Genomic DNA, 56,969 nt, shown 5'->3' on the forward strand with positions numbered 1-56,969 from the left:
CGGCTTCTCCGATGCTTACGGCGGCGTGCCATTCCCGGTGCCCAAGGATGGCGTTGAAGTGCTGTGGAACCACATCACCCGCTATCGCGGCATCTACGTCGTGCGCCGCGCCTCCGAAGCGCCAGTGCAACGCAATGGCAGCTTCGCGTTGGTGACCTCGCAGCAGGAAGCTCTGTTCAACTACTACCGCCCGAACGGCCAGTTCGCCGACCTGAAAAACATCCTGTTCTACTACCTCGCCTTTGTGAAAAGCCCGGCGCGACTGGCCGGCGGTGCCGCCCTCGTGCACGAAACCCTCGATCAGCTCAAGGACGCACGCCAGGCCTGGATCTACGACGCCGGCCAACGCCGCGTGCGTCGCGCGCCGAACCTCGCCTACGACACGCCGATCGCATCCTCCGATGGCCTGCGCACCGCCGACGACACCGATCTGTTCAACGGCTCGCCTGATCGCTACGAGTGGAAGCTCAAGGGCAAACAGGAAATCTACATCCCCTACAACAACTACAAAGTCGCCAGCCCCGATGTGAAATACGCGCAACTGCTCACCCCCGGCCACCTCAACCCGCAATACACCCGCTATGAACTGCACCGGGTGTGGGTGGTGGAAGGCAACCTGAAACCGGGCTCGCGGCACATCTACTCCAAGCGTGTGCTGTTTCTCGATGAAGACAGCTGGGGCGCCGCGCTGGTCGATCAGTACGATGGGCGAGGGGAGTTGTGGCGCGTGTCGATGGCCTACCTGAAAAACTTCTATGACCTGCCGACGACGTGGAGTGCGCTGGATGTTTTCCACGATTTGCAGGCGCGTCGTTACTACGTGCAGAACCTTGATAATGAAGAGGCGGAGACAGTCGATTTTGCGCAGCCGGTGCCGGAGGATGCGTACTTTATGCCGTCGGCGTTGCGGCAGCGGGGTACGCGGTAAGTGATTGCGCTGGCTGTTCTTGGGCGGATGGATGTTAGTCTCGATCAATGATTTTTAGTTGATAGCAGGAGTCATCATGGCCAGCATCACAATTCGAAATATTGATGGTCCGATCATGGATCAGTTACGGATTAATGCGGCCCAGAACGGAAATTCCATCGAGGAGGAAGCTCGCATGATTCTGGGGCGAGCATTGATTAGAAGGGATAGCGCTGGAGGCTTGGGTAGCCGGATTCGCCAGCGCTTTTCCTCGGTCGGAGGGATCGACCTTGCTTTGCCTTCACGGCAGGAAAAAGCCAGGGTTATGGATTTTCCAGATTGCTGATGCTCGAAATGCGCAGGCGCTGAAGAATACTTTCATGTAGGAGCTGCCGAAGGCTGCGATCTTTTGATCTGGCTTCTGATTTGTTCAAAAGCGAAGATCAAAAGATCGCAGCCTACGGCAGCTCCATTAGGCGGAGTTTTTTCCGGGACATCGGGGTGATGGGGCGGACGCAATCGCGAGCAGGCTCACTCCTACAGGGGATTGGTGTAGTTCACATAATCTGTGATCAACACCATTCCTTGTAGGAGTGAGCCTGCTCGCGATGCGGTTGTAGCGTCAGCGATGATTCAAGATCAAACGCGGAAGTGGCTGACCATCTGCTGCAACTGACCACCCAGGCGCGCCAGTTCAACACTCGACGCTGCCGTCTCATCACTCGCCGCTGCGGTCTGTTCGGACACGTCGCGCACGTTGATGATGCTGCGGCTGATCTCTTCAGCCACGGCGCTCTGCTGTTCGGCAGCAGCAGCGATCTGCTGGTTCATCGACTGGATGTTCGACACCGTACGGGTGATGTTTTCCAGCGATGCGCCAGCCTTGCGGGTCAGGGCGACGCTGCTGTCGGTCAGGGCGCGGCTGTTGCTCATCACGGCCGAGACTTGCTGGGTGCCGTTCTGCAGACCGGCGACCAGGCCTTCGATTTCTTCGGTGGATTTCTGCGTACGCTGGGCCAGACCACGAACTTCATCGGCGACCACGGCAAAACCACGACCGGCTTCACCGGCACGCGCGGCTTCGATTGCAGCGTTGAGGGCGAGCAGGTTGGTCTGTTCAGCAACAGCCTTGATCACGTCCATGACGCTGCCGATCTTGTCGCTTTCCTGTTGCAGCACGCTCATGGCTTCGGTCGAACGCACCACTTCGCTGGCCAGACGCTCGATCTGCGCGATGGCTTCGTTGACGACTTTGTCGCCTTCGCGGGCTTCGCCGTCAGCGGCGGCAGCCGCTTGCGAGGCTTCTTCGGCGTTGCGCGCGACTTCCTGCACGGTGGCAGTCATCTCGTGCATGGCGGTGGCGACCTGATCGGTCTCGACCTTCTGGCTGTTCACGCCGGCGCTGGTCTGCTCGGTCACGGCCGAGAGCTCTTCAGCGGCGCTGGCGATCTGGGTGACGCCGTCGCGGATGCCGCTGATCAAGTCACGCAGGGTCACGCCCATGCGCGCGATGCCTTGTTGCAGCACGCCGAGTTCGTCGCGGCGGGTGACGGTGACGTTCTGGGTCAGGTCGCCGCTGGCAATGCGCTCGACCACGGCGAGGGTTTCTTGCAGCGGACGGGTGATCTGACGGGTGATGATCACCGCAGCAATCACGCCAACCAACAGCGCCAGCAGGGTGCTGATCAACTGGAAGGTACGTGCCTGAGCGCTTTCGACATCGCGGCGGTCGAGTTGAATCTGGTACAGCTGCTCGCTGGTGTTGACGATCGCGGTGCCTTGATCGGTCATTTCCTTACGGGCCTGCACGGCGTCGGTGTTGGCGTTTTTGTACGCCATCAATGCGCTGCGATAGTTGACCAGTGCGGTTTCCAGTTGACGCAGGGCGTCTTGCTGAGAGTCGGCGAAATGCACGTTCAGTTGCTTGAGGCTGGCGATTGCGACATCCAGTTGGCCGACGGCTTTCTGCTCGGTTTCGGCGTTGGTGGTGGCGGTATAGCCGCGCACTTCGTAGCGCGCGAGGATGAACGCTTCCTTGGCGGCGGTGATCGCCTGGAACTGTTCGAAACGCTGTTCACTCATGTCCATCTGCTGTACGCGTTTGCTGATCGACTCGATCTGGTTGTACGCGGTCTCGGCACTCACGCTCATGCTGTCGCGCGCGCTGTTGCCGGTGCGGTAAGCGTTGCGCATTTTGTTCAGCGAGGTCTGGTATTCAGCGATGGTCGCTGCCTGCTCCTTGAGCAGCTTGACGTTTTCCGGGCTCTTGAAGCTGTTGATCAGCTTCTGTTGTTGCGCGGCAAAACTTTCAAGGGTGGTCTGCACGTTCTGTGCGGCGGTTTCATCGCCATTGGTCAGCATGTATTGCAGGCGCACCACGCGCAGTTTGGTCAAGCCGGCATTGAGCTGGGTGATGTCGCTCATCCAGTTGCTGCGGTCGATCAGGCCACCGAGGCTGGTCCAGCCTGTCAGGGCCAGTACGCAGGTCAGGGCCAGCACCAGGCCGAAGCCCAGGCCCAGTTTCATGTTCACGCTGATGTTGCCGAACCAGCTATTCATCAAAAATCCTCCAGAAACGTTGGGTTTCTTGTCGTCGGTTAGGCTGGAAGATTGTTGTTTTTTTGAGCCAGCAAGGGTGTTAGCAGGTTTGTATCGGCCGCATTTCCCAGAGCTGAAAGGATTTTGTCCTACGGAGTTTGTAACAACGGATCCCAAGACTTTTTTCACATGGGTTTCACTGGTTGCCCACGCGCGCCTCTGTACCTTCGCCGCATCGAATAAACCCGAGATGCACAGTGGCGAGGCGGTTTTTGTGGAATTGAGACTGAGTCTGTTCGGCGTCAAACGCTCGATCGATTTGAGCTTTTTGGCGCGTTTTCGCAACACTTGGGTGGTGTTGGCGGCATCGGTATTGGTGATCCCACTGACCCTGTGGTTGCTGGCGCCGGCGGCGGTGCCGGACCTGGCCCACGGCAATGTCGCCGGTGCGCAAGCGCTGGCAACAGGTTGGGCCAAGGGCGAGATGATCGTGCTGGTGCGTCATGTCGAGCGCTGCGATCACTCCAAAGCTGCCTGCCTGAGTGGCAATGACGGCATCACCGATCGCTCGCGCAGTGTCGCGGTGGCGGTTGGTGCCCGGTTCGAACAACTGGGCCTGAACAACGCCGACATCTACAACAGCCCGTCTATGCGCACGGTGCAGACGGCCGGCTACATGTTCAATCATGCCGCCAGCGGCGACGACTGGTTGATCAACTGCCGAGGGCGCATGTTGCAGGATGCCCTGGCCCACAAGATCCCGGGGCGCAATCTGATTCTGGTGACCCACAGCGAATGCATGGCGCAAATCGAGAAAGACCTCAAAGTTTCGGCCTCGGACATGGGTTACGGCTCGTCATTGTTTGTTTCCGCTGCCAGCCCGGCGGCTCCCAAGATGCTCGGCTTTATTGAAGCCTCCGACTGGCGCACGGTGAATACCCGATGAAATCCCGCTTCTACGCATACAACTTTGGTATTCCGCTCGCTTGTGCGGCGCTGGTGTTCCTGATGTTCGACATGACCAAAATCGACATCGCCTTCAGCAACCTGCTGTTCGATCCGCTGACCCAGAGCTTCCCGCTCGACAAAATCCACTTCTTTGAAAAGCTCACGCACAAGTGGGCGCGGATCATTCCCAACTGGACGGCGGAAATCGCCCTGATCGGCGCGCTGCTATCGGTGGTCTGGCCGTTGGTCAATCCGCAGAAACGTCCGCGCCTTGGTGCGATGCTGGAGCGCAGCAAAGTCGCGCCAGTGCTGCGATTTGCCGCTGATCACCGTAGGGATTTTCTGTTTGTGGTGGTCGCATTTGCCGTTTGCACCGGGGTGATTCACTTCCTCAAATCCCACACCAGCGTTTACTGCCCGATCGAGACCACGCTGTACGGCGGGAAAATGGCCCACATCGAGTGGTACAGCAACTTTCAACTGTTCCATGAAGCCGGCAGTGGCCGTTGCTGGCCGGGTGGCCATGCGTCGGGCGGCTTCACCATGCTGGCGCTGTATTTCGTGGCAAGACGTTATCAATGGCGTTTTTCCAGTGCCATCTTGTGGGGCTCACTGTTGCTGGGGTTCGTTTATGGCACTACTCGCGTCCTGCAAGGCTGGCACTACATGTCCCACACCTTCTGGGCCGGAATCTTCGTCTGGCTGGCGTGTTTGCTGACGGCGCTGGCGTTCTACGGGCGGGCACGGCTGGATGTGCCGGTGCTGAGCAAGCGTGAGCAGAAAGCTTTCAGTGCTCAGCCAGAGGTTTCTCTCTGAACCCGTTCGGATGAAATGAAAAACCCGCCAATCACCGGCGGGTTTTTTTATGCGGCTGCGCAGGTCTCAATAGCCGACGAAGTAATACGCCTGGCTCCCGACCATCATGGCTTTGAGCACTTTCAGTGGCGGCGCGGGCTCACTGTCACCAGCCATCACCACGACATGCGAGGGCGAGGCCGTGAGGAAATCTTGCAACTGCGCTTCGGTATCCAGCCCTTTGAGCACTTGCTGGGTATAGAAGACCGTGGCGCCACCGAGCCGCTCGTTGGCCTGAAACAGTGCGACTTGATGCCCGGCGGTTTGCAGCGTCTGAATCTCTGCACTCAACGGCAGGAACGAAAGCTTTTTGTCGGCATGAGGCAGCGCCCACTGCGCGGCGGCGAGGTAACTGCCGATCACCAGTGTGAGCACGCCGACTGCCAGTGTCTGACGCTGCCTGGCGATTCGGCCTACGAATCCATTGCCGGATTCGTACTGCTTCAAGCGCTCGAACAGCACGCCCGCATACTCCGCTGCGATCACCGCGGCCGCCGGTGTCATCGACATCAGGTACACCGTGCGTTTGCTCGACGCCAACGTCAGCATGATGAACTGCGCCACGATCCACAGGCTGAAAAACAGCAGGTAACGGTTGGCCTTCTGGTGTTTGCGGAAATGCCAGAGCCCCAGGTACACCAGAATGTTCCACGGCAGAAAGGCTTCCGGCAGTTTGGCGAGGTAGTAGTAGAACGGTTCGTAGTGCCCGGCCTCGACGAACGAACCGCTGAAGCGTCCGACGCTGTTGGTCAGCAGCACTTCTTTGACGGCTTGTGCGCCGCCGTGCTGGAAGAGGATGACGAGCCAGATCAGCAGCGGAATCAAACCGAGCAGGGTCAGGAAACCCGGTCGCAGCCAGTCCGCGAGTTTCAGGCGCTTGTCCATCAGGTTGTCGGCCAGCAGATAGGCAAAAATCACCACTCCCGGCATCGCCAGCCCCAGTACACCTTTGCTCAACGTGGCGATGGCGATCCCGACGACAAACAGCAGCGAGTTGCCCAGAGTCGAGGCCCGCTGCGCCTGATAAAAGGCCAGCAGTGCGGTGGTCACGCCGAGGGCGAGTAATGCATCCTCGCCGACGCCGCGCACATTGCTCCAATAACTGGCCATGGTCGCGAGCAGAATGCCTGCGGTCCAGGCAATCATTTTCGGCCGCTCGAAACGCCGCAACATGCCGTACAGCAGCATCACGCTGAGCAACCCGGCAACGGCCGACGCCAGCCGCACGGCCCACGGTGAAACACCGAACACACGCATGGCGCCAGCATCCAGCCACAGGCTCAGCGGTGGTTTTTCCAGAAACGGTTCGCCGAACAAACGAGGTGTCACCCAGTCGTCGTCCAGGTGCATCTCCATAGCGATGCCGGCGACGCGGGCCTCGGTGGAACCTTGCAATTGATGGTTGCCCAGCGCGAAGAAAAACAGCAGGGCGGCAAGCAGAAACAGCGAAGTGACGGCACGCGACATAGGGTTCAGGCAACCGAAAGGGGCGGGAGGCCTGAGCATACGTCGGCAATCCTTAACAAATTGTGAAACTCACGCCAAAGGTTTCGACCAGCGCTTTTCCGGTGTCTCGAACCTTGAATTGACCCGCGCCGTCAGCACGTGATCCTGCCAGCGCCCGGCAATGTTCAGATACGCCTTGGCGTAACCCTCACGTTCGAAGCCCAGGCGCTCCAGCAAGCGCGCACTGCGTTCGTTGCCGGGAATGTAGTTGGCCATGATCCGGTGCAGGTTCTGGGTATCGAACATGTAAGCGATGCCAGCCTCCAGCGCTTCCTGCATCAAACCTTGACCCTGTTGGGCCTCGTCGATGTGATAACCCAGATAACACGCCTGAAAGGCACCACGAATGATGCCGCTGAAGTTGCAGGCGCCGATCATCTGCTGGCCGTCCGGGGTCAGCAAGGCGAAGTGCATGGCCAGCCCGGCCTCGAATGCGCTGGCCTGCACGTCAAGGCGCCGGCGAATTTGCTCGGTGGAAAAATATTCAGTGGTGCGGATCGGCGACCATGGCGCCAGGTGGCGCAGGTTGCGTCGGTAGAACTCGCTTTCAAGCTCGGCCTGCTCCGGTGCAAGTATCGCGAGCGTCAGGCGTTGGCAGGGCAGGGTCAACAGCGGCATCGGGCGCTCCGGAATGGGGGATCTTCCGGCAGAGTCGCGCAATCCGCCGGGTTACGGCAAGTCGTTGCGACGCAGGGGCTTTGTTTCAGGCAAAAAAAAGCCCGCAGGAGCGCGGGCGAACCGTAGTTTCTTGAATGAGCGAGCGGACTGTACAAGGGTTGGCCGCGCAGCTGCAGTGAAGAAAAATTCATCTCGATGGGCGGCGCCAATGCAGTCCGATGCGCAACCGAGCGCCGGGGTTTCGCCCGTCAATGGCGGGTTTCAGGCCCGGTAGTGTTCAGCGGTTTCTGCGGATCCAGATTGTCCCGTGCCCGACAAATCAGGATCTCGGCCAGTGCGCTCAATTGCTTCATGGCCACCGCCACATGACGTTTCGAGCCGTCGAACTCATCGGCAAAGGTTGCGCTGATGGCCGCGAGGGAATCGAGGATCTCACTGGCGTGGGTGAGCAGGGTCAGGGTGTCGACATCGTCGCGCACCCTGATGAGCTGATTGAGCGGGATGCTACGGCGCCGCTTGTGCGCTTCGCTGCGTGCGCTGGTATTCGATTGCGGTTGGGTGCTGGACGCTGGCGCATCGGACGGTGCCGGGCCAACCAGCGAAAGGCGGGGGATTTTCTTCATGACGTAGCTCCGTGGAGTGAACATTCACTGCAATTGCGGCTGCCAAACCGTCCGCTGGATGGCAGTGGTCGTGGAGCGTAACGCCCTGAGGAACTGTGCACCAGTTCATCAAAGTCGACGCGTGTTGCGGGAATTTTCCTAGGACGTTCGATGTGGGAAGGAGGGCGTGGCGGCAAAACCAATGGCAATCACGGTGATCACGGACGTCATTTCAAGGCAGGTGATCAGCAGCAAAGTCAGCCTCTGACCGCGCGCGCAACTGCCCCTTGCGACACGCCGTCTGGAAGCGTTCGAAGTCACGTTCGTTTTGCGCGGTGTAATGTTGCGCGTACTTCAACAGCGCATCCGCCAGCGCATCGCCTTTGCCGATGTAGCCACTGATCTGCGCAGCGAGGCCGGAGGCCTTGGCATGTGCCCGGGCGAGGGCGCGGCCGCAAACGCGACCATAAGCGGCAAAGGTTTCAGCGTCGAAGTTTTCCAGTTCGGCGGAGATCTTCATGTCGCGTAATTGCCGCACGTAGAATTGCCGACCGCTGGGGCCGGTCGTCCAGCCCAGAAACAGGTCGCTGGCCGCCTGCATCAGGCGCTGCCCCTCGACCACGCGCTGCCCTTCATGACGTACCCGCGCTTTGCTTTTGACGTAGTCGGCGAGCACCGAACGCCGGGCTTCCTTGAATTGCAGGAACAGCGGGAACTCCTGATCGTCGGTCAGCAGCGCCACCAGACAACGCGTGCCGACACTGCCGACGCCCACCACTTTGAACGCCAGATCCTGCACGTGAAACCGCGACAACAACTCGCGGCGGTCGGGTTGCAACGTGCTGCGATACTCGCGCATGAAAGTGTCGAAGAGCGGCCGCCAGTCCGCGAGCCGCAGCCAGTCATCCTCGGCATCCAGCAGCGTGGTGTTTTTGTGCAGGTGAAAAATTTCCGGCAGGTCATCGCGAATGATCAGACGCCCGTGGGCATCGCGCTCGCTGATTTTCGGCAGCAGCTCGGCGTGTGTGCGCCGTTCGGCCTTCTCGATGGCGCGCTCTACATGTTCAAGGGTACTTTTGCGTGCCTGCGCCAGCAGGTCGTTGTAGCTGATCGACTCGTACCAGTTTTCCAGCACGCTTTGCTCGGCGCATTCCAGCAGCGTGGTCTGATAGGCGCCGACCATTTCACGGCACACCTGTTCCTCGACCGATTCGCCGTGGCGCAAGTCACGGGCGGCCACCACGAAACTTGCCGCGAGACGCTTCAGATCCCACTCCCACGGCCCGGGATGTGCTTCGTCGAAATCGTTGACGCTGAACAGCAGATTGCGCTCAGGCGTGGCGAAACCGCCGAAATTCATCAGGTGGCAGTCACCACAGATGGGCAAGTTCAGGCCCATGTTCGCCGTGCCCGCCAGATCGTGCGCCTGCAACAAGGCATTGCCGCGAAAGAACGTGAACGGCGACACCAGCATGCGCCCGTAACGCAGTTCGACCAGCGACGCGACGCGGCCCTGGCTGGAGGCCTTGATCAACGGAATCGGGTCACGGTTCATCTTGCCGGTGGCCGCCTGAGCGCTGCGCGAGCACTGCTTGCGGGCGTCCTTGCCTTGTTGCATGCGGTCTTTGAGAGAGGTCATGGGGGCTCGGTGTGGCGGAGGGGGCGCTGTGAGTGTAGAAGCGCTTTTGGGGTTTATCCGCTGGCGTGAGCCCGGTGACGTCAACTCAATACTCCGCCACCTTATCTTCGCGCAGAACCCACCCGGCCTCGCCCGCCATCAACGTGTATTGAACCTGGCGCATCTTCCCCGTGCGGCCTGCGCCTGCATCAGTGCTGTCATACACCGGGAAGCGCTGCACCAGCGCGTTTTCCACCACTGCAAACGAATCCTCGCCCTGATAACCCTCGGCGATTTTCGGATTGTCGCTGACCGGCGGCAGGTAGATTTCGCTCAGGGATTTCTTGTTGTTGGCGGAATAGGCGATCAGCTCGCCCGGCATGCCGCGTCCGGGCGAGCGGGTAAACACGTAGAGTTCGGGGGAGCCGTCGTTATTGAGGTCAGCAACCTCGGCACGCACGACCTCACCGGTGAGCGCCCGGCTGATGACCGCGTTATCGATCTCCAGACCTTTGGGGGTGATGCGCAGCGTCGGTTTGCCATCGACCTGCTCGGTGCTGACGTGAAAGGCAATGCCCTGCAATTCCAGCGTCTGCTCGAATGGCTGTTTCCCGCTGGTGGCGTCGCCATTGACCCGTCTCAGAGACAGCTCGTAGTTGGCCACTTCGTTGCGCCGTGCGGCATTGCGCATGAGATAGACCTGAACCGTGTACTCGCCATCGGCCGGCAGTGTTCCGAGGAAATGATTGCCCATGATCGAACCGTTGAACAGCGCGTAATCCGCGCCCTTGGCGGTGATGTTGAAGTAAGCGGAGGTGTTGGACGGTTTGAAATCGACGGTGAGCAACTGGCCGGCCTTGGCGTTGAATCTGTACTCCGCCGTCTGGTCGCCCTTGATCGACTGTTTGCGCTGAACACTGTCGGCGCTGGTTGTGAAATCGATCGGTTCGACGCGCACAGCGCCAGTGTCTGCTGCGAGGACTTGCAGAGAAATCAGTGCGGCCAGCACGGCGGCAATCCAGGTTTTCATCTTCAACTCCATTGCATCTCGATGTACGCAGCATAGAGGCTGCGTCGAGCAGGCACCCAGTGATTACGCGGATTAAATGTTGCTGGATTTGAGCACGTGCTTGAGGTGATGTTTCTGACACGAATCATCTGTTCACATAATTCTCACCTGAGTTTTGCCATGATCATTACCGGTATTCCATCAGCCCGAGCGAGTGATCCCGTCATGAATGTGAGCGTTCTCTACGCTTTGGTTGCGGCAGCATTGTTTGGCGCCAGTACACCACTCGCCAAGCTGTTGGGCGTACAGATTTCACCGATTCTATTGGCCGGATTGCTCTATCTGGGCAGCGGTCTGGGTTTGACCGTCCTGCGTTTTGCCCGCGATCGAGGCTGGCAGCGTTCCGGACTCGGAGCCGGCGAATGGCCGTGGCTGGTCGGAGCCATCGGCTTTGGCGGCGTGCTGGCGCCAGTGGCATTGATGTTCGGTTTGACCAGAACGTCCGGTGCGAGCGCGTCACTGATGCTCAACCTGGAATCAGTGCTCACGGCACTGCTGGCGTGGGTAGTGTTCAAGGAAAATGCCGATCGGCGAATCGTGATCGGCATGCTCGCCATCGTGGCCGGCGGTGTCGTACTGTCGTGGCCGCAAGAGACCGTGTCGGCGCAGGACTGGACAGGCCCGCTGGCCGTCGCCTTCGCCTGCTTTTGCTGGGCCATCGACAATAACCTCACGCGCAAAGTCTCTGCCTCGGACGCACTGTTCATCGCCGGCAGCAAAGGCCTGGTCGCCGGTCTGGTCAACTGCGGCCTGGCCTTGCTCATCGGCACGCAAATGCCTGCGGCCACCACGCTGGTGCCCATCCTGCTGGTCGGATTTCTCGGCTACGGCGTCAGCCTGGTGATGTTCGTCCTCGCCCTGCGCGGGCTAGGCAGTGCACGCACCGGCGCATACTTTTCCACCGCGCCGTTTCTGGGCGCAGCGATCTCGATTCTGCTGCTGGGCGAGTCGGTATCGCTGATGTTCCTGCTCGCCGCAGCGTTAATGGCCGTGGGGGTGTGGATTCATCTTATGGAGAACCATAGTCATGAGCATCAGCACGAACGGCTCGAGCATGATCATCGCCATACCCACGACGAGCATCACCAGCATGTGCACGGGTTTGAATGGGATGGAACGGAGCCGCACAGTCATTCGCATGTGCATACGCCGATGCGGCATAGACATGCGCATTTTCCGGATGTGCATCATCGGCATGAGCATTGATTGAATGTCTGAAGTCTGGTGATTGATATCACTGTGATATCATTTTTTGTCTTCAGTCTTTCATTCGAGTCATTCCATGAAACCCTTTTTCCTGCTGCCCCTTGTGACCCTGTTTTCTGCTTTCAGCGTTGCCGCTGCACCCTCACCGGTGGCGTCGTTTGCCGCTTGTGACGATCACTCACTGGCCGTTGTGCAATCACCTTTGATCAAGGATCTGGTGCCGAACTCTGTCGAAAATGGCCAGATCAAATTGTCCGGCGGCACCAAGAGCGACATGGGCCAGCGCTGGATGTTTGCCAAGCCAGTCGAGATCGATGGCATGTCGTTGACCGGTTTTTACGCCGAAGACATGGACCTGATGGGCACGCGCATCATCAGTTGGGGCTTCTACGCCAAGCAGACGCCGAACGAACTTCACACTCAACTGGAAAAAGCGGGCGGCCCACGCCTGGACATGTCGCAGGGACTCTACGCTCGCGCGGAAATCTGGTCCCATGGCAAATCCAGCTGGCAGCCGGAAGATCCTGCCGCCACTGCCGGTAAGCTGGTGGTCGACAGTGCCGAGCGGGTGTTCTTGATTGAACCGGCTCCGGAAGAGCTGAGTGCTGGGAGTAAGGGGATGTTTACTTGCTCGATTCAAGGGAAGGTTAATGAGGCGATGCTTAAGTCTAGTCGTCCGGATTTGGTTAGTGTTGCTCGTTGATTGTTTATGAGTGCGGGTATGGAAAAGGACGACATTAGGCCGTCCTTTTTTTTTGGGGGGGGGGTAAAGCATTGCCGGGGTATCGAGCCTGATCGATTGCAGGCTGCGGTCTTTAGTGCGCAGCGTGGTAGATGCCCAGATGCAACAAAGCCCGCACTTGGCGGGCTTTGTCATTGAGAGTTGGTGGAGCCGGGGGGATTTGAACCCCCGTCCGCCAGTACTCCGCTGTCGGTACTACATGCGTAGCCGTTTCTATTAAGTTAACCCTCAGCGACCCGAAGGGCAGGGTGCTTTGGGCGAGTTGTGTAAGTTTTAGCCGCTTCGTCCACAACGTACTGCACGGCGATTCTGTTCTATATGACAATCATTTTGGGTTTACAGACATCCCCTGATGATTGCTGGACCCGAAGGTACCAGGAGCATTGTCAGCTGCAATTAAGCAGCGAGAGCAACACCGTATTGGTCGTCATTGGCAACTATAAGTAGTTGCAACAGTGGATTTACGACTTCTGTTACCAAGTCGGCATGCACCTAAAGTTTCGCAACCGGCGTCGAATCCTAAACGGCCCCGAACTCATTGCTCAGTACATCTGTTTGAGCAACAAGTCTGCGCAGTGTACGTCAAACGGTGGTGGAAGGCCAACCCGAAGGTTGGCTTCCGGGTGTGTCAGTTACGCGTTGGATTGCGGATCTGCATTTTCGTGATCATGCCGTTGCTGATCTCAACGCATTTCTTGTCATCCCCGGCAGCTTGCGCCTTCATGGCATCTTCCTGCGCGGTCTTGACGTTGTTCAGCGACGTCTCCGGAATGGAAGGCTGGCTGGTAATGAAGTCTTTAATGGTTTGAAGATTCCCGGCACACAGGTCTTTATCCGCCGCAAACACCGGCGACGCCAGAAGTGCACCAGCGATGAACAATCCAGCAATTGCAGAATGCTTCATGGGTATCTCCTTGAACGATGGGGGCTCGGTGCTGCCGGACGGTCTGGCGGCGATGCCGAGGTCATGACAGGCCACGTTAGTGTAGTGCCTGTTCAATCGACCGCCACGCTACGCAGGAATTCGGTTTTTTTTACATTTAGTATGAAAACGCCATCTCGCCGAGTTCACTGCTTGGTGTCGCCCGAGGCGTTCTGGATTTCCAGAATGGTGCGCTGGGTTTCTGCCAGGCAATCGTCGATCTTGCCTTGGGACTTGAGATCCTTGGCCTTTTGCACACTGGCGGAGACGCGCGCGTTCAGATCAGGCGACGTCTGATATTGCGATTTTGCGTTGTTGATCGTCTGCAGATTGGCTTCGCAGAGGCTGGTGGGCTTATCAGCGGCAAACGAAGTGGAGGCCATCATCGAGGCAGTCACGAACAGACCAAGCAATACAGAACGTTTCATGTGTATCTCCTTGCGCTGAGGGATCCAGACTTCGCTGACCTTGAGCGCCGGTCACCGAAAGAAGGAACGGCCCCGAGTATTCAGGGCCTGTTCTGTGGACTGCGGTCTTGCGCAAGGGTTCTGATTTTCTTCAGTTGGGCTTCGCCTGAGTGACTCGATCGACCAGATAAACCAGGCCGTGATAGTCGATGCCGCCGTGCTGCGTCAGGCCGATCTCGCAGGTGCGGCTGGTGGAAATCCCCTCGCTGCAATGCTGCACCGCGTCCTTCAAGGTGCGCAGCGAATGGCTGTTCAGCTCCGGCGTGGTGAAGCCCTTGTCGCCGGCAAATCCGCAGCAATGAATACCTTCCGGGATCACCACGGTTTTGCTGCACTTGCGCGCCAGATCTATCAGCGCCTGGCTTTCGCCCAAGTGCTGAGTGCTGCAGGTTACGTGCACGGCAATCGGTGCGTCTTGCGGGGTGAAATCCAGTCGATCGAGAAGATGCGTACGGATGAAGCGCACCGGGTCGTACAGATCCAGACGGGTTTCTTCTACTTCCTGCACCAGCCGTAAGGTGCACGGACTGGTGTCGCAGTAGATCGGATCAAGCCCGCCGCGACTGGCGTGCAGCAGTGCGCTGATCAATTCCTGACGTTTGTGCTCGGCCTGCTCGGCGTAGCCTTTGGAGGCAAAGGGCTGGCCGCAGCAGAGGTTGTCCTGGTTATCCGGAAACACCACTTGGTAACCGGCCTTTTCCAGCAGGCCACGGGTTTTGTCGTAGAGCGACATCTGCTCTTTATCGCCCGCTGCCGGGCCCATGACTCGCGATACGCACGCTGCCAGATAGACAACGCGTGGGCGTTGGTCCGACACGCTCGGGCTGAAGCGAATGGCTTTCTCCGGTTGCGGCATCGCATTCGTCCACAACGGCACCTGACCTTTTGACAGGCGCGTAATGGTTGCCGAAAGTTTCGCCAGACGCGGCGCGCCGAGCATCATTCGTGCGCCGTTGGCCACATGCAGGGTGAAGCGTGCGCCTTGCAGGGTCTTGGCGAAATTTCCTTCGATCCAGTCAGCGGTTTTCTGATGCGTGGCGTGTCGGCCACGCAGCTTTTTCACCAGCTCACCGGTATTGATGCCTACAGGGCAACGTTGCGCGCACAGACCAGTGGCGGCGCAGGTTTCGATGCCTTGGTACTCGTAGGCTTTTTCCAGTTCGGTGGTGTCGACACCTGCACGTTTTTTCGCCTGAATATCGCGCCAGATGACAATGCGCTGGCGCGGACTCAGGGTCAGTCCTTTCGACGGGCAGATCGGTTCGCAGAAACCGCATTCGATGCACTTGTCGACAATCTCGTCGGCTGCTGGCAGCGGCTTCAGGTGCTTGAGGTGGATCTGCGGGTCTTCGCTGAGCACCACGTCGGGATTGAGAATGCCGTTCGGGTCGAGCAGACGTTTGAGCTGCCACATCAGTTGATAGGCGTCGCTGCCCCATTCCAGTTCCACGAACGGCGCCATGTTGCGGCCGGTGCCGTGTTCAGCCTTCAACGAACCGCCAAACTCCACGGCGACCAGTTGCGCGACGTCGTCCATGAACGCTTGATAGCGTGCGACTTCTTCCGGGTTGTTGAAGCCTTGGGTGAAGACGAAATGCAGATTGCCTTCCAGCGCGTGTCCGAAAAGGATCGCTTCGTCGTAGGAGTGTTTGTCAAACAACTCGATCAGGCGATTGACGCCGATCGCCAGTTGTTCGACCGGGAAGGTCACGTCTTCGATGATCACCGTGGTGCCGGTTTTGCGTACGGCGCCGACGGCGGGGAAGGTGTCCTTGCGGATCGCCCAGAGCTTGGCGTTCTCGGCAGGGTCTTCGGTAAAGTCGACCTGCTTCTCCACTGGGAAGCCGCTGAGCGACGCCATGATCTGCGCCAGCTGTTCCTGCAGCAAAGTGGACGATGCGGCGCGGGATTCGATCAGCAATGCGCAGGCATTGTTCGACAGCTGTTGTACGAAAGCGGGCATGCCCGGTTTGTCTTGCACCGAGCGCAGGCTGCGCCGATCCAGCAGTTCGACTGCAGACACCGGTTGGCTTTTCAGCTCCGTAACCGCGTTGCAGCAGGTTTCCACATCCGGAAACACGATCAGCGCCGAAGCCTTGTTTGGGTGATCGATCACCGTGTCGTAAGTCACCGCGCTGATAAAGCCGAGGGTGCCTTCGGAGCCGACCAGCAAGTGGCTCAAGATATCCACAGGCTCATCGAAATCCACCAAGGCATTCAGCGACAGGCCGGTGGTATTTTTCAGACGATATTTGTGGCGGATTCGTGCAGCCAGTTCGGCGTTGGCGCGGGTCTCGCGGCCCAATGTCGCCAAGCGTTCGAGCAGATCGCCGTGGCTTACGCGGAATGCCGCGACACTTGTAGCGTCTTCGGTATCCAGGCGCGTGCCATCGGCCAGCACCAGGCGAATCCCGGCCAGCGTGTGGTAGGTGTTTTGCGCGGTGCCGCAGCACATGCCGCTGGCGTTGTTAGCGACGATGCCGCCGATTTTGCAGGCGTTGATCGACGCTGGATCCGGGCCAATCTTGCGCCCGAACGGTGCCAGCCACGCGTTGGCCTGTGCGCCGATCACCCCCGGTTGCAGACGGATTTGCATGCCCTGGCCGCGAATCTCGCGAGCGTTCCAGTTATCCCCAAGCACGATCAAAACGGAATCGCTGATCGCCTGACCGGAGAGGCTGGTGCCAGCAGCGCGGAAGGTCACCGGGACATGGTCGCGCTGAGCCAGTTTCAGCAGCGCCACCACTTCATCTTCGGACTCGACGCGGATCACTAGTTGCGGGATCAGCCGATAAAAACTGGCATCCGTACCAAAGGCCAGAGTCGATAACGGGTCATCAAAACGGCGCTCGGCTGGAATCAGTTGTTGCGCATCACGCAGGAAATTCACCGGAAGCGTCATTGGTCCTCCAGGATCAGCACCACGAGGTCTTTCGGGCCGTGGGCGCCGTAAGCCAGCACTTGCTCGATGTCCGCTGTTTTCGACGGGCCGGACACCAGCAACGCATTGGTCGGCATGCCCTGGGCCCACACGAATTCCTCTTGCACCTGATAGAAGTTGTCACGGATTTCGCTGGCCTTGAGCAGGGCGAAATGTACCGGCGGTACCAGGCTCATCAACCGCGGTTCTTCGCGGGTTGGCCAGAGGATCAAGCTGCCGGTGGCGGCGATTGCACCGAGGGTGCCGGTGAGGCTGGCCGGGGTGTCGTTGAACAGTTCGGCTTTCCACTCTTCCATCGGCCGGTCGTAGGATTTCAGTGTTGGCAGATCAGGATTGTTCGCCCAATGCTGTGTGATTTTCTGCCCGTGCGCTGTCGTCGGTGCGATCAACAGACTCGGCAACTGGCGGTCGCGCAACAATTGTGCGAGCAATGCCGGCCATTCTTCGCCCGAGGTCAGGTGGATTTCGGTGTGCACCGCTTCCATCAATTTGCGCAGTTGCGGGATGCGTTGTTCGGCGCTGTAGGTGTAAGGCTGCGTCACCAGATCGACATCGAAGTTGTCGGCAATCGGCGTGGCGCCAGTCAGACTTTTCCGCAGCTTGGCGAGGATATTGTGCTTGGCGCTCATCAGCGGTCTCCCTGTTTGGCCAGATGCTCACGGGCCATGTCGTGCAGTGAGCGGGCAGCGGGTTTCGGCGCGCTGTGGTTTTGTGTCCATGGGCCGACATTGTTCGGGGTCAGGGCACGCAGGCGCGTGGCGAAGAAGCCGAACAATCGATACAAGGTCGGAGAGCTGTTGAGCCTGGCCCAGGCGTTCCAGATGAAACGTTCCTTGCGCGAATACTTGCTGCCCTGACCGCGCATCACTTGATTCGGGCTGTCCGGGGCTTTGACGTTCTCTTCGCGCAGGCGTCGCAGGATCGCCGGGATCGGAATTTTTACCGGGCAGACTTCGCCGCAGGCACCGCACAGCGACGAAGCGCTCGGGTGATCGGGGACTTTGGCCAGACCGACCATGTGCGGGGTGATGATTTTGCCGATCGGTCCCGGGTACACCTCGCCATAGGTGTGGCCACCGACGCGGGTGTAGACCGGGCAATGATTCATGCAGGCGCCGCAGCGGATGCAGTTCAAGGTCTGACGCAGTTCACTGTCGGCGAAGGCTTGGCTGCGACCGTTGTCGAGCAGCACCAGGTGCACTTCCTGCGGGCCGTCGAGTTCGTGTTCCTTGCGCGGGCCGGAGATCATGTTGACGTAAGTGGTGATCGGAATACCCAGCGCCGAGCGCGTCAGCAGTGACAGCAACGGCACCACGTCGCGTAGATTTTCCACGACTTTTTCGATGCCGGTGACGGCGATGTGCACCGGTGGCACGGTGGTGGTCATGCGGCCGTTGCCTTCGTTTTCCACCAGCAGCAGGGTGCCGGTTTCGGCGACGGCGAAGTTGACACCGGAGACGCCGATGTCCGCTTCAAAGAATTTCTGCCGCAGGACCCTGCGACCGATCTGAATGAGTTGGTCAACGTCCTTGGTGTATTCCACGCCAAGTTTGTCGTGGAACAAGGACGCGACCTGACCGGCATTCTTGTGGATCGCCGGCATAATGATGTGTGAAGGCTTCTCGTGGTCGAGCTGGACGATGTATTCCCCCATATCGGACTCCAGACATTCAATGTCCCGAGCCTCGAGGAAATGGTTCATCTCCATCTCTTCGCTGACCATCGATTTGCCCTTGATCACTTGCCGCGCCTCGTGAGCGCGGATGATCGATAAGACGATGCCATTGGCCTCGTCCACCGTTTCCGCCCAGTGCACTGTCACACCGTTGCGGGTCAGGTTCTGTTCCAGTTGCTCGAGGAGGTCGGGCAACTTGGACAGCGCGCGGGCCTTGATCGAATTGCCCAGTGCGCGCAAATGTTCTCTTTCGTGGGCATCACTGAAAGCGGCTGCCCGCTTGACCATCAGTGAGTCCATGGCAGTGCGGAAGTTGTTCCGTAGCTGCTGATCGCCCAAGGCATTGTGTGCCCGGGTACGGAAATCTTCTTCTACGGCGACCGTAGGAATAATCGCGGAAGTGCTCATTGCGCACCTCCGGTTCGTTGCCACAAGAAGCTCGCGAGATGTTGCCCGCGCAGCGCTTCTTTTTGTTTCTCCAATGCGCCGTTGATGTTCATCAAACAGCCACAGTCGGCGCTCAACACCTTGTGCGCGCCGGAATCCTTCAGCGCTTGGGTCTTGTCAGCCACCATCGCGCCGGAAATGTCTGGCATACGGACGCTGAATGTCCCACCGAAGCCACAGCATTCGCTTTCGTGGTCATGGTTGACCCGTTCCACGTTGCTCAACTGCGCCAACAACTCGCGGCCGTGCAGGTGGGTGTTCATTTCGCGCCGTGCCGAACACGAAGTGTGCAGCGCTACTTTGACCGGAGCGCCGCTGTCCTTGAGCTGCACCTTGCAGACAAACAGCAGAAACTCGGCCAGTTCATAGGTGCGGGCCGCGAGGGCCTGAACCTGTTTTAACGTCTCCGGCTCGTCCTTGAACAAGTCGGCGTAATGCTCACGCAGCATGCCGGCGCAGGAACCCGACGGCACCACCACCGGATAATCCCCGGCAAACAGCGCCAGTTGCGAGCGCGCTACCGTCCGCGCCTGCTCGGTGTAACCCGAGGTGTAGGCCGGTTGGCCGCAGCAGCTCTGCCCTTGCGGGTACTCGACCCGGATCCCTTCGCGCTCCAGCAAGTGGATCGCGTCCATCCCGGCCTCGGGGTAGAACAGGTCGACCACACACGTGCCGAACAGGTAGACCCGCGACGGTTTCTCGCTGGGGTATTGCCGAGGTTCGGGCAGTGGCGGTGCCACGCGGGTCGCGTTTGGCACAGCGTTGTAAAAAAGCTCGCTCATCAGGCGTGTCTCCGGGTGGGCCCGGTTATCCGTCTGTGGCGGCTGCTGAATATAAAGAGCGTTGCTTTCAGCAGCCTTACAGACCGGGTTGTGAATTGCTGACGCCGGCATCACGAACCGGCGTCGGTTTTTTCTGTGTTTCTTGTAGGTTTAGTGCACCAGCATGCCGGTGAACCAGTAGGCCTGAGCCAGGGTGATCAAACCGACAATCGTTGCAAAGAATAGGCTGTGCTTGAGGGTGAAGCGGAACAGATCCGATTCCTTGCCCACCAGACCGGTCGCGGCGCAGGCCACGGCGATCGATTGTGGCGAGATCATTTTGCCGGTCACGCCGCCGCTGGTGTTCGCTGCCACCAGCAGGGTGTCATTGACGCCGATCTGGTGAGCGGTGGTCGCCTGCAGCGAGCTGAACAGGGCGTTGGATGAAGTATCCGAACCGGTGAGGAACACGCCGAGCCAGCCGAGGAACGGCGAGAAGAACGGGAATGCCGCGCCAGTTGCTGCCAGTACCAGAGCCATCGTTGAAGACATGCCGGAGTAGTTGGTGACGAACGCGAACGCCAGCACCATGCCGATCGACAGGATTGGCCAGCGCAGTTCGTAGAAGGTCTCTTTCAAAGTGGTCAGACCAGTTTTGAAGTTGATCTTCAAGACCAGCATCGAGATCAGCGCGGAGAAGAAAATCGCCGTGCCGGTCGCGGAAATCGGGTCGAGTTTGAACACCGCTGGAATGGCGGTAGGGGTGGCCACGATGGGTGCGGTTTTGATCACTAATTGATCAAGGTGCGGAATCGCGAAGTTGAATACCCAGCTGTACATCGAACCGCCAGCGGCGAACATCGCTTTGAAAGGCTTCAGCGTCCAGATGGTCACCAGCACGGTGAGAATCAGGAACGGCGACCAGGCTTTGAAAATTTCCCCGAGGCTGTAAGGCGACGCCACGGTGGTGCGCTTCTGGCCGAAACCGCCGACGCTGGCGGTGATCGCTGCGCTCGACGTGGCGCCGGCGATTTGCGCGCCTGCGGTGCGTTTTGGCTGCCAGATTTTCAGGAACAGGGTCAGCGATATCAGGCTGGCCAGCGCCGAGGTGATGTCCGGCAATTCTGGCCCAATGAAGTTCGAGGTGAAGTACTGGGTGATGGCGAAGCTCAGGCCCGCAACCAACGCTGCCGGCCAGGTTTCACGTACGCCGCGCAGACCGTCCATCATGAACACCAGCCAGAACGGCACGAACAGCGACAGCAACGGCAGTTGGCGACCGGTCATGGCGCCGATCTTGAACGCGTCGATACCGGTGACTTGGCCGGCGACGATGATCGGGATCCCCAGTGCACCGAACGCTACCGGTGCGGTGTTGGCGATCAGGCACAAGCCAGCGGCGTACAGGGGGTTGAAGCCCAGCCCGACCAGCAACGCGGCAGTAATTGCCACTGGCGCGCCGAAACCGGCGGCACCTTCCAGGAACGCACCGAAGCAGAAACCGATCAGCAGCACTTGCAGGCGCTGGTCGTCAGTAATCGATAACACCGAGCTGCGAATGACCTCGAACTGACCACTTTTGACCGTCAGTTTGTAGAGGAACACCGCCGCGACAATGATCCAGGCAATCGGCCACAGACCGTAGGCGAAGCCATATCCGGCAGCGGCGAAGGCCATGTCGACCGGCATCTGGAACGCGAAGATCGCTACGGCAATCGACAGGGCGAGGGTGATGCTCCCGGCCACGTGGCCCTTGAGACGGAACACCGCCAATGCGAGGAAAAAGAACACGATGGGGATGACGGCCGCGAGTGCGGACACGCCGAGACTGCCGAGCGGGCTATAGAGCTGTTGCCAGGTTTGCATATGGGGTGGCCCCTAATTGTTGTTGGTCAGGCACTGTCAGCGTTCTTGGATAATTGGTAAGACCAATTTACAATCGCTGTTGGCTAGGGTAAAAGCCTTGGTGTCGGTGTGTCAATTTGCCGCTCTAAAACTTTTGTCGAACAAGCGGTGCAGATCGCATCTGATCTGGTTTGCGCAAGTGGCGTCTGGTAGGTGTCGGCAAGGCGCCGATAGGCCAGAATAGAGAGCCCGGCGAGCGGTCGGGATCGTGGAGAAATGAGTTATGGGGTTTGATCAGATTCGGCAGCGCCGTTTGTCTGACGATATTGTCGAGCGACTTGAGGGGATGATCCTCGAGGGCACGCTGAAGTCCGGTGAGCGGCTGCCAGCGGAGCGCACGCTGGCAGAACAATTTGGCGTATCACGGCCGTCGCTGCGCGAAGCGATTCAGAAACTGGCGGCCAAAGGTCTGCTGGTCAGTCGTCAGGGCGGCGGCAACTATGTCGTGGAAAGCCTCGGCTCGACGTTCAGTGATCCGCTGCTGCAGTTGCTCGAAAGCAATCCTGAAGCACAGCGCGATCTACTGGAGTTTCGGCATACTTTGGAGGCATCGTGCGCCTATTACGCCGCATTGCGCGCCACCGATGTCGATCGTGAGCGGCTGACCGCCGCATTTGAAGAGCTGCAGGACTGCTATTCGCGTCACGATGAAGTCAGTCGGGCGGAGGAGGGCGCGGCGGATGCGAAATTCCACCTGGCGATTGCCGAAGCCAGCCATAACGCCGTGCTGTTGCACACCATTCGCGGGCTGTTCGATCTGCTCAAGCGTAACGTCGTCACCAACATCGGCGGCATGTACAAGCAGCGCACGGAAACTCGCGACATGCTGATTACCCAGCATCGGGAATTGTATCTGGCGATTATTGAAGGTCGCGCGGAGCAGGCGCGAGAAGTCTCCAGCCGACATATCTTGTATGTGCAGGAAGTGCTGGAAGAGGTGCGGCAAGAGGTTCAGCGCATGGCCCGGGCGGAGCGGCGCAAGGGGATGTGATCAGTTGTTTTTGTGTTGATGCTGCAATAGCTTTCGCGAGCAGGCTCGCTCCCACATTGAAATGCATTCCAAGGTGGGAGCGAGCTTGCTCGCGAATACGCTCTAAAGGCAGAAGAAGTCAGTCTTCCTTGCCCTTGTTGCGCACCGCACGCTGCAGTTCACGACCAGCATCGCGCTCGCGCTCGGTATCACGCTTGTCGTATTCCTTCTTGCCCTTGCCCAGAGCAATTTCGCACTTGACCATGTGCTTGCTCCAGTACCAGGACAGGCAGACGCAGGCGTAACCCTTTTGCTGCACGGCGGCGGCGAGCTTTTCCAGCTCGCGGCGGTTGAGCAGCAATTTGCGTGTGCGCACCGGGTCAGCGATGACGTGGGTGCTTGCGGTCATCAGAGGCGTGATGTGGCTGCCGAGCAACCATGCTTCGCCATCCTTGAGCAGGACATAGCTGTCGACCAGCTGTAGCTTGCTTGCCCGCAGACTTTTTACTTCCCAGCCGGCCAGGACCAGACCAGCCTCGAACTTGTGCTCGATGAAGTAATCGTGTCGCGCCTTTTTGTTCTGCGCGATGGTCCCTGTTGGGTGTTTCTTCTGTTTAGCCATAGGGGCGGCATTATATGGAGATAAACCGCCGTCGGCTACGGTGTTGCTGCGTGCTTGAGCAGGTTGAGTGAATCCCGGACAATGCGGCCTCTTTTTCTAACGCTTGGGCGTGATAAACGATGTCGACAGACAAGGTTTCTGTCCACGGCAGTTGGGCTAGCCGCTGGGTATTCATACTCGCCGCGACCGGTTCGGCCGTGGGACTGGGTAGTATCTGGAAGTTCCCCTACATGGTCGGGGTCTACGGCGGCGGCGCCTTTGTGCTGATGTTTCTGGCGTGCATCGCGCTGATCGGCATCCCGGTCATGCTCGCTGAAACCCTGATCGGCCGGCGCGCCCGCCAGAGTCCAGCGAACGCCTTGAAGGTGCTGGCGCTGGAAGCCGGGCACTCGGGCAAATGGTCGTGGGGCGCATTTGCCGGGATGATCACGGCATTGTTGATCCTGTCTTTCTATAGTGTGGTCGGCGGCTGGTCGCTCGACTACATTGTCGATATGGGCCGCGGCGACTTCCAGGGCGCCACAGCCGATCAGGTCGGCGCCTATTTCGGCAATGTCATCTCCAATCCATGGCGTCTGACACTTTGGCATACGATTTTCATGCTGCTGTCGGCTTTCGTCATCGCCAAGGGCGTGGTCGCCGGGCTTGAGCGCAGCCTGCGCATCATGATGCCGCTGCTGTTCGTGATGATTCTGGTGTTGCTGGGTTACAGCATGACCACCGGGCATTTCATGGAGGGCGTGCATTTCATGTTCGACTTCCACCCGGAAAAAGTCCTCGACGGCTTGTTGCCGGCCATGGGGCACGCGTTCTTCTCGCTGAGCGTCGGTGTTGGTTCGATCATGATCTACGGTGCTTATATGCCGAAGAGTTCATCGTTGTCGGGCACCGTTGTCGGCGTGGCACTGCTCGATACCTTTGTTTCGCTGATCGCCGGTCTGGCCTTGTTCCCGATTGTATTTGCCGGCGGCCTGAACCCTAGCGAAGGGCCGGGGCTGATGTTCGTCAGTCTGCCATTTGCCTTTGGTAACGTGGCGTTCGGTCAGTTGATGGGCGTGGTGTTCTTTGTGCTGGTGGCGATCGCTGCCTGGAGTTCGGCGATCTCCCTTCTGGAGCCGATGGTTGCCTATCTGGTTGAGCGCACCAAAGTCAGCCGCGCGTGGGTGACTTTCTGGCTTGCCTTCACTTGCTGGTTCGTCGGTCTGGGCACGGTGTTCTCCTTCAATATCTGGAAGGAAGCCAAATTTTTCGTGAACGAAGGCGGGATGTTCCATCTCTACCAATGGGGTGCGCAGAGCGGTCTGGACTTCTTTGGTGTGATCGATTTCTTCACCTCACGGATCATGCTGCCGCTCGGTGGCCTGTGTTTCGTGCTGTTTGCCGGATGGGTGATGGGGCGTGAAGCGGTACGCGACGAGTTGTCGATCCGCAATCCGCTACTATTCGCCCTGTCTTTGTTCTTGATGCGCTACGTGGCGCCCATCGGCATTCTTGTAGTGTTTGCCGCTCAGCTCTGGAAGTAACGCTCACATGACGACACATATTCAACGATCGGCGTTGCTGCCGTACCCGGCGCAATTTCTCTATGACCTGGTCAACGACGTGGCGCGCTACCCGGAATTTCTGCCGTGGTGCTCCTCGGCGGAAGTGCTGGAAAGCTCGCCGGAGCATATGCGCGCCAGTGTTGGCGTAGCCAAGGGCGGGCTCAGTCAGCATTTCGTGACGCGTAATACGCTGGTGCCGGGGCAGTCGATTGAAATGAACCTGGAAGAAGGCCCGTTCAATCAGTTGCACGGTGTGTGGGTGTTCAAGGTATTGAACGAGAAGGCCTGCAAGATCAGTCTGGATCTGTCGTTCGATTACGCCGGACCGCTGGTGCGCGCGACGCTGGGGCCGCTGTTCAATCAGGCGGCCAATACGCTGGTGGACGCGTTCTGCCAGCGCGCCAAGCAGATGCATGGTTGAGCCGGTGATCGAGATAGAGGTGGTATACGCGGCCGTGGATCGTCAGGTATTGCGCTCATTCGGCGTCAACGAAGGTGCGACGGTGCGGGCTGCGTTGCTTGCGTCGGGTATCGCTAGCGAGGTTCCCGAGTTGAATCTGGCGGAGTGCCCGCTAGGCATCTTTGGCAAAGTGGTTGCTGACCCGGACTCGCGAGTCATTCAGGCAGGGGAGCGCATTGAGATTTACCGCCCGTTGCTTGCCGATCCGAAAGAGGTTCGACGCTTGCGAGCGGCCAAGGCTGCCGAGGCCAAAGCGCGAAACGCGTAAAAAGCCAAATCGCAGGCAATAAAAAACCCGGAATTTCCGGGTTTTTTATTGCGTCGCAAATTATTGCGGCGAGGTGTCCAGCGGCTCTGGTGTTGGAACCGGAACGGTTTCCACACCATCGACGTCCTTCTGGATCTGATCCAGCAAGGAACCTGGCTTGACCGGTTTTTCCGGTTTTGGCTTCTCGGCGTTTTCAGCAGGAGCGGTCACGGTCGTGCCATTGTCCTTGCCGAGAATGGCTTCGTCACGGCTTACGCCCGGCATAAAGTCACCGGACAGGCTGACAAGCTGGTCGTTTGAGTTGAAAATAACGCTGATGCGTTCCTGTTGGCGTTCACCGCCACCCGGTTGCAGGCTGTACAGATAATCCCAGCGATCGGCATGGAACGTGTCGACAAGCAGAGGGTTACCCATGATAAACCGTACTTGCGGCCGGGTCATTCCCGGGCGTAACTGGTCTATCATGTCCTGCGTGACGACATTGCCCTGCTGGATGTCGATTTTGTAAACCCCGGGGAATGAACAACCGGCGAGTGCGAGCAGTCCCACAAAGGTGAAACTGGTTAGCAAGAGCTTGGTGTTTTGCATCGGTGGGCGACTTCCACTATCTTGGCTGGGACAACGTAAACGCCGATCATACCCGCATTAAGAGAAGCTGCGAAGCAGCATCGCGAGAAAGCTGACCATGGTTGAAAATAGCGAACTACGCAAAGCCGGCCTCAAAGTGACCCTGCCACGGGTCAAGATCCTGCAAATGCTCGACTCTACAGAGCAGCGTCACATGAGTGCCGAGGACGTCTACAAGGCGTTGATGGAGGCTGGTGAGGACGTCGGTCTGGCCACGGTTTACCGTGTTCTGACCCAGTTCGAAGCGGCTGGCCTCGTGGTCCGTCACAACTTCGACGGCGGCCATGCGGTATTCGAATTGGCCGACGGTGGCCACCACGACCATATGGTCAACGTGGAAACCGGTGAAGTCGTCGAATTCGTCAGCCCGGAAATCGAAAAGCTCCAGAAGGCAATTGCCGAGGAGCACGGTGTTGATCTGGTAGATCACAATCTGGTGCTGTACGTGCGCAAGAAAAAGTAAGCATGTCGCGCGAATTTCACATTCGCGAAACGAACGAAGGCGACCCAAGGGTCGCCTTCGTGCTTTCTGTCATTGCTAAACCTTGGCAGTGACCACCATTTTTTTCGCGTGGGCGAGGGATTCCTTGGTCAGATCGATGCCGCCGAGCATCCGTGCCACTTCTTCTATACGGTCATTCTTGCTCAGTTTGGAAACGGCAGTGTGCGTCGCCTCTTCACCGCGCACCTTGTGCACGAACAGATGCTGATGGCCTTGCGCGGCCACTTGCGGCAAGTGCGTGACAGTCAGTACCTGGCCGCGATCGCCGAGACGGCGCAACAGTTGGCCGACAATTTCTGCGGTCGGGCCACCGATGCCGACGTCCACTTCGTCGAATACCAGCGTCGGAACACGGGATGTCTGTGCGGTGATGACCTGAATCGCCAGGCTGATCCGTGAAAGCTCACCGCCGGAAGCGACTTTCGCCAGCGCCTTCAGCGGCTGGCCCGGGTTGGCGCTGACCAGCAATTCGACCTGCTCCAGCCCGTTGGGCAATAACTCGTCGCTGCTGTTGGCCTTCAATTCGATGGTGAAGCGACCACCCGGCATGCCCAGTCGCTGAATTTCCTGCTCAACAGCACTGGCGAGACTGCCGGCGGCCTGATGACGCAAATCGCTCAGTTCTCGGGCTTTCTCCTGGTAGTGGCGGGCGTAGGAGGCCAATTCTTCACCCAGGCGCTCAATGGATTCGTCATTGGCGTTGAGGGTTTCGATTTCATCCAGCAACTTCTGCTGCATCTCACCCACTTCGGTCGGCTGGATCCGGTGTTTGCGCGCCAGGGTATAAATAGCGTCGAGACGTTCTTCCAGATATTGCAGGCGCGCCGGATCGGCATCGAAGTTATCGAGGAAGCGATTCAGTTCGCCAACGGCTTCTTCGACCTGAATCTGTGCGCTGGTGAGCAAACTGCTCGCTTCGCCCAGTGCGCCAACGGAATTGTTCACGCTCGACAGGCGATTGAGGCTGGCAGTCAGTGCATTCAATACATTGCCGGAATCGCTTTCGCTGCATTGTTCGACCACTTGCCGACAAATGCCCAGCAAGGTTTCGGCGTTGGTCAGGTTTTTGTGTTCCTGCTCAAGTTGCTCCAGCTCGTTATCACCGAGGCCGAGGTTTTCCAGCTCTTCAAGTTGATAGCTCAGCAATTGATGGCGGGCGCGTTGTTCGTCGCCGGAATTGGAGAGGCGCTCCAGCTCCTGGCGAGTCTGGCGCCAGCGCTGGGCGGCGAGCTGAACCTGGCGGGCCAGGTCGGTAGCGCCGGCGTACTCGTCCAGCAAGCGGCGGTGAGTATCGGTTTTCAGCAGGGACTGGTGTTCATGCTGGCTGTGGATATCGATCAACAACTCGCCCAATGACTTGAGGTCGCCGAGCGGGCAGGGTGTGCCGTTGATGTAGCCGCGTGAACGACCTTCCGAGGTGATCACCCGACGCAGAATGCACGGGCCGTCGGTCTCCAGGTCACGCTCGGCCAGCCATGCGCTGGCTTCAGGGATGTCCGCCAGATCGAAGGTCGCGAGGATGTCGGCCTTGTCGGCGCCGGGGCGCACCACGCCGCTGTCGGCACGATCGCCGAGGGTCAGGCCCAGCGCGTCGAGCATGATCGACTTGCCGGCGCCGGTTTCACCCGTGATCACGCTCATCCCGCGATCAAGTTCGAGATCGAGATGTTCAACGATGGCGTAGTTATGTACGGACAGGTGCACCAGCATAAAGGCCGCTCCCAAGCTAAAGGTCTGGTTATTTATACAGTGTTTTGTTTCGCGCTGACAATGCCCTCCCTTAGGTCGATTTGCTTGAACCGAAAATTTGCTTAGCGCATTGAGGAATGAAGATTCGACACTTTTTTGTAGGGTTAATGTTTGAAGGCCCTTGAAGCCTGATTTTGCGGCCCCATATATCGGGGCAGAAGCGCGAGTCAGGCTCGCGGACGAAATTGAAAGGAGAATTCTATGGCTGACGAACAGACAGTAGATACGCAAAACCCAGAAGCCAATCAGGCGCCCGAAGGTTCGGGTGATGACCTGGCGACCCGTGTACAAGTGCTCGAAGAGCAATTGGCCGCCGCGCAGGATCAATCTCTGCGTGTTGCTGCCGATCTGCAGAACGTCCGTCGCCGTGCCGAGCAGGACGTCGAGAAGGCGCACAAGTTTGCCCTGGAAAAATTCGCCGGCGACCTGTTGCCGATCGTCGACAGCCTGGAGCGCGGCCTCGAGCTGTCGAACCCGGACGACGAAAGCATTCGTCCGATGCGCGAAGGCATCGAGCTGACGCTGAAAATGTTCCATGACACCCTCAAGCGTTATCAGCTGGAAGCGATCGATCCGCACGGCGAACCGTTCAACGCCGTTCAGCATCAGGCGATGGCCATGCAAGAAAGCGCCGACGTAGAGCCGAACAGCGTTCTGAAGGTGTTCCAGAAGGGCTACCAGCTCAACGGTCGCCTGCTGCGTCCGGCCATGGTTGTGGTCAGCAAGGCGCCTGCGCCAATTTCGCCTTCGATTGACGAGAAGGCTTGAAATTAGCCGCAAGGCCCCCATTTAGAAGTCAAGCGTTTAAGTATTACCGCAGTCAGCCACCACTGCTGCGGCAAAAAAATCCAAAGTTTCGGGAGAGTTAACATGGGCAAAATTATCGGTATCGACCTGGGGACCACCAACTCCTGCGTCTCCGTGCTGGAAAACGGCAAAGCAAAAGTTATCGAAAACGCTGAAGGCGCGCGTACCACGCCGTCGATCATCGCTTACGCCAACGATGGCGAAATTCTGGTAGGTCAGTCGGCCAAGCGTCAGGCTGTGACCAACCCGCACAACACCCTGTACGCAGTAAAGCGTCTGATCGGTCGTCGTTTCGACGAAGAAGTTGTGCAGAAAGACATCCAGATGGTCCCTTACAAGATCGTCAAGGCTGACAACAACGACGCCTGGGTTGAAGTGAACGGCCAGAAAATGGCACCGCCACAAATCTCGGCTGAAATTCTGAAGAAGATGAAGAAGACCGCCGAAGACTACCTCGGTGAGACCGTGACCGAAGCGGTGATCACCGTTCCGGCCTACTTCAACGACAGCCAGCGTCAGGCGACCAAAGACGCCGGCCGCATCGCTGGTCTGGACGTAAAACGCATCATCAACGAACCGACCGCAGCTGCTCTGGCTTACGGTATGGACAAGGCCAAGGGCGATCACACCGTGATCGTTTATGACCTGGGTGGCGGTACTTTCGACGTTTCCGTGATCGAGATCGCTGAAGTTGATGGCGAGCACCAGTTCGAAGTTCTGGCCACCAACGGTGACACGTTCCTCGGCGGTGAAGACTTTGACATTCGTCTGATCGACTACCTCGTTGACGAATTCAAGAAAGAAAGCGGCATGAACCTCAAAGGTGACCCGCTGGCCATGCAGCGCCTGAAAGAAGCCGCTGAGAAAGCCAAGATCGAGCTGTCGTCCGCTCAGTCGACCGACGTCAACCTGCCGTACATCACTGCAGACGCGACCGGTCCTAAGCACCTGAACGTGAAGATCTCGCGTGCCAAGCTCGAAGCACTGGTTGAAGACCTGGTTCAGCGCACCATCGAACCTTGCCGCATCGCTATGAAAGACGCCGGTCTGGACGTTGGCGCGATCAACGACGTGATTCTGGTCGGTGGTCAGACCCGTATGCCGCTGGTACAGAAGCTGGTTACCGATTTCTTCGGTAAAGAAGCTCGTAAAGACGTTAACCCGGACGAAGCTGTTGCCATGGGTGCTGCGATTCAGGGCGCTGTTCTGGCTGGTGACGTGAAAGACGTTCTGCTGCTCGACGTTAGCCCGCTGACCCTGGGTATCGAAACCATGGGTGGCGTGATGACCGCGCTGATCGAGAAAAACACCACGATTCCTACCAAGAAATCGCAAGTGTTCTCGACTGCTGACGACAACCAGGGCGCTGTGACCATTCACGTCTTGCAGGGCGAGCGTAAGCAAGCCACTCAGAACAAGTCCCTGGGCAAGTTCGACCTGGCCGACATTCCACCTGCTCCACGTGGCGTGCCGCAGATCGAAGTGACCTTCGACATCGACGCTAACGGCATCCTGCACGTTGGTGCGAAAGACAAGGCCACCGGCAAGACCCAGTCGATCGTGATCAAGGCCAACTCCGGTCTGTCCGACGAAGAAATCGAGCGCATGGTGCGTGACGCCGAAGCCAACGCTGAGGAAGACCGCAAGTTCGAAGAGCTGGCCGCTGCCCGTAATCAGGGTGACGCACTGGTTCACTCGACTCGCAAAATGATTGCTGATGCGGGCGACAAAGTCACCGCCGAAGAGAAGACTGCGATCGAAGCTGCTGTGGTTGCTCTGGAAGCCGCTGTCAAAGGCGACGACAAGGCTGCCATCGAAGCCAAGGTTGAAGAGCTGTCGAAAGTCTCCGCTCCGGTTGCTCAGAAGATGTACGCCGAACAGGCTCAGCCAGCTGATGGCGCAGCCCCGCAAGGCGAATCGGCTGAGAAGGCTGACGACGTTGTCGATGCAGAGTTCGAAGAAGTCAAAGACCACAAGTAAGTTGTTGGTCGGCCGGTTGACTGCCTTTAGGCAGTGACTGGTAGGATGTCGCCGCGCGGGAGCTAGCTCCCGCGTTGGCGTATCTGGAATACGCGAATTTTTACAGCATGCGACAAGGTTCGGATGTTGGCGGTATGGCCGGGAATGCTCCTGCTTTTCGCGCCGCAAGTACCGCAAGAAACAAAGACCAGGATCGTTGAATTGACGTGAGTTGGGTCCGGGCCTGTATTGGGGCTCAACGAGTTTGGCCATCCTCAGGAGGGGTTTGCCGAACGTCCTCAAGAGTGCAGAAGACTTATGGCAAAGCGTGACTATTACGAAGTGTTGGGTGTTGAGCGCGGCTCAAGCGATGCGGAGCTGAAGAAGGCTTACCGTCGTCTGGCGATGAAGCACCACCCGGACCGTAATCCCGATGACAAAGCGTCGGAAGAAATGTTCAAAGAGGCCAACGAGGCCTATGAAGTGCTGTCCGACTCGAGCAAGCGTGCGGCGTACGACCAGTATGGTCATGCCGGCGTCGACCCGAGCATGGGTGGCGGTGGCGCCGGTTTTGGCGGTCAGAACTTCTCGGACATCTTTGGTGATGTCTTCAGTGATTTCTTCGGTGGCGGTCGCGGCGGTTCCCGTGGCGGCGCTCAGCGTGGCAGCGACTTGCGCTACACCCTGGAGCTGAATCTGGAAGAAGCGGTGCGCGGCACGTCGGTGAATATCCGCGTTCCGACACTGGTCAACTGCAAGCCGTGCGATGGCTCGGGCGCCAAGAAAGGCTCGTCGCCATCGACCTGCCCGACCTGCGGCGGCATCGGTCAGGTGCGCATGCAGCAGGGCTTCTTCTCGGTGCAGCAAACCTGCCCGCGTTGCCATGGCCAGGGCAAGATCATTTCCGATCCGTGCGACTCCTGCCACGGTGACGGCCGTGTTGAAGAGTACAAAACCCTCTCGGTCAAAGTGCCGGCTGGCGTCGATACCGGTGACCGCATTCGTCTGTCCGGCGAAGGCGAAGCGGGTACGCAGGGCGGCCCGACGGGCGACCTGTATGTGGTCATCAATGTCCGCGAACACGACATTTTCCAGCGCGATGGCAAGCATCTGTTCTGCGAAGTGCCGATCAGCTTCGTTGATGCGGCGCTGGGCGGCGAGCTGGAAATTCCGACCCTCGACGGTCGCGTCAAACTGAAAATCCCTGAAGGCACCCAGACCGGCAAGCAGTTCCGCGTACGCGGTAAAGGCGTGGCGCCGGTACGTGGCGGCGGTGCGGGCGATCTGATGTGCCGCGTTGCGGTGGAAACTCCGGTCAATCTGAATCGTCGTCAGCGCGAACTGCTGGAAGAATTCCGCAGCTCGCTGGCCGACGACAATAGCCACTCGCCGAAAACCACCGGTTGGTTCGACGGTGTGAAGCGCTTCTTCGGCGATCTGTAAGGAGTCGGCATGCGACGTATAGCTGTGATGGGCGCTGCAGGGCGCATGGGTAAGATTCTGGTCGAGGCCGTGCAGCAGCGCGCGCCGCTGACCGGTTTGACCGCCGCCGTGGTTCGTCCTGGCAGCACGCTGATCGGCGTCGATGCGGGGGAGCTGGCCTCGCTGGGGCGTATCGGTGTGCCGCTGTCCGGGCATATCGAAGCTGTGGCTGAAGAGTTCGATGTGTTGATCGACTTCACGCTGCCCGAAGTGATGCTGAAAAACCTCGCGTTCTGCCGCAAGGCCGGCAAGGCCATGGTCATTGGTACCACCGGGCTGGACGCGGCGCAGAAGCAGTTGCTGGCCGACGCGGGCAAAGATATTCCGATCGTGTTCGCGGCCAACTTCAGTGTCGGTGTCAATCTGTCGCTGAAACTGCTCGACATGGCGGCGCGCGTGCTGGGTGATGATGCGGATATCGAAATCATCGAAGCCCATCACCGGCACAAGATCGATGCGCCGTCGGGTACGGCGTTGCGCATGGGTGAAGTGATTGCCAGTGCGCTGGATCGCGATTTACAGAAAGTCGCGGTGTACGGTCGTGAGGGTCATACCGGCGCTCGTGAGCGTGAAACCATCGGTTTTGCCACTGTGCGTGGTGGTGATGTGGTCGGTGATCACACCGTGTTGTTCGCCTGCGAGGGTGAGCGCCTGGAGATCACGCACAAGGCGTCTAGCCGTATGACGTTCGCCAAGGGCGCGGTGCGTGCCGCGCTGTGGCTGGATGGTCGCGAGCCGGGTCTGTACGACATGCAAGACGTGCTCGACCTGCGTTGATACACTGCTGAACCCGGCGCAAACGCCCTGTTTGCGCTGGTTTTTCTCCGCTCGGCGACGACCTGTCGCATTCTCCGGCCTTTTCGGCTCTTTAGCGGTGGACCAAAAAAGCCTTTTTCTGTAAGCTACAGCTTTAGTGTGTCCACTAAAAGCGCGCAGAATAATTCAGTGAAGAAGCGGGGTGACGTGTCCATACGTCACTCCGCTTTTTTACAACCTGCGATCGCCCTTTCATGCGTTATTTACGGGAGGTCTTCTTGACTAAGCCAGCCATACTTGCCCTTGCTGATGGCAGCATTTTTCGCGGCGAAGCCATTGGTGCCGACGGTCAAACCGTTGGTGAGGTGGTGTTCAACACCGCAATGACCGGCTATCAGGAAATCCTTACCGATCCTTCCTACGCCCAACAGATCGTTACCCTGACTTACCCGCACATCGGCAACACCGGCACCACGCCGGAAGATGCCGAGTCCGACCGCGTCTGGTCCGCTGGCCTGGTCATCCGTGACCTGCCGCTGGTAGCGAGCAACTGGCGTAACACGATGTCCCTGTCCGACTACCTGAAAGCCAACAACGTTGTGGCAATCGCCGGTATCGACACCCGTCGCCTGACCCGCATCCTGCGTGAAAAAGGCGCACAGAACGGCTGCATCATGGCCGGCGACAACATCTCCGAAGAAGCGGCCATCGCCGCTGCGCAAGGTTTCCCGGGCCTGAAGGGCATGGATCTGGCGAAAGTCGTCAGCACCAAGACTCAATACGAGTGGCGCTCGACTGTCTGGGATCTGAAAACCGACAGCCACGCGACCATCGACGCTTCCGAGCTGCCTTACCACGTGGTTGCCTACGACTACGGCGTCAAGGTCAACATCCTGCGCATGCTGGTCGAGCGCGGCTGCCGCGTCACCGTCGTACCTGCACAGACGCCAGCAACTGATGTGCTGGCACTGAAGCCGGACGGCGTGTTCCTGTCCAACGGCCCTGGTGATCCGGAGCCGTGCGACTACGCGATCAAGGCGATCAAGGAAGTCCTGGAAACTGAAATTCCGGTGTTCGGCATCTGCCTCGGTCACCAACTGCTGGCTCTGGCCTCCGGCGCCAAGACCCTGAAAATGGGCCACGGCCACCACGGTGCTAACCACCCGGTGCAGGATCTGGACACTGGCGTCGTGATGATCACCAGCCAGAACCACGGTTTCGCGGTAGACGAAGAAACCCTGCCAGCCAACGTGCGTGCGATCCACAAATCGCTGTTCGACGGCACCCTGCAAGGCATCGAGCGCACCGACAAGAGCGCGTTCAGCTTCCAGGGCCACCCTGAAGCGAGCCCGGGCCCGAACGACGTCGCGCCACTGTTCGACCGCTTCATCAACGAGATGGCCAAGCGACGCTAAGCGTTCGCCTTGAGACTGTAGAGAGAAGCCCTCGAGGGCGGCCCCGACACCGGTGGCCCCCTCGAGACTTCAGAAATCGATCAAGACGGCTTGCCGACTGACCTGCGGATTTGAGTGACAAACCCATGCCAAAACGTACAGACATTAAAAGCATCCTGATTCTCGGCGCTGGCCCGATCGTTATCGGCCAGGCCTGCGAATTCGACTACTCCGGCGCCCAGGCCTGTAAAGCCCTGCGCGAAGAGGGTTACCGCGTCATTCTGGTGAACTCCAACCCGGCCACCATCATGACCGACCCGGACATGGCGGACGCTACCTACATCGAGCCGATCAAGTGGCAGACCGTTGCCAAGATCATCGAAAAAGAGCGTCCGGACGCGGTGCTGCCAACCATGGGCGGCCAGACTGCTCTGAACTGCGCCCTGGATCTGGAGCGCGAAGGCGTTCTGGAGAAGTTCGGCGTGGAAATGATCGGCGCCAACGCTGACACCATCGACAAGGCCGAAGACCGTTCGCGTTTCGACAAGGCGATGAAATCCATCGGCCTGGCGTGCCCGCGTTCCGGTATCGCCCACAGCATGGAAGAAGCCAACGCGGTTCTCGAAACCCTGGGCTTCCCGTGCATCATCCGTCCGTCCTTCACCATGGGCGGCACCGGTGGCGGTATCGCGTACAACCGTGAAGAGTTCGAAGAAATCTGCGCCCGTGGTCTGGACCTGTCGCCGACCAAAGAGCTGCTGATCGACGAATCGCTGATCGGCTGGAAAGAATATGAAATGGAAGTTGTCCGCGACAAAAAGGACAACTGCATCATCGTCTGCTCGATCGAAAACTTCGACCCGATGGGCGTGCACACCGGTGACTCGATCACCGTGGCTCCAGCACAAACCCTGACCGACAAGGAATACCAGATCCTGCGTAACGCCTCGCTGGCGGTACTGCGCGAGATCGGCGTCGAGACTGGCGGTTCTAACGTTCAATTCGGTATCTGCCCGAACACCGGCCGTATGGTCGTGATCGAAATGAACCCGCGCGTATCGCGTTCCTCGGCACTGGCTTCGAAAGCCACCGGTTTCCCGATCGCTAAAGTCGCGGCCAAACTGGCTGTGGGTTACACCCTCGACGAACTGTCGAACGACATCACCGGCGGCAAGACCCCAGCGTCCTTCGAGCCGTCGATCGACTACGTCGTCACCAAGCTGCCACGCTTCGCCTTCGAGAAGTTCGCCAAGGCTGACGCACGCCTGACCACGCAAATGAAGTCGGTCGGTGAAGTCATGGCCATCGGCCGTACCTTCCAGGAATCCCTGCAGAAAGCCCTGCGCGGTCTGGAAGTCGGCGTTTGCGGTCTGGACGAGAAGCTCGACCTGAGCAACCCGGAAAGCATGAGCGTGCTCAAGCGCGAACTGACCGTGCCGGGCGCCGAGCGTATCTGGTACGTGGCAGATGCTTTCCGCGCTGGCCTGTCGGTCGAAGACATCTTCGGCATGAACATGATCGACCCGTGGTTCCTGGTGCAGATCGAAGATCTGATCAAGGAAGAAGAGAAGGTCAAGACCCTCGGTCTGTCCGCTATCGACCGCGACCTGATGTTCAAGCTCAAGCGCAAAGGCTTCTCCGATCAGCGTCTGGCCAAACTGTTGGGCGTGACCGAGAAGAACCTGCGCACTCATCGCCAGAAGCTGGAAGTGTTCCCGGTCTACAAGCGCGTTGACACCTGCGCCGCCGAGTTCGCCACTGACACCGCTTACCTCTACTCCACCTACGAGGAAGAGTGTGAAGCTGCGCCGTCGGGTCGCGACAAGATCATGATTCTGGGCGGTGGTCCGAACCGTATCGGCCAGGGCATCGAGTTCGACTACTGCTGCGTTCACGCTGCTCTCGCCCTGCGCGAAGACGGCTACGAAACCATCATGGTCAACTGCAACCCGGAAACCGTTTCCACCGACTACGACACTTCCGACCGTCTGTACTTCGAACCGGTAACTCTGGAAGACGTGCTGGAAATCTGCCGCGTCGAGAAGCCGAAAGGCGTGATCGTCCAGTACGGCGGCCAGACTCCGCTGAAACTGGCTCGTGCGCTGGAAGCCGCTGGCGTGCCGATCATCGGCACCAGCCCGGACGCCATCGACCGCGCTGAAGATCGTGAGCGTTTCCAGCAAATGGTTGAGCGCCTGAATCTGCGTCAGCCGCCAAACGCCACTGTGCGCAGCGAAGACGAAGCTGTTCGTGCTGCCGCGAAGATCGGTTATCCGCTGGTAGTGCGCCCGTCCTATGTACTGGGCGGCCGTGCGATGGAAATCGTTTACAAGGAAGACGAGCTCAAGCGTTACCTGCGTGACGCGGTGCAAGTGTCCAACGACAGCCCTGTGCTGCTCGACCACTTCCTCAACTGCGCCATCGAAATGGACGTGGATGCGGTCTGTGACGGCAAAGACGTGGTGATCGGCGCGATCATGCAGCACATCGAACAGGCTGGCGTTCACTCCGGTGACTCCGCGTGCTCGCTGCCGCCGTACTCGCTGCCGGCGCACATCCAGGACGAGATGCGCGAACAGGTTAAGAAAATGGCTCTGGAACTGGGCGTTGTCGGCCTGATGAACGTGCAGTTGGCGCTGCAAGGCGAAGACATCTACGTCATCGAAGTCAACCCGCGCGCTTCCCGTACCGTACCGTTCGTGTCGAAGTGCATCGGTGTCTCCCTGGCGATGATCGCTGCCCGCGTGATGGCCGGTAAGACCCTGAAAGAAATCGGCTTCACCAAAGAAATCATCCCGAACTTCTACAGCGTGAAAGAGGCGGTATTCCCGTTCGCCAAGTTCCCTGGCGTCGACCCGATTCTCGGCCCAGAGATGAAGTCGACCGGTGAAGTGATGGGCGTCGGCGACACCTTCGGTGAAGCATTCGCCAAAGCCCAGATGGGCGCCAGCGAAGTGCTGCCGACCGGCGGTACAGCATTCATCAGCGTGCGTGACGACGACAAGCCACTGGTTGCAGGCGTGGCCCGCGATCTGATCAACTTGGGCTTCGAAGTGGTAGCCACTGCCGGCACTGCCAAGCTGATCGAAGCCGCAGGCCTGAAAGTGCGCCGTGTGAACAAAGTGACTGAGGGTCGTCCGCACGTGGTCGACATGATCAAGAATGACGAAGTCACCCTTATCATCAACACCACTGAAGGTCGTCAGTCGATCGCTGATTCGTACTCCATTCGTCGTAATGCCTTGCAGCACAAGATTTACTGCACAACCACTATTGCTGCTGGCGAAGCTATCTGTGAAGCGCTGAAGTTCGGTCCTGAAAAAACCGTGCGCCGCTTGCAGGATCTACACGCAGGATTGAAGGCATGATCAAATACCCAATGACCGTCCAGGGCGCCAAAGCCCTGGAAGAAGAACACGCTCACCTGACCAAGGTCGTCCGTCCGAAGCTCAGCCAGGACATTGGTACGGCTCGCGAGTTGGGTGACTTGAAGGAAAACGCTGAATACCATGCTGCCCGCGAACAGCAAGGCATGGTCGAGGCGCGGATTCGTGATATCGAAGGCCGGATTCAGAATCAGGTCATCATCGATGTCACGACCATTCCGCACACTGGCAAAGTGATTTTCGGTACCACCGTCGAAATCGCCAATGTCGAGACTGACGAAAGCGTCACTTACCACATCGTGGGTGAGGATGAGGCTGACTTCAAACTTGGCAAGATTTCGGTCGGCTCGCCTTTGGCCCGTGCCTTGATTGGCAAGGAAGAGGGCGATGTGGTCGCCGTGAAAACGCCAAGCGGCGTGATCGAGTACGAGATTGTCGAAGTCCGTCACATCTGAAAAAGGGCGCCCGCTGCATGCGGGCGCCATGCTTTGGCAGCTGACCCAGATGCTTTGGGTTGGCGGTCTATGGCTGATTCATCTCGGTTTGCAGCCGGCGTTGGGCAAGATTGGCCTGGCACCGCTGCTGATCGATGAGGTGGCCAGTGCATTTGAAGTGCTGGTGGTAGGTTTTGCCGCCGTATGCGTTATTTTTCAGGCTTTGGTGCTGGTACAGGCCGAGGGCCTTGCCAGTCTATGGCGAGATTTTCGCGGTCAGGTGCTGCTGATGGCGTTGTATGCGTGTGCGATGTTTGTCGCAGTGCGTGTCGGCTGGCCGGATGCGCAGCGCTGGCAGGTCTTCAGTTATCTGGTTCTGGGCTTTTCCGGGCTGGTGCTGGTGATGCAGCCGGTGCCGGGATGGAGTGGCAGGGTGCGCGAAGCACACCCTTGACCCTTGTCATCACTTGAAGCGATGAACGTTCGACAGCTGCTTGTTGACGCTGAAGTTCTTGCGGTAAACCAGTGCCATCTTGCCGATGACCTGTACCAGGTCTGCTTTGCCGACCTTGCACAGTTCTGCGATATGCGCCAGGCGCGACTCGCGATCGAGGATGTTGAGCTTGATCTTGATCAGCTCGTGGTCCGCCAAAGCGCGTTCAAGTTCGGCTAAAACACCTTCAGTCAAACCGTTGTCAGCCACCGTCAAAACGGGTTTCAGGTGGTGGCCAATGGATTTGTACTGTTTCTTCTGCTCTGGAGTGAGCGGCATAATCTGACCCTTTCGTCTGGATTCTGTAAAATGGCGGCCATTTTACCCGAGGGCTCGTGGATCCGCCCAATTAATCACGACCCTAATCATCGAGGTGCCCAATGGCGCGTTCCAAGACAAGCCTTGGTTGGCTGAAACGACATGTCAACGATCCCTATGTGAAGCAAGCACAGAAGGATGGCTACCGCTCGCGTGCGAGTTACAAACTTCTGGAGATCCAGGAGAAATACAAGCTGATCCGTCCCGGTATGAGCGTTGTCGACCTGGGTGCGGCGCCCGGTGGCTGGTCGCAGGTGACTAGCCGGCTGATCGGTGGTCAGGGGCGTCTGATCGCCTCGGACATCCTGGAAATGGACAGCATTCCGGACGTGACTTTCATTCAGGGCGATTTCACCGAGGACGAAGTGCTCGGGCGGATTCTAGAAGCCGTGGGTAATTCGCAGGTGGACCTTGTGATTTCCGATATGGCCCCCAATATGAGTGGTACGCCTGAAGTAGATATGCCGAAAGCCATGTTTCTTTGCGAGTTGGCGCTTGATCTGGCCGAACGGATACTCAAGCCGGGTGGAAATTTTGTGATCAAGATTTTTCAGGGCGAAGGGTTTGATGTTTACCTGAAGGATGCTCGGAAGAAGTTCGACAAGATCCAGATGATCAAGCCAGACTCTTCCCGTGGCAGTTCCCGTGAGCAATACATGTTGGCTTGGGGCTACCGCGGTCGTAGCGAGTAAAACGAGGTTTTTTGGTGGGGTGATAGGTTTTTCGTATTTCGCTCCGCGTGCATAAGCGAATATTGTGTAGAAAGTGTTTCACAAAGGGTTACAGACGGCGCCTGCCAGAGTTGTAGGTAATGTAGTAAGTTAGGCCGGTGAATATCATGCGAAGCGCGCGCCAGTAGCGGAGCTTGCTTCAGAGGGTAGTTAATTGAACGATATGGCAAAGAATCTGATCCTGTGGTTGATCATCGCGGCTGTCCTGGTGACGGTGATGAACAACTTCTCCAGCCCTAACGAGCCGCAGACCCTCAACTATTCCGACTTCATCCAGCAGGTCAAGGATGGCAAGGTCGAGCGCGTAGCCGTTGATGGTTATGTGATTACCGGCAAGCGCAACGATGGTGACAGCTTCAAGACCATTCGTCCGGCAATCCAGGACAATGGCCTGATCGGCGACCTGGTCGACAACCACGTTGTGGTTGAAGGCAAGCAGCCTGAGCAGCAAAGCATCTGGACCCAATTGCTGGTAGCCAGCTTCCCGATCCTGGTGATCATCGCGGTGTTCATGTTCTTCATGCGCCAGATGCAGGGCGGTGCCGGCGGCAAAGGCGGGCCGATGAGCTTCGGCAAGAGCAAGGCGCGCCTGCTCTCCGAAGATCAGGTGAAAACCACTCTGGCTGACGTTGCCGGTTGCGACGAAGCCAAGGAAGAAGTCGGCGAGCTGGTTGAATTCCTCCGTGACCCGGGCAAATTCCAGCGCCTCGGCGGTCGTATTCCTCGCGGTGTGCTGATGGTCGGTCCTCCGGGTACCGGTAAAACCTTGCTGGCCAAGGCGATTGCTGGCGAAGCCAAGGTTCCGTTCTTCACCATTTCCGGTTCTGACTTCGTCGAGATGTTCGTCGGTGTCGGTGCCAGCCGTGTTCGCGACATGTTCGAGCAGGCCAAGAAGCATGCTCCTTGCATCATCTTTATCGACGAAATCGACGCCGTCGGTCGCCATCGTGGCGCCGGTATGGGTGGCGGTCACGATGAGCGTGAGCAGACCCTCAACCAGTTGCTGGTTGAGATGGACGGCTTCGAAATGAACGATGGCATCATCGTTATCGCTGCAACCAACCGCCCAGACGTCCTCGACCCTGCGCTGCTGCGTCCGGGCCGCTTCGACCGTCAGGTTGTGGTGGGGCTGCCGGATATCCGTGGTCGCGAGCAAATCCTCAAAGTACACATGCGCAAAGTGCCAATGGGTGATGACGTCGCTCCGGCCGTTATCGCGCGTGGTACTCCGGGCTTCTCCGGTGCTGACCTGGCTAACCTGGTCAACGAAGCGTCTTTGTTCGCTGCACGTAGCGGCAAGCGCATCGTCGAAATGAAAGAGTTCGAACTGGCCAAAGACAAAATCATGATGGGTGCCGAGCGCAAATCCATGGTCATGTCCGAGAAAGAGAAGCAGAACACCGCTTATCACGAAGCTGGTCACGCCATTGTCGGTCGCGTCGTGCCTGAGCATGATCCGGTCTACAAGGTATCGATCATTCCGCGCGGTCGTGCGCTGGGTGTGACCATGTTCCTGCCGGAAGAAGATCGTTACAGTCTGTCCAAGCGTGCGCTGATCAGCCAGATCTGCTCGCTGTACGGTGGCCGTATCGCTGAGGAAATGACCCTTGGTTTCGACGGTGTGACCACCGGCGCTTCCAACGACATTATGCGTGCCAGTCAGATTGCGCGGAACATGGTCACCAAGTGGGGCCTGTCGGAAAAACTCGGTCCGTTGATGTACGCCGAAGAAGAGGGTGAAGTGTTCCTCGGTCGCGGCGGTGGCGGTCAAGCTGCCAGCTTCTCCGGTGAGACAGCCAAGCTGATCGACTCCGAAGTGCGCAGTATCATTGATCAGTGCTACGGCACGGCCAAACAGATTCTCACGGACAACCGTGACAAGCTTGATGCCATGGCTGATGCGTTGATGAAGTATGAAACGATCGATGCTGAACAGATCGATGACATCATGGCGGGTCGTACACCACGCGAGCCACGTGATTGGTCGGGGGGCACTGGTACACCACCACCTCCGGTGGTTCGTGACGAGCGTCCGGAAACACCGATTGGCGGTCCGGCTGCTGACGTTTAAGGTTTGAAATGACTTCTGTACAGTCCCTGACCCGGTTGCCTTGCGGCAACCGGGTTCTTGATTTAGCCCAGACGCATGTCATGGGTATTCTCAATGTCACCCCTGATTCTTTCTCCGACGGCGGCCAATACAGCCAGCTCGATGCGGCTTTGCGCCACGCCGAGGCTATGGTTGCAGCGGGTGCGACTCTGATTGATGTCGGTGGCGAGTCCACTCGCCCAGGCGCGCGCGCAGTGTCACCGCTCGAAGAGCTTGAGCGTGTGGCGCCGATCGTCGAGCTGATCAATCGCGAGTTGGATGTGATCATTTCGGTGGACACTTCTACGCCAGCCGTTATGCGCGAAACCGCACGGTTGGGTGCCGGGTTGATCAACGATGTGCGGTCACTGCGGCGCGATGGCGCGCTGGATGCGGCGGCGGCTACGGGTTTGCCGGTGTGTCTCATGCATATGCTCGGTGAGCCTGGAGACATGCAGGACAATCCGCAGTATCAGGATGTCACGCGCGAAGTCGGTGATTTTCTAGCCGAGCGCATGGCGCAGTGTGCGGCGGCCGGTATTCCTGAGGAGCGGATCATTCTTGACCCGGGTTTCGGTTTCGCCAAAACCCTGCAGCACAACCTAAGCTTGTTCAAGCACATGGAAGCCCTCCATGCCCTGGGCAGGCCTTTGCTTGTCGGAGTTTCCCGAAAAAGCATGATCGGGCAGGCCTTGAATCGTCCTGTCGGCGAGCGGCTGCATGGTGGTCTGGCACTGGCGGCGCTGGCATCGGTGAAGGGGGCGCGTATATTGCGCGTCCATGATGTAGCGGAAACGGTAGACGTGGTGCGCATGATCGCAGCCGTGGAATCAGCCGAATAAGAATGATGGAGCACTTATGAGCAAGAAATACTTTGGTACTGACGGCATTCGTGGTCGAGTCGGTGAATACCCGATTACTCCTGACTTCATGCTCAAGCTCGGCTGGGCTGCTGGCATGGCGTTCCGCAAGATGGGCGCCTGCAAGGTGCTGGTCGGCAAGGACACGCGGATTTCCGGCTATATGTTCGAGTCAGCGCTTGAGGCTGGTCTGACATCGGCGGGGGCCGATGTGATGTTGCTGGGTCCTATGCCGACGCCGGCCATTGCCTATCTGTCGCGCACGTTTCAGGCTGAGGCCGGTATCGTGATCAGTGCCTCGCACAATCCGCATGACGATAACGGCATCAAGTTTTTCTCCGGTAAGGGCACCAAGCTGCCAGATGAGCTGGAGTTGATGATCGAGGAGTTGCTCGATACCCCGATGACTGTGGTCGAGTCGAGCAAGATCGGCAAAGTGTCGCGAATCAACGATGCATCAGGTCGCTACATTGAATTCTGCAAAAGCAGTGTGCCAACCGGAACCAGTTTTTCCGGTCTCAAGATCGTTATCGACTGTGCGCACGGTGCGACCTATAAGGTGGCTCCGAGTGTCTTCCGCGAGTTGGGGGCAGAAGTCGTCGTGCTGTCAGCGCAGCCAAACGGTCTGAATATCAATGAAAACTGCGGCTCGACCCATATGGATCAGTTGCAGGCTGCGGTGCTCGCCGAGCATGCCGACCTGGGTATCGCTTTCGATGGTGATGGTGATCGGGTGCTGATGGTCGATCACACTGGCGCCATCGTCGATGGTGATGAATTGCTGTTTATCATCGCTCGTGATCTGCATGAGCGGGGCAAATTGCAGGGCGGTGTCGTTGGTACCCTGATGAGTAATCTGGGGCTGGAACTCGCGCTGGCGGATCTTTTGATTCCATTTATTCGTGCCAATGTCGGCGACCGTTACGTGATTGCCGAGTTGCTTGAACGCAACTGGCTGGTCGGCGGAGAAAACTCGGGGCATATCGTTTGCTTCAATCACACCACGACCGGTGATGCGATCATCGCTGCGTTGCAGGTGCTGATGGCGCTGAAGACCCGTAATGAAGGTTTGGCGCAAACCCGCCAGGCATTGCGCAAGTGCCCTCAGGTACTGATCAATGTGCGTTTTGGTGGTGGCGAAAGTCCGCTGGAGCACCCGGCTGTCAAGGAGGCCAGTGCGCGCGTCACCCAGGCAATGGCGGGACGCGGGCGCGTGCTTTTGCGCAAGTCCGGGACAGAGCCTCTGGTGCGGGTAATGGTCGAAGGCGAGGATGAAACCCAGGTTCGCAACTACGCCGAAGAGCTGGCAAAACTGGTAACTGAAGTTTCTGCCTGATACGGCTTGCAAGCCATGATTGTGTTGGGTAACATCTGCGCCCACTTTGACCGACGAGGTACAGCATGCGTCGCCCTATGGTAGCTGGTAACTGGAAGATGCACGGTACCCGCGCCAGCGTCGCTGAGCTGATCAACGGCCTTCGTCATCTGGCCTTGCCAAGCGGTGTTGATGTCGCGGTATTCCCGCCTTGCTTGTATATCAATCAAGTGATTGATGGCTTGAAAGGCAAATCGATTTCGGTCGGTGCGCAGAATTCTGCGGTGGAATCCATGCAAGGTGCATTGACCGGTGAGATTGCACCGAGTCAGTTGGTGGATGCAGGTTGTTCCCTTGTGCTTGTCGGGCACTCCGAACGCCGCCAGATAATGGGCGAGCGAGACGGGATGCTGAATCGCAAGTTTGCAGCGGCGCAGGCATGTGGCTTGATTCCGGTGTTATGTATAGGGGAAACCCTTGAGCAACGCGAAGCTGGAAAAACTCTTGAGGTTGTCGGGCGTCAGCTGGGCAGCATTATCGAGGAGCTGGGTGTAGGTGCTTTTGCCAAGGCAGTCATCGCTTACGAGCCTGTCTGGGCCATTGGTACCGGACTGACTGCAACGCCGCAACAGGCTCAGGATGTGCATAAAGCCATTCGCGAGCAGTTGGCGGCAGAGAATTCTGAAGTCGCACGAGGTGTGCGCCTTCTATACGGCGGCAGCGTGAAGGCGGCCAATGCGGTCGAACTGTTCGGCATGCCGGATATCGATGGGGGGCTCATTGGTGGAGCTTCCCTGAATGCAGATGAGTTCGGTGCGATCTGTCGCGCCGCGGGAAACTGAAAAAATGCTGGAAACAGTCGTAGTCGTTTTTCATCTGCTGGGTGCATTGGGCGTAGTTGCTCTGGTTTTGCTGCAGCAGGGTAAGGGTGCGGACGCTGGCGCGTCTTTCGGAGCAGGTGCTTCAAATACTGTGTTCGGAAGCCAAGGTTCCTCTACCTTTCTTAGTAAGTTTACTGCTATACTTGCCGCCGGTTTCTTCATAACCAGCTTGGGGTTAGGTTACTTTGCTAAAGAGAAGGCTCATCAGCTGACTCAGGCAGGTCTCCCAAATCCAGCAGTGTTGGAAGTGCCTAAGCAACAACAACCGGCTTCTGATGATGTCCCGGTGCTTCAAGAGCAAAAGTCGGCTACTCCAGCGACTGACGTACCTCCAGCTCAAGAGCAGAAGTAAGAAGGGTTTCAACGTAGTTTTGCCGAGGTGGTGGAATTGGTAGACACGCAACCTTGAGGTGGTTGTGCCCATAGGGTGTAGGGGTTCGAGTCCCCTTCTCGGTACCAATTAGTCAGGAGAGCCCGCTGTTGCGGGCTTTCTTGCAGGTGGAAGGTTACATTGACCCTATAAGGGATCGGTCGTATACTTCCGCCCCAGCTTTGTCGCGGGGTGGAGCAGTCTGGTAGCTCGTCGGGCTCATAACCCGAAGGTCGTCGGTTCAAATCCGGCCCCCGCAACCAGTTTAAGGAGCCCCTTTTAAGGGGCTTTTTGTTAGCTGGACACTTTCAACGCCGCTGTTCGACGGCGTTTCAAGGATGGGCGTTAAGCCCATTTTTTTATTTTGCAAAGCATGCACATATCATGCACTAGGGGGTTCAGGTGTCGAGCAAGCTAGAAGAGTTGCAGGCCTTGCTGGCCCCGGTGGTCGTGGCCCTGGGCTATGAATGCTGGGGTATCGAGTTTTCGGCTCAGGGTCGTCACTCGATGTTGCGCGTTTATATCGATAAAGAGGGTGGCGTGCTGGTGGACGATTGCGCCATTGTCAGCCGTCAGATCAGCGGTGTGCTGGATGTTGAAGATCCAATTTCCGTTGAATACACCCTCGAAGTTTCCTCGCCTGGCATGGAGCGCCCACTGTTCACTCTTGAGCAGTTTGCAAAATTTGCCGGTGAACAAGTGAAGATCAAGCTGCGCTCGCCTTTTGAAGGTCGACGCAACTTTCAGGGCCTTCTGCGCGGTGTAGAAGAACAGGATGTCGTGGTGCAGGTAGACGACCATGAGTTCCTGTTGCCGATCGATATGATCGACAAGGCCAACATTATTCCCAGTTTTGACTGAGACGCGGATCCCGCGGATCCAATGGCTTGCGAAAGGCGAGGCGTACGATGAGCAAAGAAGTACTGCTGGTTGTTGAGTCGGTATCCAATGAAAAGGGCGTACCGGCAAGCGTAATTTTTGAAGCGCTGGAGCTGGCTCTGGCCACTGCTACCAAAAAGCGTTTTGAAGACGAAGTAGACCTGCGTGTGGAGATTAATCGCCACACCGGTTCTTACGAAACTTTCCGTCGCTGGACGGTCGTTGAAGAGAATGATCTCGACGATCCGGCCATCGAAACCTGGCCAACCAAGGTTGCTGAAACGCATCCTGGCGCCAAGGTTGGCGACGTCGTTGAAGAAAAGATCGAATCCATCGAGTTCGGCCGCATCGCTGCACAGACTGCCAAGCAGGTCATCGTGCAGAAAGTTCGCGAAGCCGAGCGCGCTCAAGTGGTCGACGCCTATCGCGAGCGCCTGGGAGAAATCATCTCCGGCACCGTGAAAAAAGTCACCCGCGACAACGTGATCGTCGATCTGGGTAACAACGCTGAAGCGTTGCTGGCCCGTGAAGACATCATTTCTCGCGAAACTTTCCGTGTCGGCGTGCGCCTGCGTGCGCTGCTCAAGGAAATCCGCACCGAGAACCGGGGCCCGCAGCTGATCCTGTCGCGTACCGCGCCGGAAATGCTGATCGAGCTGTTCCGCATCGAAGTGCCGGAAATTGCCGAAGGCCTGATCGAAGTAATGGCAGCGTCCCGTGATCCGGGTTCGCGCGCCAAGATCGCCGTCCGCTCCAAGGACAAACGCATCGACCCGCAGGGCGCTTGCATTGGTATGCGCGGTTCGCGCGTCCAGGCAGTGTCGGGCGAGTTGGGCGGTGAGCGTGTTGATATCGTCCTGTGGGATGACAACCCGGCTCAGTTCGTGATCAACGCCATGTCCCCGGCTGAGGTTGCGGCAATTATCGTTGACGAAGATGCCCATGCAATGGACATCGCCGTTGGCGCAGACAATCTGGCTCAGGCCATCGGTCGAGGTGGTCAGAACGTGCGTCTGGCGAGCCAGTTGACTGGCTGGACCCTGAACGTGATGACCGAATCGGACATCCAGGCTAAGCAGCAAGCAGAAACCGGCGACATCCTGCGCAACTTCATCGACGAGCTGGAAGTCGACGAAGAACTGGCTCAGGTGCTGGTAGATGAAGGCTTCACCAGCCTGGAAGAGATTGCCTACGTACCGTTGGAAGAAATGCTCAACATCGACGGCTTTGACGAAGATATCGTCAACGAGCTTCGCGCTCGTGCCAAGGATCGTTTGTTGACCAAAGCCATCGCTACTGAGGAAAAGCTGGCAGACGCCCATCCGGCCGAAGACCTGCTCTCGCTTGAGGGTATGGACAAGGATTTGGCGATGGAACTGGCGGTGCGCGGCGTAATTACCCGCGAAGACCTGGCCGAGCAGTCTATTGACGACCTGCTCGACATCGACGGCATTGACGATGATCGTGCCGGCAAGTTGATCATGGCCGCCCGAGCCCACTGGTTCGAGTAATTAGGCGCGGCCTGAGGAGAGAAGTGCATGACGCAAGTCACGGTGAAACAACTGGCCGATGAGGTCAAAACACCGGTAGAGCGCCTGTTGCAGCAGATGCGTGAGGCAGGTCTGCCGCACACCGCCGCCGAAGAAAATGTGACTGACAGTGAGAAGCAGTCCCTGCTGACTCACTTGAAAAGCAGCCACAAGGCGAAAGTGGAAGAACCACGCAAGATCACGCTGCAGCGTAAAACCACCAGCACCCTGCGTGTTGCTGGCAGCAAAAGCATCAGCGTTGAAGTCCGCAAGAAGAAAGTTTTCGTACAGCGCAGCCCGGAAGAAATCGAAGCCGAGCGCAAGCGTGAACTGGATGAGCGTCGCGCAGTAGAAAATGCTGCCCGTCAGAAGGCTGAAGAAGAAGCCAAGCAACGCGCCGAAGTAGAAGCGCGTAATCAGCCTGCTGCTGCGCAGAACGCTACCAGCGACGCCGTTGCGGCACCGGCTGCAGTTGCCGAACCTGTTCGCGAAAGCGCACCGGTGGTTGCCGCTGCTCCAGCTCCGTCTGCTGACGTTCGCAACAAGCAGAACGAACAGCGCCGTCCGGACAAGCCACGTGCTGACGATAACAATCGTCGCAGCGGTGGCGGTGATGGCGAGCGCAAAAACGCTCCGCATCGCGCCTCGGTCAAAGAAAAAGCGCCGGCTCCACGCGTGGCACCACGCACTACCGACGAAGAAAGCGATGGCTTCCGTCGTGGTGGTCGCGGCAAGGCCAAGCTGAAGAAGCGCAACGCTCACGGTTTCCAGAGCCCAACCGGCCCTGTCGTGCGTGATGTGCAGATCGGCGAGACCATCACTGTTGGCGATCTCGCCAATCAGATGTCGGTCAAGGCTGCTGAAATCATCAAGTTCATGTTCAAACTGGGTACTCCAGCGACCATCAACCAGGTGCTTGATCAGGAAACTGCTCAACTGGTAGCCGAAGAACTGGGCCACAAAGTGACCCTGGTCAGCGACACCGCCCTGGAAGATTCCCTGGCCGAGTCCCTGAAGTTTGAAGGTGAGTCGTTCTCCCGTGCGCCAGTCGTGACCGTAATGGGCCACGTTGACCACGGTAAAACGTCCCTGCTCGACTACATCCGTCGTGCCAAGGTAGCTGCTGGCGAAGCCGGCGGTATTACTCAGCACATCGGTGCATACCACGTTGAAACCGAACGCGGCATGGTCACCTTCCTCGACACCCCGGGTCACGCCGCGTTTACCGCAATGCGTGCTCGTGGTGCCAAGGCGACCGACATCGTGATCCTGGTGGTTGCAGCGGACGACGGCGTGATGCCGCAGACCATTGAAGCTGTTCAGCACGCTGTAGCGGCTGGCGTTCCACTGGTTGTAGCAGTGAACAAAATCGACAAGCCGGGCGCCGATCTCGATCGCATCCGTAGCGAACTGTCGGTTCACGGCGTGACTTCCGAAGAGTGGGGCGGTGATACGCCGTTCGTTCCGGTTTCGGCGAAAGTCGGTACTGGCGTGGACGAGTTGCTTGAAGCCGTTCTGCTGCAAGCTGAAGTTCTCGAACTGAAAGCAACTCCATCGGCTCCTGGCCGTGGCGTTGTGGTTGAATCGCGTCTCGACAAAGGTCGTGGCCCGGTGGCAACCGTTCTGGTTCAAGACGGTACCCTGCGCCAAGGCGACATGGTTCTGGTCGGTTCGAACTATGGCCGCGTGCGTGCCATGCTCGACGAGAACGGCAAGCCAATCAAAGAAGCCGGTCCATCCATCCCTGTCGAGATCCTCGGCCTGGACGGTACCCCGGACGCTGGCGACGAGATGAGCGTGGTTGCTGACGAGAAGAAAGCCCGTGAAGTGGCTCTGTTCCGTCAAGGCAAGTTCCGCGAAGTCAAACTGGCTCGCGCTCACGCCGGCAAGCTGGAAAACATCTTCGAAAACATGGGTCAGGCCGAGAAGAAGACGCTCAACATCGTCCTCAAATCCGACGTCCGTGGTTCGCTGGAAGCGTTGAACGGTGCCTTGAATGGCCTGGGCAACGACGAAGTTCAAGTGCGCGTAGTCGGCGGCGGCGTCGGTGGTATCACCGAGTCCGACGCTAACCTGGCACTGGCTTCCAACGCTGTACTGTTCGGCTTCAACGTGCGTGCCGATGCTGGCGCACGGAAGATCGTCGAGCAGGAAGGTCTGGACATGCGTTACTACAACGTGATCTACGACATCATCGAAGACGTCAAGAAAGCCCTGACCGGCATGCTCGGCAGCGATGTTCGCGAGAACATCCTGGGTGTGGCCGAAGTGCGTGACGTGTTCCGTTCGCCGAAGTTTGGCGCGATCGCAGGCTGCATGGTGATCGAAGGTGTTGTGCACCGTAACCGTCCGATCCGTGTACTGCGTGAAGACATCGTTATCTTCGAAGGCGAGCTGGAATCCCTGCGCCGCTTCAAGGATGACGCTTCCGAAGTACGTGCCGGCATGGAATGCGGTATCGGCGTGAAGAGCTACAACGACGTCAAAGTCGGCGACAAGATCGAAGTCTTCGAGAAGGTCCAGGTTGCTCGCAGCCTCTAACTCGCGCACTTCAGGAGCCGTGATGGGCTGCCGTACTCAACGGTGCGGCGCATCACCCGGACTCTAAACGCAACGCCCGGTCTGGCTTTTGTCAGGCCGGGCGTTTGCCGCTTTCAGACCTGGCGGGTTTCACCGCCGGGCAGTAACAGGTAACAAAATCATGGCAAAAGAATACAGCCGTACCCAACGTATCGGCGATCAGATGCAGCGTGAGCTGGCCCAACTGATCCGTCGCGAAGTCAAAGATCCACGCGTGGGTCTGGTCACCATTACCGCTGTGGAAGTCAGCCGTGACGTCGGTCACGCCAAGATTTTCATTACCGTGATGGGGCAGGACAACGCTGAAGACATCGCGCAAAGTATCAAGGTGCTCAATTCCGCCGCAGGCTTCCTGCGCATGCAATTGGCCCGTGAAATGAAACTGCGCAGCGTGCCGCAATTGCACTTCCACTACGACGAATCCGTTGTCCGTGGTGCGCACCTGTCGGCGCTGATCGAGCGTGCCGTGGCTGAAGACAATCAGCATCCGGTCGTTGCTGAACCTGAAGACACCAAGGAGTAATTCGGTGGCTCAGGTCAAACGTATCCGTCGTAACGTCAGCGGCATCATCCTGCTCGACAAACCGTTGGGGTTCACCTCCAATGCCGCGTTGCAGAAGGTCCGCTGGCTGCTCAATGCCGAGAAGGCCGGTCACACCGGTAGCCTCGACCCACTGGCCACCGGCGTTTTGCCGTTGTGCTTCGGTGAGGCCACCAAGTTCTCGCAATACCTGCTCGATTCCGACAAGGGTTATGAAACCCTGGCGCAACTGGGCAAGACCACCACCACGGCAGATGCCGAAGGTGAGGTTTTGCAGGAGCGCCCGGTGACCGTTGGTCGCGCCGATGTCGAAGCGGTTCTGCCGAAATTTCGCGGGCAAATCAGTCAGATACCGCCGATGTACTCGGCGCTCAAGCGTGATGGCCAGCCGCTGTACAAGCTGGCTCGTGCAGGCGAAGTAGTGGAGCGCGAACCGCGTTCTGTTACTATTGCGCGCTTGGAATTACTGGCCTTCGAAGGCGATACTGCGCGTCTTGCGGTGGATTGCAGCAAGGGCACCTATATTCGCACCCTGGTGGAGGATATCGGTGAGCAACTCGGTTGTGGTGCGTACGTCGCTGAATTGCGTCGTACCCAGGCCGGGCCTTTCACCCTGGCGCAGACGGTTACCCTCGAAGAGCTTGAAGCTGTACATGCCGAAGGCGGCAACGAAGCGGTTGATCGCTTCCTGATGCCATCGGACAGCGGCCTGCTGGATTGGCCGTTGCTGCACTTCTCGGAAGCGAGTGCGTTCTACTGGCTCAACGGCCAGCCGGTACGTGCCCCGGATGCTCCGAAGTTCGGCATGGTACGGGTACAGGATCACAATGGTCGCTTCATCGGTATCGGTGAAGTGAGCGAAGACGGGCGCATTGCACCACGTCGACTGATTCGGTCGGAATGACCGAAACCGGTCTGTGTCAAAGCAGGCTGGCGAGGGTGGCTGTTAACAGGCACGGTCACTACTCATTTATAGATACAGGGATTTGTCCCTGGCCTGTTGAAGCTGTTTCCCTGAAACAGTTTCCTGATAAAAAGGATTGCCTCATGGCTCTCGACGTTCAAGAAAAAGCTCAAATCGTTGCTGACTACCAGCAAGCTGTTGGTGACACTGGTTCGCCAGAAGTGCAAGTTGCACTGCTGACCCACAACATCAACAAGCTGCAAGGTCACTTCAAGGCCAACGGTAAAGATCACCACTCCCGTCGTGGTCTGATCCGCATGGTAAACCAGCGTCGCAAGCTGCTGGACTACCTGAAAGGCAAGGATCTGGGTCGTTATCAGACTCTGATCGGTCGCCTGGGTCTGCGTCGCTAATCAGCGATTGCGCTATGAGGTTGGTTGTCTGTCGGACGTCTGCGGTTTACCGCTGGCGGCTTGCAGGCTCCCAGCCTCAAGTTTTATCTGGATACACGTTTTAACCCGGACAACGGTTGGGCCGATTCCCGACATTGCCCAAGAATTCGCAAGAAACCAGTTCCCCCAAGAGCCACAAAGAAGGTAGGACACCGTGAACCCGGTAATCAAAAAATTCCAGTTCGGTCAATCGACCGTTACCCTCGAGACTGGCCGTATCGCCCGTCAGGCCTCCGGCGCAGTATTGGTCACCGTTGACGACGACGTCAGCGTATTGGTGACTGTAGTCGGCGCAAAACAAGCCGATCCGGGCAAGGGCTTCTTCCCTCTGTCCGTTCACTACCAGGAAAAGACTTACGCTGCCGGTAAGATCCCTGGTGGTTTCTTCAAGCGTGAAGGCCGTCCTTCCGAGAAAGAAACCCTGACTTCCCGACTGATCGACCGTCCGATCCGTCCACTGTTCCCAGAAGGCTTCATGAACGAAGTGCAGGTTGTCTGCACCGTCGTTTCCACCAGCAAGAAAACCGATCCGGACATCGCTGCGATGATCGGTACCTCGGCTGCCCTGGCCATCTCGGGCATTCCGTTCGACGGCCCGATCGGCGCCGCTCGTGTAGCTTTCCACGAAAGCACCGGCTACCTGCTGAACCCGACTTACGAGCAGCAAGCTGCTTCGAGCCTGGACATGGTCGTTGCCGGTACTTCCGACGCCGTACTGATGGTTGAATCGGAAGCCAAAGAGCTGACCGAAGACCAGATGCTGGGCGCGGTACTGTTTGCTCACGACGAATTCCAGGTGGTGATCAACGCGGTTAAAGAACTGGCCGCTGAAGCTGCCAAGCCAACCTGGAACTGGGCTCCGGCGCCAGAAGCCACCGAACTGCTGGGCGCGATCCGTGCCGAGTTCGGCGAAGCGATCTCCCAGGCTTACACCATCACCGTCAAGGCCGACCGTTACGCGCGTCTGGGCGAGCTGAAGGATCAAGTCGTTGCCAAGCTGTCCGGTGAAGAAGGCCAGCCTTCGTCCAGCGAAGTCAAAGCCGCTTTCGGCGAAATCGAATACCGCACCGTTCGCGAAAACATCGTTAACGGCAAGCCACGTATCGACGGTCGCGACACCAAAACCGTACGTCCGCTGAACATCGAAGTCGGCGTTCTGCCGAAGACTCACGGTTCGGCGCTGTTCACCCGTGGTGAAACCCAGGCTCTGGTCGTTGCAACACTGGGTACTGCCCGTGACGCACAACTGCTGGACACCCTGGAAGGCGAGAAAAAAGACCCGTTCATGCTGCACTACAACTTCCCTCCTTTCTCGGTGGGCGAGTGTGGTCGCATGGGTGGCGCTGGTCGTCGTGAAATCGGTCACGGCCGTCTGGCCCGTCGTTCGGTTTCGGCCATGCTGCCAGCCGCTGACGTGTTCCCGTACACCATCCGTGTAGTTTCGGAAATCACCGAATCCAACGGTTCGAGCTCGATGGCTTCCGTTTGCGGCGCTTCCCTGGCCCTGATGGATGCTGGTGTGCCGATGAAGGCGCCGGTTGCCGGTATCGCCATGGGTCTGGTTAAAGAAGGCGAGAAGTTCGCCGTCCTGACCGACATCCTTGGTGACGAAGACCACCTGGGCGACATGGACTTCAAAGTAGCCGGTACCGCCAAAGGCGTTACTGCGCTGCAGATGGACATCAAGATCAAGGGCATCACCGAAGAGATCATGGAAATCGCTCTGGGCCAAGCCCTGGAAGCGCGCCTGAACATCCTCGGTCAGATGAACCAGATCATCGGCCAGTCGCGTACCGAACTGTCGGCCAACGCTCCGACCATGATCGCGATGAAAATCGACACCGACAAGATCCGTGACGTTATCGGTAAAGGTGGCGCGACCATCCGTGCGATCTGCGAAGAAACCAAGGCTTCGATCGACATCGAAGACGACGGTTCGATCAAGATCTTCGGCGAAACCAAGGAAGCGGCTGAAGCAGCACGTCAGCGCGTTCTGGGTATCACCGCTGAAGCCGAGATCGGCAAGATCTACGTCGGTAAGGTTGAGCGCATCGTCGACTTCGGCGCATTCGTCAACATCCTGCCGGGCAAGGACGGTCTGGTGCACATCTCGATGCTGAGCGACGCTCGCGTAGAGAAAGTGACCGACATCCTGAAAGAAGGCCAGGAAGTGGAAGTGCTGGTACTGGACGTGGACAACCGCGGCCGTATCAAACTGTCCATCAAAGACGTGGCAGCGGCCAAGGCTTCGGGCGTTTAATCACCCCCAGGCTTTAGCGCAATGAAAATGCCCCGCCGTGAAAACGGCGGGGCATTTTTTTGTCTGCCAGAAAAGGTCAAGGTACAAAGTTGCCGGAGCCCGAGACCGGTGCTAGGTTTAGCCCACCGCCCGTGTAGCTCAGCCGGTAGAGCAGCGCACTCGTAACGCGAAGGTCGCAGGTTCGATTCCTGTCTCGGGCACCACCTTCTTCATCACTCTCACTTATCCCCATGTGGATTTATGTTCCGCAGGTCAGCTTTTTGTGGGAGAGATGTAAAGACCCGTGTAATTCGTCATGCAAACGTCCTATATTCGGTGCCTGCATGAGCATCGCTTAGCAGTTTTCAGATGATCCCGAATGGTTCCGAAGGCCGGTCAATCCGCGTCAGAGAGATCCTTGATGATCCAGATCCATCCTCCATTCCTAAGATCAGCGAGAACGCCATGACCGAATTAACTCAAGAGCAACGTCACGTACAGGCGCTGGAAAAGTACAAACTCGACGCCCCGCAGCTGTTGGAAGAGATCAAGGATCTCAGTCCCGATGATCAGAAAGATCAGATTCAGTGGGCCTTCGAAGACGAGGCTGAAGCCCAGGGCCTGCAGCCGTGGGAGCTGACACTCAAGTACACGAGCACGCCGGAGGAGTTCGAGGCGCAGCGCCTTGTGCTGCACAAAGAGGCGGCCGAAGTGCTGGGTGTCGATTGGGAAGAGTACTGCGAGATGAATAATCTGGTGGTCTGAAACAAAAACGCCAGCCTCAACCGGGCTGGCGTTTTTTATTGCGCGCAGTATTCAGAGACTGAGGCGCATCGATAGGTCCACCGCTTTGACATCCTTGGTCATCGCGCCAATCGAGATGTAATCCACGCCGGTCTCGGCAATCGGCAGCAACGTGCTTTCGTTGATGCCACCGCTGGCTTCCAGCTTCGCCTTGCCGCCGTTCAGGCGCACGGCTTCGCGCATGTCATCCAGGCTCAGCTCGTCGAGCATGATGATGTCGGCGCCGGCGGCCAGAGCCTCTTTCAGCTCATCCAGACTTTCCACTTCGACTTCCACCGGTTTTCCCGGCGCAATCTTGTGCGCGGCGGCAATGGCTTGTGGAATGCCACCGCTGGCGGCGATGTGGTTTTCCTTGATCAGGAACGCGTCGTACAGACCGATGCGATGGTTATGGCAGCCACCGCAGGTCACCGCGTATTTCTGCGCCAGACGCAGGCCCGGCAGGGTTTTGCGGGTGTCGAGCAACTTGACCTGAGTAGCGCCGACGAAATCCGCCAGGTACTGCGCGCGAGTCGCCACACCCGACAGCAGTTGCAAGAAGTTCAGCGCACTGCGTTCCCCGGTCAGCAGCGAACGGGCCGGCCCTTCCAGATGAAACAGCGGCTGATTGGGTTTTACCCGCTCGCCATCGACCACTTGCCAGTGCACCGCGACCCGTGGATCGAGCTGACGAAACACGGCATCGACCCACGTCGTGCCGCAGATGACGGCGGCATCGCGCGTGATGATGGTGGCTTTGGCCAGACGTTCGGCCGGGATCAGTTGAGCGGTGATGTCGCCGCTGCCGATGTCTTCGAGCAACGCACGGCGCACGTTGGCTTCGATTTCGGCGGTCAAATCGGCGAGACGTAGATTCGGCATAACGGGCTCCACAAACAAAGTGGTTCGATTATAGGGGCATGGCGCGAGCCAACCCAAGGCGAGAACGCGCGTGCTTGCCTGCATCCGGTCGATTTTCTTTGAGCAAAACGCGCCCGGACAGGGTCATTGAGAGGGCATAGGGGAAACCCTGACGACTATGGCGCCGTGGGCAAGTTATGAAAGATAATCCGCCTTGCATTTGACGTCATAGCTTTGACGTACTGATTGAACTGGTGGGAGCGAGCCTGCTCGCGAATGCATTCTTTCAGTGACATTGCTGCGGCTGACATACCGCCATCGCGAGCAGGCTCGCTCCCACAGGGGATCGGGGTTGGCTTGACCGAACGAATCACCGTTTCAGGAGGCTTGGATGCACAACGACGGGAAAGTGGTGCCTTTGCACAAGGGCGCTACCGATCAGGCGAATCTCTCGCCG

52 protein-coding genes, 3 tRNA genes, 1 other RNA gene and 1 pseudogene (2 of these 57 running past the window's edge) are annotated in these 56,969 nt (G+C 58.2%); 37 read left to right on the forward strand and 20 right to left on the reverse strand.

Annotated elements, in window-relative coordinates; all coding sequences use genetic code 11:
* Positions 1–928: the 3' portion of a DUF1329 domain-containing protein gene (locus HU754_RS05110; RefSeq protein ID WP_186623036.1), read on the forward strand. It extends 446 nt beyond the left edge of the window; the window shows 928 of its 1,374 coding nt (coding positions 447–1,374); the start codon falls outside the window, past its left edge; it ends in the stop codon at positions 926–928.
* Between the two features lie 76 nt (positions 929–1,004).
* Positions 1,005–1,253, forward strand: a complete 249-nt coding sequence (locus tag HU754_RS05115) for a FitA-like ribbon-helix-helix domain-containing protein (RefSeq protein WP_186623039.1) — start codon at positions 1,005–1,007, stop codon at positions 1,251–1,253.
* A gap of 293 nt (positions 1,254–1,546) precedes the next feature.
* Here HU754_RS05115 and HU754_RS29765 read toward each other — a convergent pair whose 3' ends face one another.
* Together HU754_RS29765 and HU754_RS29770 are read right to left on the reverse strand one after the other, a co-directional pair.
* Entirely contained in the window at positions 1,547–2,410 is an 864-nt protein-coding gene (locus HU754_RS29765; protein ID WP_371748303.1) for a methyl-accepting chemotaxis protein, read from the reverse strand.
* A pseudogene (locus tag HU754_RS29770) lies at positions 2,405–3,466 on the reverse strand (methyl-accepting chemotaxis protein); the annotation flags it as partial. The pseudogene HU754_RS29770 and the gene HU754_RS29765, both read right to left, overlap by 6 nt.
* A gap of 253 nt (positions 3,467–3,719) precedes the next feature.
* Between HU754_RS29770 and pmrG the strand changes: the two are divergent.
* Positions 3,720–4,391: a lipopolysaccharide core heptose(II)-phosphate phosphatase PmrG gene (gene pmrG / locus HU754_RS05125; protein ID WP_175559634.1), complete on the forward strand. Its 672-nt coding sequence runs from the start codon at positions 3,720–3,722 to the stop codon at positions 4,389–4,391.
* On the forward strand, positions 4,388–5,209 hold the full coding sequence (locus tag HU754_RS05130; protein ID WP_186623041.1) for a phosphatase PAP2 family protein: 822 nt from the start codon (positions 4,388–4,390) through the stop codon (positions 5,207–5,209). The genes pmrG and HU754_RS05130 overlap by 4 nt, the downstream gene beginning before the upstream one ends.
* Before the next feature lie 66 nt (positions 5,210–5,275).
* Here HU754_RS05130 and HU754_RS05135 read toward each other — a convergent pair whose 3' ends face one another.
* From HU754_RS05135 to HU754_RS05155, 5 genes are all read right to left on the reverse strand, one after another.
* A complete protein-coding gene (locus HU754_RS05135) occupies positions 5,276–6,754 on the reverse strand; it encodes an ArnT family glycosyltransferase (protein ID WP_437182477.1) in 1,479 nt (492 codons plus the stop codon).
* A 30-nt stretch (positions 6,755–6,784) separates the two neighbouring features.
* Complete coding sequence (gene rimJ / locus HU754_RS05140) at positions 6,785–7,372, reverse strand: ribosomal protein S5-alanine N-acetyltransferase (protein WP_099757950.1); 588 nt, start codon at positions 7,370–7,372, stop codon at positions 6,785–6,787.
* Positions 7,373–7,620: 248 nt separating this feature from the next.
* Positions 7,621–7,995, reverse strand: a complete 375-nt coding sequence (locus tag HU754_RS05145) for a DUF6124 family protein (RefSeq protein WP_099757951.1) — start codon at positions 7,993–7,995, stop codon at positions 7,621–7,623.
* 211 nt (positions 7,996–8,206) lie between these two features.
* Complete coding sequence (locus HU754_RS05150) at positions 8,207–9,613, reverse strand: DUF2252 domain-containing protein (protein WP_099757952.1); 1,407 nt, start codon at positions 9,611–9,613, stop codon at positions 8,207–8,209.
* 85 nt (positions 9,614–9,698) lie between these two features.
* Positions 9,699–10,622 carry a PliI family lysozyme inhibitor of I-type lysozyme gene (locus HU754_RS05155; protein WP_186623043.1) on the reverse strand — a complete coding sequence of 308 codons (924 nt, stop codon included), beginning with the start codon at positions 10,620–10,622 and terminating at the stop codon, positions 9,699–9,701.
* 204 nt (positions 10,623–10,826) lie between these two features.
* On the opposite strand from HU754_RS05155, the gene HU754_RS05160 reads away from it, so the two are divergent.
* Both HU754_RS05160 and HU754_RS05165 read left to right on the forward strand, forming a co-directional pair.
* Complete coding sequence (locus tag HU754_RS05160) at positions 10,827–11,867, forward strand: EamA family transporter (protein WP_186623045.1); 1,041 nt, start codon at positions 10,827–10,829, stop codon at positions 11,865–11,867.
* A gap of 76 nt (positions 11,868–11,943) precedes the next feature.
* Positions 11,944–12,570, forward strand: coding sequence for a hypothetical protein (locus HU754_RS05165; RefSeq protein ID WP_186623047.1), 627 nt, complete (start codon positions 11,944–11,946; stop codon positions 12,568–12,570).
* 181 nt (positions 12,571–12,751) lie between these two features.
* Here HU754_RS05165 and ssrA read toward each other — a convergent pair.
* From ssrA to HU754_RS05205, 8 genes are all read right to left on the reverse strand, one after another.
* Positions 12,752–13,140: a transfer-messenger RNA gene (ssrA, locus tag HU754_RS05170) on the reverse strand.
* 97 nt (positions 13,141–13,237) lie between these two features.
* A complete protein-coding gene (locus HU754_RS05175; protein ID WP_016986519.1) occupies positions 13,238–13,513 on the reverse strand; it encodes a PA2433 domain-containing protein in 276 nt (91 codons plus the stop codon).
* Between the two features lie 164 nt (positions 13,514–13,677).
* Entirely contained in the window at positions 13,678–13,959 is a 282-nt protein-coding gene (locus HU754_RS05180; protein ID WP_186623049.1) for a PA2433 domain-containing protein, read from the reverse strand.
* 130 nt (positions 13,960–14,089) lie between these two features.
* Positions 14,090–16,900, reverse strand: coding sequence for an FAD-binding and (Fe-S)-binding domain-containing protein (locus tag HU754_RS05185; protein ID WP_186623051.1), 2,811 nt, complete (start codon positions 16,898–16,900; stop codon positions 14,090–14,092).
* Positions 16,897–17,568 carry a LutC/YkgG family protein gene (locus HU754_RS05190; RefSeq protein ID WP_186623053.1) on the reverse strand — a complete coding sequence of 224 codons (672 nt, stop codon included), beginning with the start codon at positions 17,566–17,568 and terminating at the stop codon, positions 16,897–16,899. Before HU754_RS05190 ends, HU754_RS05185 begins: the two co-directional genes overlap by 4 nt.
* Complete coding sequence (locus tag HU754_RS05195; protein WP_099757965.1) at positions 17,568–19,022, reverse strand: LutB/LldF family L-lactate oxidation iron-sulfur protein; 1,455 nt, start codon at positions 19,020–19,022, stop codon at positions 17,568–17,570. Before HU754_RS05195 ends, HU754_RS05190 begins: the two co-directional genes overlap by 1 nt.
* Positions 19,019–19,843 (reverse strand): (Fe-S)-binding protein, encoded by an 825-nt coding sequence (locus tag HU754_RS05200; protein ID WP_186623055.1) that lies wholly within the window; start codon positions 19,841–19,843, stop codon positions 19,019–19,021. Before HU754_RS05200 ends, HU754_RS05195 begins: the two co-directional genes overlap by 4 nt.
* Before the next feature lie 150 nt (positions 19,844–19,993).
* Complete coding sequence (locus tag HU754_RS05205) at positions 19,994–21,688, reverse strand: lactate permease LctP family transporter (RefSeq protein ID WP_116256446.1); 1,695 nt, start codon at positions 21,686–21,688, stop codon at positions 19,994–19,996.
* Between the two features lie 262 nt (positions 21,689–21,950).
* On the opposite strand from HU754_RS05205, the gene HU754_RS05210 reads away from it, so the two are divergent.
* Positions 21,951–22,718 (forward strand): FCD domain-containing protein, encoded by a 768-nt coding sequence (locus HU754_RS05210; RefSeq protein ID WP_007915207.1) that lies wholly within the window; start codon positions 21,951–21,953, stop codon positions 22,716–22,718.
* Between the two features lie 118 nt (positions 22,719–22,836).
* Here HU754_RS05210 and smpB read toward each other — a convergent pair whose 3' ends face one another.
* Complete coding sequence (smpB, locus tag HU754_RS05215; protein WP_007915208.1) at positions 22,837–23,319, reverse strand: SsrA-binding protein SmpB; 483 nt, start codon at positions 23,317–23,319, stop codon at positions 22,837–22,839.
* 119 nt (positions 23,320–23,438) lie between these two features.
* Between smpB and HU754_RS05220 the strand changes: the two genes are divergently transcribed.
* Genes HU754_RS05220 through HU754_RS05230 form a run of 3 tightly spaced genes read left to right on the forward strand, consistent with a single transcriptional unit; the run spans position 23,439 to position 25,591 of the window.
* Positions 23,439–24,842, forward strand: a complete 1,404-nt coding sequence (locus HU754_RS05220; RefSeq protein ID WP_093435729.1) for a sodium-dependent transporter — start codon at positions 23,439–23,441, stop codon at positions 24,840–24,842.
* A gap of 7 nt (positions 24,843–24,849) precedes the next feature.
* The gene (locus HU754_RS05225; RefSeq protein WP_016986510.1) at positions 24,850–25,284 is read left to right on the forward strand and encodes a type II toxin-antitoxin system RatA family toxin; all 435 of its coding nucleotides are present in this window, start codon (positions 24,850–24,852) and stop codon (positions 25,282–25,284) included.
* Positions 25,277–25,591 (forward strand): RnfH family protein, encoded by a 315-nt coding sequence (locus HU754_RS05230; RefSeq protein ID WP_186623057.1) that lies wholly within the window; start codon positions 25,277–25,279, stop codon positions 25,589–25,591. Before HU754_RS05225 ends, HU754_RS05230 begins: the two co-directional genes overlap by 8 nt.
* Before the next feature lie 60 nt (positions 25,592–25,651).
* On the opposite strand, the gene HU754_RS05235 is transcribed toward HU754_RS05230, so the two are convergent.
* Positions 25,652–26,179 (reverse strand): outer membrane protein assembly factor BamE, encoded by a 528-nt coding sequence (locus HU754_RS05235; protein WP_093435741.1) that lies wholly within the window; start codon positions 26,177–26,179, stop codon positions 25,652–25,654.
* A gap of 97 nt (positions 26,180–26,276) precedes the next feature.
* Between HU754_RS05235 and fur the strand changes: the two genes are divergently transcribed.
* Positions 26,277–26,681, forward strand: a complete 405-nt coding sequence (gene fur, locus HU754_RS05240) for a ferric iron uptake transcriptional regulator (protein WP_003221515.1) — start codon at positions 26,277–26,279, stop codon at positions 26,679–26,681.
* 75 nt (positions 26,682–26,756) lie between these two features.
* Here fur and recN read toward each other — a convergent pair whose 3' ends face one another.
* Positions 26,757–28,430 carry a DNA repair protein RecN gene (recN, locus tag HU754_RS05245; protein WP_007915217.1) on the reverse strand — a complete coding sequence of 558 codons (1,674 nt, stop codon included), beginning with the start codon at positions 28,428–28,430 and terminating at the stop codon, positions 26,757–26,759.
* Between the two features lie 240 nt (positions 28,431–28,670).
* Between recN and grpE the strand changes: the two genes are divergently transcribed.
* From grpE to HU754_RS05285, 8 genes are all read left to right on the forward strand, one after another.
* Complete coding sequence (gene grpE / locus HU754_RS05250) at positions 28,671–29,237, forward strand: nucleotide exchange factor GrpE (protein WP_007915219.1); 567 nt, start codon at positions 28,671–28,673, stop codon at positions 29,235–29,237.
* Positions 29,238–29,339: 102 nt separating this feature from the next.
* A complete protein-coding gene (dnaK, locus tag HU754_RS05255; RefSeq protein WP_007915221.1) occupies positions 29,340–31,256 on the forward strand; it encodes a molecular chaperone DnaK in 1,917 nt (638 codons plus the stop codon).
* Between the two features lie 297 nt (positions 31,257–31,553).
* Positions 31,554–32,678 (forward strand): molecular chaperone DnaJ, encoded by a 1,125-nt coding sequence (gene dnaJ, locus HU754_RS05260; protein WP_186623058.1) that lies wholly within the window; start codon positions 31,554–31,556, stop codon positions 32,676–32,678.
* Positions 32,679–32,687: 9 nt separating this feature from the next.
* The gene (gene dapB, locus HU754_RS05265) at positions 32,688–33,494 is read left to right on the forward strand and encodes a 4-hydroxy-tetrahydrodipicolinate reductase (RefSeq protein WP_116256444.1); all 807 of its coding nucleotides are present in this window, start codon (positions 32,688–32,690) and stop codon (positions 33,492–33,494) included.
* Positions 33,495–33,751: 257 nt separating this feature from the next.
* Entirely contained in the window at positions 33,752–34,888 is a 1,137-nt protein-coding gene (gene carA / locus HU754_RS05270) for a glutamine-hydrolyzing carbamoyl-phosphate synthase small subunit (RefSeq protein ID WP_186623067.1), read from the forward strand.
* A gap of 125 nt (positions 34,889–35,013) precedes the next feature.
* The gene (gene carB, locus HU754_RS05275) at positions 35,014–38,235 is read left to right on the forward strand and encodes a carbamoyl-phosphate synthase large subunit (protein ID WP_007915231.1); all 3,222 of its coding nucleotides are present in this window, start codon (positions 35,014–35,016) and stop codon (positions 38,233–38,235) included.
* Positions 38,232–38,708 (forward strand): transcription elongation factor GreA, encoded by a 477-nt coding sequence (gene greA / locus HU754_RS05280; protein WP_003221530.1) that lies wholly within the window; start codon positions 38,232–38,234, stop codon positions 38,706–38,708. Before carB ends, greA begins: the two co-directional genes overlap by 4 nt.
* A gap of 28 nt (positions 38,709–38,736) precedes the next feature.
* Entirely contained in the window at positions 38,737–39,141 is a 405-nt protein-coding gene (locus HU754_RS05285; RefSeq protein ID WP_186623069.1) for an MFS transporter, read from the forward strand.
* Between the two features lie 9 nt (positions 39,142–39,150).
* Here the strand turns inward: HU754_RS05285 and HU754_RS05290 are convergent, their stop codons facing one another.
* Complete coding sequence (locus HU754_RS05290; RefSeq protein ID WP_003221534.1) at positions 39,151–39,459, reverse strand: YhbY family RNA-binding protein; 309 nt, start codon at positions 39,457–39,459, stop codon at positions 39,151–39,153.
* Between the two features lie 101 nt (positions 39,460–39,560).
* Between HU754_RS05290 and rlmE the strand changes: the two genes are divergently transcribed.
* The 17 genes from rlmE (at position 39,561) to HU754_RS05375 (ending at position 55,633) form a co-directional block, all read left to right on the forward strand.
* The gene (rlmE, locus tag HU754_RS05295; protein ID WP_007915237.1) at positions 39,561–40,190 is read left to right on the forward strand and encodes a 23S rRNA (uridine(2552)-2'-O)-methyltransferase RlmE; all 630 of its coding nucleotides are present in this window, start codon (positions 39,561–39,563) and stop codon (positions 40,188–40,190) included.
* 202 nt (positions 40,191–40,392) lie between these two features.
* Positions 40,393–42,300: an ATP-dependent zinc metalloprotease FtsH gene (gene ftsH / locus HU754_RS05300; RefSeq protein WP_016986501.1), complete on the forward strand. Its 1,908-nt coding sequence runs from the start codon at positions 40,393–40,395 to the stop codon at positions 42,298–42,300.
* A gap of 8 nt (positions 42,301–42,308) precedes the next feature.
* A complete protein-coding gene (gene folP / locus HU754_RS05305; RefSeq protein ID WP_095049712.1) occupies positions 42,309–43,160 on the forward strand; it encodes a dihydropteroate synthase in 852 nt (283 codons plus the stop codon).
* Between the two features lie 16 nt (positions 43,161–43,176).
* Positions 43,177–44,514: a phosphoglucosamine mutase gene (gene glmM / locus HU754_RS05310; protein WP_186623072.1), complete on the forward strand. Its 1,338-nt coding sequence runs from the start codon at positions 43,177–43,179 to the stop codon at positions 44,512–44,514.
* A 65-nt stretch (positions 44,515–44,579) separates the two neighbouring features.
* On the forward strand, positions 44,580–45,335 hold the full coding sequence (tpiA, locus tag HU754_RS05315; protein WP_016986498.1) for a triose-phosphate isomerase: 756 nt from the start codon (positions 44,580–44,582) through the stop codon (positions 45,333–45,335).
* 4 nt (positions 45,336–45,339) lie between these two features.
* Positions 45,340–45,726, forward strand: a complete 387-nt coding sequence (gene secG, locus HU754_RS05320) for a preprotein translocase subunit SecG (RefSeq protein ID WP_016986497.1) — start codon at positions 45,340–45,342, stop codon at positions 45,724–45,726.
* Between the two features lie 21 nt (positions 45,727–45,747).
* Positions 45,748–45,833: transfer RNA gene (locus tag HU754_RS05325), tRNA-Leu, on the forward strand.
* Between the two features lie 97 nt (positions 45,834–45,930).
* Positions 45,931–46,007, forward strand: a tRNA-Met gene (locus tag HU754_RS05330).
* 139 nt (positions 46,008–46,146) lie between these two features.
* Positions 46,147–46,605 carry a ribosome maturation factor RimP gene (rimP, locus tag HU754_RS05335; protein ID WP_007915250.1) on the forward strand — a complete coding sequence of 153 codons (459 nt, stop codon included), beginning with the start codon at positions 46,147–46,149 and terminating at the stop codon, positions 46,603–46,605.
* 47 nt (positions 46,606–46,652) lie between these two features.
* Positions 46,653–48,134, forward strand: a complete 1,482-nt coding sequence (nusA, locus tag HU754_RS05340; RefSeq protein ID WP_093435760.1) for a transcription termination factor NusA — start codon at positions 46,653–46,655, stop codon at positions 48,132–48,134.
* 27 nt (positions 48,135–48,161) lie between these two features.
* Positions 48,162–50,693, forward strand: coding sequence for a translation initiation factor IF-2 (infB, locus tag HU754_RS05345; RefSeq protein WP_095119526.1), 2,532 nt, complete (start codon positions 48,162–48,164; stop codon positions 50,691–50,693).
* 160 nt (positions 50,694–50,853) lie between these two features.
* A complete protein-coding gene (rbfA, locus tag HU754_RS05350; protein WP_016986495.1) occupies positions 50,854–51,255 on the forward strand; it encodes a 30S ribosome-binding factor RbfA in 402 nt (133 codons plus the stop codon).
* 4 nt (positions 51,256–51,259) lie between these two features.
* Entirely contained in the window at positions 51,260–52,177 is a 918-nt protein-coding gene (gene truB / locus HU754_RS05355) for a tRNA pseudouridine(55) synthase TruB (protein WP_093435771.1), read from the forward strand.
* Positions 52,178–52,320: 143 nt separating this feature from the next.
* Positions 52,321–52,590: a 30S ribosomal protein S15 gene (rpsO, locus tag HU754_RS05360; RefSeq protein ID WP_003177875.1), complete on the forward strand. Its 270-nt coding sequence runs from the start codon at positions 52,321–52,323 to the stop codon at positions 52,588–52,590.
* A gap of 193 nt (positions 52,591–52,783) precedes the next feature.
* Entirely contained in the window at positions 52,784–54,889 is a 2,106-nt protein-coding gene (gene pnp / locus HU754_RS05365) for a polyribonucleotide nucleotidyltransferase (protein WP_186615915.1), read from the forward strand.
* A 127-nt stretch (positions 54,890–55,016) separates the two neighbouring features.
* A tRNA-Thr gene (locus HU754_RS05370) sits at positions 55,017–55,092 on the forward strand.
* A gap of 241 nt (positions 55,093–55,333) precedes the next feature.
* Positions 55,334–55,633 (forward strand): DUF6388 family protein, encoded by a 300-nt coding sequence (locus HU754_RS05375; RefSeq protein WP_016986493.1) that lies wholly within the window; start codon positions 55,334–55,336, stop codon positions 55,631–55,633.
* Positions 55,634–55,684: 51 nt separating this feature from the next.
* On the opposite strand, the gene nadC is transcribed toward HU754_RS05375, so the two are convergent.
* Positions 55,685–56,533, reverse strand: a complete 849-nt coding sequence (nadC, locus tag HU754_RS05380) for a carboxylating nicotinate-nucleotide diphosphorylase (RefSeq protein ID WP_186623073.1) — start codon at positions 56,531–56,533, stop codon at positions 55,685–55,687.
* Between the two features lie 370 nt (positions 56,534–56,903).
* On the opposite strand from nadC, the gene HU754_RS05385 reads away from it, so the two are divergent.
* Positions 56,904–56,969, forward strand: the beginning of a protein-coding gene (locus HU754_RS05385) for a DUF1631 domain-containing protein (protein WP_186623075.1). 2,115 nt of this gene lie beyond the right edge of the window; 66 of the gene's 2,181 nt are visible here — the first part of the coding sequence; it begins with the start codon at positions 56,904–56,906; its stop codon lies beyond the right edge, outside the window.

The sequence above is a fragment of the Pseudomonas zeae genome (genome assembly GCF_014268485.2).
Classification (GTDB): Bacteria; Pseudomonadota; Gammaproteobacteria; order Pseudomonadales; family Pseudomonadaceae; genus Aquipseudomonas; species Aquipseudomonas neuropathica.

What these genes read in the sequence shown, in the direction of transcription:
- HU754_RS05115 (WP_186623039.1), top strand. Translation starts at nt 1,005, where the DNA reads ATGGCCAGCATCACAATTCGAAATATTGATGGTCCGATCATGGATCAG.
- HU754_RS29765 (WP_371748303.1), bottom strand. Translation starts at nt 2,410, where the DNA reads ATGGGCGTGACCCTGCGTGACTTGATCAGCGGCATCCGCGACGGCGTC.
- HU754_RS05130 (WP_186623041.1), top strand. Translation starts at nt 4,388, where the DNA reads ATGAAATCCCGCTTCTACGCATACAACTTTGGTATTCCGCTCGCTTGT.
- HU754_RS05135 (WP_437182477.1), bottom strand. Translation starts at nt 6,754, where the DNA reads ATGCTCAGGCCTCCCGCCCCTTTCGGTTGCCTGAACCCTATGTCGCGT.
- rimJ (WP_099757950.1), bottom strand. Translation starts at nt 7,372, where the DNA reads ATGCCGCTGTTGACCCTGCCCTGCCAACGCCTGACGCTCGCGATACTT.
- HU754_RS05145 (WP_099757951.1), bottom strand. Translation starts at nt 7,995, where the DNA reads ATGAAGAAAATCCCCCGCCTTTCGCTGGTTGGCCCGGCACCGTCCGAT.
- HU754_RS05150 (WP_099757952.1), bottom strand. Translation starts at nt 9,613, where the DNA reads ATGACCTCTCTCAAAGACCGCATGCAACAAGGCAAGGACGCCCGCAAG.
- HU754_RS05155 (WP_186623043.1), bottom strand. Translation starts at nt 10,622, where the DNA reads ATGAAAACCTGGATTGCCGCCGTGCTGGCCGCACTGATTTCTCTGCAA.
- HU754_RS05160 (WP_186623045.1), top strand. Translation starts at nt 10,827, where the DNA reads ATGAATGTGAGCGTTCTCTACGCTTTGGTTGCGGCAGCATTGTTTGGC.
- HU754_RS05165 (WP_186623047.1), top strand. Translation starts at nt 11,944, where the DNA reads ATGAAACCCTTTTTCCTGCTGCCCCTTGTGACCCTGTTTTCTGCTTTC.
- HU754_RS05175 (WP_016986519.1), bottom strand. Translation starts at nt 13,513, where the DNA reads ATGAAGCATTCTGCAATTGCTGGATTGTTCATCGCTGGTGCACTTCTG.
- HU754_RS05180 (WP_186623049.1), bottom strand. Translation starts at nt 13,959, where the DNA reads ATGAAACGTTCTGTATTGCTTGGTCTGTTCGTGACTGCCTCGATGATG.
- HU754_RS05185 (WP_186623051.1), bottom strand. Translation starts at nt 16,900, where the DNA reads ATGACGCTTCCGGTGAATTTCCTGCGTGATGCGCAACAACTGATTCCA.
- HU754_RS05190 (WP_186623053.1), bottom strand. Translation starts at nt 17,568, where the DNA reads ATGAGCGCCAAGCACAATATCCTCGCCAAGCTGCGGAAAAGTCTGACT.
- HU754_RS05195 (WP_099757965.1), bottom strand. Translation starts at nt 19,022, where the DNA reads ATGAGCACTTCCGCGATTATTCCTACGGTCGCCGTAGAAGAAGATTTC.
- HU754_RS05200 (WP_186623055.1), bottom strand. Translation starts at nt 19,843, where the DNA reads ATGAGCGAGCTTTTTTACAACGCTGTGCCAAACGCGACCCGCGTGGCA.
- HU754_RS05205 (WP_116256446.1), bottom strand. Translation starts at nt 21,688, where the DNA reads ATGCAAACCTGGCAACAGCTCTATAGCCCGCTCGGCAGTCTCGGCGTG.
- HU754_RS05210 (WP_007915207.1), top strand. Translation starts at nt 21,951, where the DNA reads ATGGGGTTTGATCAGATTCGGCAGCGCCGTTTGTCTGACGATATTGTC.
- smpB (WP_007915208.1), bottom strand. Translation starts at nt 23,319, where the DNA reads ATGGCTAAACAGAAGAAACACCCAACAGGGACCATCGCGCAGAACAAA.
- HU754_RS05220 (WP_093435729.1), top strand. Translation starts at nt 23,439, where the DNA reads ATGTCGACAGACAAGGTTTCTGTCCACGGCAGTTGGGCTAGCCGCTGG.
- HU754_RS05225 (WP_016986510.1), top strand. Translation starts at nt 24,850, where the DNA reads ATGACGACACATATTCAACGATCGGCGTTGCTGCCGTACCCGGCGCAA.
- HU754_RS05230 (WP_186623057.1), top strand. Translation starts at nt 25,277, where the DNA reads ATGGTTGAGCCGGTGATCGAGATAGAGGTGGTATACGCGGCCGTGGAT.
- HU754_RS05235 (WP_093435741.1), bottom strand. Translation starts at nt 26,179, where the DNA reads ATGCAAAACACCAAGCTCTTGCTAACCAGTTTCACCTTTGTGGGACTG.
- fur (WP_003221515.1), top strand. Translation starts at nt 26,277, where the DNA reads ATGGTTGAAAATAGCGAACTACGCAAAGCCGGCCTCAAAGTGACCCTG.
- recN (WP_007915217.1), bottom strand. Translation starts at nt 28,430, where the DNA reads ATGCTGGTGCACCTGTCCGTACATAACTACGCCATCGTTGAACATCTC.
- grpE (WP_007915219.1), top strand. Translation starts at nt 28,671, where the DNA reads ATGGCTGACGAACAGACAGTAGATACGCAAAACCCAGAAGCCAATCAG.
- dnaK (WP_007915221.1), top strand. Translation starts at nt 29,340, where the DNA reads ATGGGCAAAATTATCGGTATCGACCTGGGGACCACCAACTCCTGCGTC.
- dnaJ (WP_186623058.1), top strand. Translation starts at nt 31,554, where the DNA reads ATGGCAAAGCGTGACTATTACGAAGTGTTGGGTGTTGAGCGCGGCTCA.
- dapB (WP_116256444.1), top strand. Translation starts at nt 32,688, where the DNA reads ATGCGACGTATAGCTGTGATGGGCGCTGCAGGGCGCATGGGTAAGATT.
- carB (WP_007915231.1), top strand. Translation starts at nt 35,014, where the DNA reads ATGCCAAAACGTACAGACATTAAAAGCATCCTGATTCTCGGCGCTGGC.
- greA (WP_003221530.1), top strand. Translation starts at nt 38,232, where the DNA reads ATGATCAAATACCCAATGACCGTCCAGGGCGCCAAAGCCCTGGAAGAA.
- HU754_RS05285 (WP_186623069.1), top strand. Translation starts at nt 38,737, where the DNA reads ATGCTTTGGCAGCTGACCCAGATGCTTTGGGTTGGCGGTCTATGGCTG.
- HU754_RS05290 (WP_003221534.1), bottom strand. Translation starts at nt 39,459, where the DNA reads ATGCCGCTCACTCCAGAGCAGAAGAAACAGTACAAATCCATTGGCCAC.
- rlmE (WP_007915237.1), top strand. Translation starts at nt 39,561, where the DNA reads ATGGCGCGTTCCAAGACAAGCCTTGGTTGGCTGAAACGACATGTCAAC.
- ftsH (WP_016986501.1), top strand. Translation starts at nt 40,393, where the DNA reads ATGGCAAAGAATCTGATCCTGTGGTTGATCATCGCGGCTGTCCTGGTG.
- folP (WP_095049712.1), top strand. Translation starts at nt 42,309, where the DNA reads ATGACTTCTGTACAGTCCCTGACCCGGTTGCCTTGCGGCAACCGGGTT.
- glmM (WP_186623072.1), top strand. Translation starts at nt 43,177, where the DNA reads ATGAGCAAGAAATACTTTGGTACTGACGGCATTCGTGGTCGAGTCGGT.
- tpiA (WP_016986498.1), top strand. Translation starts at nt 44,580, where the DNA reads ATGCGTCGCCCTATGGTAGCTGGTAACTGGAAGATGCACGGTACCCGC.
- secG (WP_016986497.1), top strand. Translation starts at nt 45,340, where the DNA reads ATGCTGGAAACAGTCGTAGTCGTTTTTCATCTGCTGGGTGCATTGGGC.
- nusA (WP_093435760.1), top strand. Translation starts at nt 46,653, where the DNA reads ATGAGCAAAGAAGTACTGCTGGTTGTTGAGTCGGTATCCAATGAAAAG.
- infB (WP_095119526.1), top strand. Translation starts at nt 48,162, where the DNA reads ATGACGCAAGTCACGGTGAAACAACTGGCCGATGAGGTCAAAACACCG.
- rbfA (WP_016986495.1), top strand. Translation starts at nt 50,854, where the DNA reads ATGGCAAAAGAATACAGCCGTACCCAACGTATCGGCGATCAGATGCAG.
- rpsO (WP_003177875.1), top strand. Translation starts at nt 52,321, where the DNA reads ATGGCTCTCGACGTTCAAGAAAAAGCTCAAATCGTTGCTGACTACCAG.
- HU754_RS05375 (WP_016986493.1), top strand. Translation starts at nt 55,334, where the DNA reads ATGACCGAATTAACTCAAGAGCAACGTCACGTACAGGCGCTGGAAAAG.
- nadC (WP_186623073.1), bottom strand. Translation starts at nt 56,533, where the DNA reads ATGCCGAATCTACGTCTCGCCGATTTGACCGCCGAAATCGAAGCCAAC.